At 71.1% G+C, this 55,119-nt stretch carries 46 protein-coding genes, 1 other RNA gene and 2 pseudogenes; 28 read left to right on the top strand and 21 right to left on the bottom strand.

Annotation, left to right across the window (positions count from 1 at the left end; genetic code table 11):
- Positions 1 to 33 precede the first annotated feature (33 nt).
- The 4 genes from kstD (at position 34) to ABZS97_RS19415 (ending at position 4,741) form a co-directional block, all read left to right on the top strand.
- Complete coding sequence (kstD, locus tag ABZS97_RS19430) at positions 34 to 1,779, top strand: 3-oxosteroid 1-dehydrogenase (RefSeq protein WP_356139437.1); 1,746 nt, start codon at positions 34 to 36, stop codon at positions 1,777 to 1,779.
- A gap of 96 nt (positions 1,780 to 1,875) precedes the next feature.
- Complete coding sequence (locus ABZS97_RS19425; RefSeq protein WP_356139435.1) at positions 1,876 to 3,300, top strand: DHA2 family efflux MFS transporter permease subunit; 1,425 nt, start codon at positions 1,876 to 1,878, stop codon at positions 3,298 to 3,300.
- Between the two features lie 68 nt (positions 3,301 to 3,368).
- Positions 3,369 to 3,908: a SigE family RNA polymerase sigma factor gene (locus tag ABZS97_RS19420; RefSeq protein WP_356139429.1), complete on the top strand. Its 540-nt coding sequence runs from the start codon at positions 3,369 to 3,371 to the stop codon at positions 3,906 to 3,908.
- Positions 3,908 to 4,741 (top strand): hypothetical protein, encoded by an 834-nt coding sequence (locus ABZS97_RS19415; RefSeq protein WP_356139427.1) that lies wholly within the window; start codon positions 3,908 to 3,910, stop codon positions 4,739 to 4,741. Before ABZS97_RS19420 ends, ABZS97_RS19415 begins: the two co-directional genes overlap by 1 nt.
- A 65-nt stretch (positions 4,742 to 4,806) precedes the next feature.
- On the opposite strand, the gene ABZS97_RS19410 is transcribed toward ABZS97_RS19415, so the two are convergent.
- From ABZS97_RS19410 to ABZS97_RS19395, 4 genes are read right to left on the bottom strand one after another with little or no spacing between them, the layout of a single operon-like run.
- A complete protein-coding gene (locus tag ABZS97_RS19410) occupies positions 4,807 to 5,439 on the bottom strand; it encodes a response regulator transcription factor (protein ID WP_356139433.1) in 633 nt (210 codons plus the stop codon).
- Positions 5,440 to 5,477: 38 nt separating this feature from the next.
- Positions 5,478 to 6,803 carry a sensor histidine kinase gene (locus tag ABZS97_RS19405; RefSeq protein WP_356139425.1) on the bottom strand — a complete coding sequence of 442 codons (1,326 nt, stop codon included), beginning with the start codon at positions 6,801 to 6,803 and terminating at the stop codon, positions 5,478 to 5,480.
- 21 nt (positions 6,804 to 6,824) lie between these two features.
- Positions 6,825 to 7,541, bottom strand: coding sequence for an ABC transporter permease (locus ABZS97_RS19400; protein WP_356139423.1), 717 nt, complete (start codon positions 7,539 to 7,541; stop codon positions 6,825 to 6,827).
- The gene (locus tag ABZS97_RS19395) at positions 7,541 to 8,434 is read right to left on the bottom strand and encodes an ABC transporter ATP-binding protein (protein WP_356139421.1); all 894 of its coding nucleotides are present in this window, start codon (positions 8,432 to 8,434) and stop codon (positions 7,541 to 7,543) included. Before ABZS97_RS19395 ends, ABZS97_RS19400 begins: the two co-directional genes overlap by 1 nt.
- A 411-nt stretch (positions 8,435 to 8,845) precedes the next feature.
- On the opposite strand from ABZS97_RS19395, the gene ABZS97_RS19390 reads away from it, so the two are divergent.
- Genes ABZS97_RS19390 through ABZS97_RS19380 form a run of 3 tightly spaced genes read left to right on the top strand, consistent with a single transcriptional unit; the run spans position 8,846 to position 11,801 of the window.
- Positions 8,846 to 9,703 (top strand): MaoC/PaaZ C-terminal domain-containing protein, encoded by an 858-nt coding sequence (locus ABZS97_RS19390; protein WP_356139419.1) that lies wholly within the window; start codon positions 8,846 to 8,848, stop codon positions 9,701 to 9,703.
- Positions 9,704 to 9,733: 30 nt separating this feature from the next.
- Entirely contained in the window at positions 9,734 to 10,810 is a 1,077-nt protein-coding gene (locus ABZS97_RS19385; RefSeq protein ID WP_356139417.1) for a Zn-dependent alcohol dehydrogenase, read from the top strand.
- A 28-nt stretch (positions 10,811 to 10,838) separates the two neighbouring features.
- Positions 10,839 to 11,801: a 3-oxoacyl-ACP reductase gene (locus tag ABZS97_RS19380; protein ID WP_356139415.1), complete on the top strand. Its 963-nt coding sequence runs from the start codon at positions 10,839 to 10,841 to the stop codon at positions 11,799 to 11,801.
- A gap of 67 nt (positions 11,802 to 11,868) precedes the next feature.
- Here the strand turns inward: ABZS97_RS19380 and ABZS97_RS19375 are convergent, their stop codons facing one another.
- Both ABZS97_RS19375 and ABZS97_RS19370 read right to left on the bottom strand, forming a co-directional pair.
- The gene (locus ABZS97_RS19375; protein WP_356139412.1) at positions 11,869 to 12,030 is read right to left on the bottom strand and encodes a hypothetical protein; all 162 of its coding nucleotides are present in this window, start codon (positions 12,028 to 12,030) and stop codon (positions 11,869 to 11,871) included.
- Positions 12,031 to 12,317: 287 nt separating this feature from the next.
- Positions 12,318 to 13,667: pseudogene (locus tag ABZS97_RS19370) on the bottom strand (hypothetical protein); the annotation flags it as partial.
- 253 nt (positions 13,668 to 13,920) lie between these two features.
- Here ABZS97_RS19370 and ABZS97_RS19365 point away from each other — a divergent pair.
- Genes ABZS97_RS19365 through ABZS97_RS19355 form a run of 3 tightly spaced genes read left to right on the top strand, consistent with a single transcriptional unit; the run spans position 13,921 to position 16,929 of the window.
- Positions 13,921 to 14,775, top strand: coding sequence for a Nif3-like dinuclear metal center hexameric protein (locus ABZS97_RS19365; RefSeq protein WP_356139410.1), 855 nt, complete (start codon positions 13,921 to 13,923; stop codon positions 14,773 to 14,775).
- Positions 14,772 to 15,515, top strand: a complete 744-nt coding sequence (locus tag ABZS97_RS19360; RefSeq protein ID WP_356139431.1) for a C4-type zinc ribbon domain-containing protein — start codon at positions 14,772 to 14,774, stop codon at positions 15,513 to 15,515. The genes ABZS97_RS19365 and ABZS97_RS19360 overlap by 4 nt, the downstream gene beginning before the upstream one ends.
- Positions 15,516 to 15,525: 10 nt before the next feature.
- The gene (locus tag ABZS97_RS19355) at positions 15,526 to 16,929 is read left to right on the top strand and encodes a bifunctional RNase H/acid phosphatase (RefSeq protein ID WP_356139408.1); all 1,404 of its coding nucleotides are present in this window, start codon (positions 15,526 to 15,528) and stop codon (positions 16,927 to 16,929) included.
- A gap of 130 nt (positions 16,930 to 17,059) precedes the next feature.
- On the opposite strand, the gene ABZS97_RS19350 is transcribed toward ABZS97_RS19355, so the two are convergent.
- Positions 17,060 to 17,866: a helix-turn-helix transcriptional regulator gene (locus ABZS97_RS19350; protein WP_356139405.1), complete on the bottom strand. Its 807-nt coding sequence runs from the start codon at positions 17,864 to 17,866 to the stop codon at positions 17,060 to 17,062.
- A gap of 168 nt (positions 17,867 to 18,034) precedes the next feature.
- Here ABZS97_RS19350 and ABZS97_RS19345 point away from each other — a divergent pair, with 168 nt between their 5' ends.
- Entirely contained in the window at positions 18,035 to 19,054 is a 1,020-nt protein-coding gene (locus ABZS97_RS19345; protein ID WP_356139403.1) for an NAD(P)-dependent alcohol dehydrogenase, read from the top strand.
- 18 nt (positions 19,055 to 19,072) lie between these two features.
- Here the strand turns inward: ABZS97_RS19345 and eda are convergent, their stop codons facing one another.
- Positions 19,073 to 19,723 (bottom strand): bifunctional 4-hydroxy-2-oxoglutarate aldolase/2-dehydro-3-deoxy-phosphogluconate aldolase, encoded by a 651-nt coding sequence (eda, locus tag ABZS97_RS19340; protein WP_356139400.1) that lies wholly within the window; start codon positions 19,721 to 19,723, stop codon positions 19,073 to 19,075.
- A gap of 77 nt (positions 19,724 to 19,800) precedes the next feature.
- Positions 19,801 to 20,601 carry a peroxide stress protein YaaA gene (yaaA, locus tag ABZS97_RS19335; protein WP_356139397.1) on the bottom strand — a complete coding sequence of 267 codons (801 nt, stop codon included), beginning with the start codon at positions 20,599 to 20,601 and terminating at the stop codon, positions 19,801 to 19,803.
- A 114-nt stretch (positions 20,602 to 20,715) separates the two neighbouring features.
- Between yaaA and ABZS97_RS19330 the strand changes: the two genes are divergently transcribed.
- The 4 genes and pseudogenes from ABZS97_RS19330 (at position 20,716) to rnpB (ending at position 24,478) form a co-directional block, all read left to right on the top strand.
- On the top strand, positions 20,716 to 22,149 hold the full coding sequence (locus ABZS97_RS19330; RefSeq protein WP_356139395.1) for an RNB domain-containing ribonuclease: 1,434 nt from the start codon (positions 20,716 to 20,718) through the stop codon (positions 22,147 to 22,149).
- A 181-nt stretch (positions 22,150 to 22,330) separates the two neighbouring features.
- Complete coding sequence (locus ABZS97_RS19325) at positions 22,331 to 23,155, top strand: AraC family transcriptional regulator (RefSeq protein WP_356139393.1); 825 nt, start codon at positions 22,331 to 22,333, stop codon at positions 23,153 to 23,155.
- A 19-nt stretch (positions 23,156 to 23,174) separates the two neighbouring features.
- Positions 23,175 to 23,954 (top strand): annotated as a pseudogene (locus ABZS97_RS19320) (DMT family transporter); the annotation flags it as partial.
- Between the two features lie 118 nt (positions 23,955 to 24,072).
- An RNA gene (gene rnpB, locus ABZS97_RS19315) (RNase P RNA component class A) lies at positions 24,073 to 24,478 on the top strand.
- A 106-nt stretch (positions 24,479 to 24,584) separates the two neighbouring features.
- Here rnpB and ABZS97_RS19310 read toward each other — a convergent pair.
- Positions 24,585 to 27,095, bottom strand: a complete 2,511-nt coding sequence (locus ABZS97_RS19310; protein ID WP_356139391.1) for a glycoside hydrolase family 2 TIM barrel-domain containing protein — start codon at positions 27,093 to 27,095, stop codon at positions 24,585 to 24,587.
- A 256-nt stretch (positions 27,096 to 27,351) separates the two neighbouring features.
- Here ABZS97_RS19310 and ABZS97_RS19305 point away from each other — a divergent pair, with 256 nt between their 5' ends.
- The 4 genes from ABZS97_RS19305 to ABZS97_RS19290 are packed head-to-tail and all read left to right on the top strand — an operon-like array spanning position 27,352 to position 32,695.
- Positions 27,352 to 29,034 carry an ABC transporter substrate-binding protein gene (locus tag ABZS97_RS19305; protein ID WP_356139389.1) on the top strand — a complete coding sequence of 561 codons (1,683 nt, stop codon included), beginning with the start codon at positions 27,352 to 27,354 and terminating at the stop codon, positions 29,032 to 29,034.
- Between the two features lie 9 nt (positions 29,035 to 29,043).
- A complete protein-coding gene (locus tag ABZS97_RS19300) occupies positions 29,044 to 30,033 on the top strand; it encodes an ABC transporter permease (RefSeq protein ID WP_356139387.1) in 990 nt (329 codons plus the stop codon).
- 53 nt (positions 30,034 to 30,086) lie between these two features.
- Positions 30,087 to 31,850: a dipeptide/oligopeptide/nickel ABC transporter permease/ATP-binding protein gene (locus ABZS97_RS19295; RefSeq protein WP_356139384.1), complete on the top strand. Its 1,764-nt coding sequence runs from the start codon at positions 30,087 to 30,089 to the stop codon at positions 31,848 to 31,850.
- Complete coding sequence (locus tag ABZS97_RS19290; RefSeq protein WP_356139382.1) at positions 31,847 to 32,695, top strand: ATP-binding cassette domain-containing protein; 849 nt, start codon at positions 31,847 to 31,849, stop codon at positions 32,693 to 32,695. Before ABZS97_RS19295 ends, ABZS97_RS19290 begins: the two co-directional genes overlap by 4 nt.
- Before the next feature lie 62 nt (positions 32,696 to 32,757).
- Here ABZS97_RS19290 and ABZS97_RS19285 read toward each other — a convergent pair whose 3' ends face one another.
- Positions 32,758 to 34,011 carry an ROK family transcriptional regulator gene (locus ABZS97_RS19285; RefSeq protein ID WP_356139380.1) on the bottom strand — a complete coding sequence of 418 codons (1,254 nt, stop codon included), beginning with the start codon at positions 34,009 to 34,011 and terminating at the stop codon, positions 32,758 to 32,760.
- A 177-nt stretch (positions 34,012 to 34,188) separates the two neighbouring features.
- Between ABZS97_RS19285 and ABZS97_RS19280 the strand changes: the two genes are divergently transcribed.
- Complete coding sequence (locus tag ABZS97_RS19280; protein WP_356139378.1) at positions 34,189 to 35,685, top strand: cellulase family glycosylhydrolase; 1,497 nt, start codon at positions 34,189 to 34,191, stop codon at positions 35,683 to 35,685.
- Positions 35,686 to 35,966: 281 nt separating this feature from the next.
- On the opposite strand, the gene ABZS97_RS19275 is transcribed toward ABZS97_RS19280, so the two are convergent.
- Positions 35,967 to 37,412, bottom strand: a complete 1,446-nt coding sequence (locus ABZS97_RS19275) for a DUF234 domain-containing protein (RefSeq protein ID WP_356139377.1) — start codon at positions 37,410 to 37,412, stop codon at positions 35,967 to 35,969.
- 280 nt (positions 37,413 to 37,692) lie between these two features.
- Here ABZS97_RS19275 and ABZS97_RS19270 point away from each other — a divergent pair, with 280 nt between their 5' ends.
- Together ABZS97_RS19270 and ABZS97_RS19265 are read left to right on the top strand one after the other, a co-directional pair.
- Entirely contained in the window at positions 37,693 to 38,049 is a 357-nt protein-coding gene (locus ABZS97_RS19270) for a hypothetical protein (RefSeq protein ID WP_356139375.1), read from the top strand.
- Positions 38,046 to 38,999 (top strand): hypothetical protein, encoded by a 954-nt coding sequence (locus ABZS97_RS19265; RefSeq protein ID WP_356139373.1) that lies wholly within the window; start codon positions 38,046 to 38,048, stop codon positions 38,997 to 38,999. The genes ABZS97_RS19270 and ABZS97_RS19265 overlap by 4 nt, the downstream gene beginning before the upstream one ends.
- On the opposite strand, the gene ABZS97_RS19260 is transcribed toward ABZS97_RS19265, so the two are convergent.
- From ABZS97_RS19260 to ABZS97_RS19245, 4 genes are all read right to left on the bottom strand, one after another.
- Positions 38,985 to 39,710 (bottom strand): hypothetical protein, encoded by a 726-nt coding sequence (locus ABZS97_RS19260; RefSeq protein ID WP_356139370.1) that lies wholly within the window; start codon positions 39,708 to 39,710, stop codon positions 38,985 to 38,987. The genes ABZS97_RS19265 and ABZS97_RS19260 overlap by 15 nt on opposite strands.
- A gap of 133 nt (positions 39,711 to 39,843) precedes the next feature.
- Complete coding sequence (locus ABZS97_RS19255; protein WP_356139366.1) at positions 39,844 to 41,166, bottom strand: DUF3616 domain-containing protein; 1,323 nt, start codon at positions 41,164 to 41,166, stop codon at positions 39,844 to 39,846.
- Positions 41,167 to 41,361: 195 nt separating this feature from the next.
- A complete protein-coding gene (locus ABZS97_RS19250) occupies positions 41,362 to 41,691 on the bottom strand; it encodes a MazG-like family protein (RefSeq protein ID WP_356139364.1) in 330 nt (109 codons plus the stop codon).
- A gap of 68 nt (positions 41,692 to 41,759) precedes the next feature.
- Entirely contained in the window at positions 41,760 to 42,305 is a 546-nt protein-coding gene (locus tag ABZS97_RS19245) for a DoxX family membrane protein (protein WP_356139362.1), read from the bottom strand.
- A gap of 137 nt (positions 42,306 to 42,442) precedes the next feature.
- Between ABZS97_RS19245 and ABZS97_RS19240 the strand changes: the two genes are divergently transcribed.
- Positions 42,443 to 42,769: a nuclear transport factor 2 family protein gene (locus ABZS97_RS19240; RefSeq protein WP_356139360.1), complete on the top strand. Its 327-nt coding sequence runs from the start codon at positions 42,443 to 42,445 to the stop codon at positions 42,767 to 42,769.
- A gap of 102 nt (positions 42,770 to 42,871) precedes the next feature.
- A complete protein-coding gene (locus ABZS97_RS19235; RefSeq protein WP_356139357.1) occupies positions 42,872 to 43,909 on the top strand; it encodes an aldo/keto reductase in 1,038 nt (345 codons plus the stop codon).
- Positions 43,910 to 43,948: 39 nt separating this feature from the next.
- Here the strand turns inward: ABZS97_RS19235 and ABZS97_RS19230 are convergent, their stop codons facing one another.
- Positions 43,949 to 44,731, bottom strand: coding sequence for an ABC transporter ATP-binding protein (locus ABZS97_RS19230; RefSeq protein ID WP_356139355.1), 783 nt, complete (start codon positions 44,729 to 44,731; stop codon positions 43,949 to 43,951).
- Positions 44,732 to 44,869: 138 nt separating this feature from the next.
- Positions 44,870 to 46,345: an ABC transporter permease gene (locus ABZS97_RS19225; protein WP_356139353.1), complete on the bottom strand. Its 1,476-nt coding sequence runs from the start codon at positions 46,343 to 46,345 to the stop codon at positions 44,870 to 44,872.
- 415 nt (positions 46,346 to 46,760) lie between these two features.
- Between ABZS97_RS19225 and ABZS97_RS19220 the strand changes: the two genes are divergently transcribed.
- A complete protein-coding gene (locus tag ABZS97_RS19220) occupies positions 46,761 to 47,954 on the top strand; it encodes a D-alanyl-D-alanine carboxypeptidase (RefSeq protein WP_356139351.1) in 1,194 nt (397 codons plus the stop codon).
- 352 nt (positions 47,955 to 48,306) lie between these two features.
- On the opposite strand, the gene ABZS97_RS19215 is transcribed toward ABZS97_RS19220, so the two are convergent.
- Positions 48,307 to 49,101, bottom strand: a complete 795-nt coding sequence (locus ABZS97_RS19215; protein ID WP_356139349.1) for an SDR family oxidoreductase — start codon at positions 49,099 to 49,101, stop codon at positions 48,307 to 48,309.
- 72 nt (positions 49,102 to 49,173) lie between these two features.
- The gene (locus ABZS97_RS19210; protein WP_356139347.1) at positions 49,174 to 50,178 is read right to left on the bottom strand and encodes a Gfo/Idh/MocA family oxidoreductase; all 1,005 of its coding nucleotides are present in this window, start codon (positions 50,176 to 50,178) and stop codon (positions 49,174 to 49,176) included.
- Positions 50,179 to 50,306: 128 nt separating this feature from the next.
- On the opposite strand from ABZS97_RS19210, the gene ABZS97_RS19205 reads away from it, so the two are divergent.
- The 3 genes from ABZS97_RS19205 to ABZS97_RS19195 all read left to right on the top strand — a co-directional run bounded on the left by ABZS97_RS19205 (position 50,307) and on the right by ABZS97_RS19195 (position 53,930).
- A complete protein-coding gene (locus ABZS97_RS19205) occupies positions 50,307 to 51,659 on the top strand; it encodes a multidrug effflux MFS transporter (protein WP_356139345.1) in 1,353 nt (450 codons plus the stop codon).
- A complete protein-coding gene (locus tag ABZS97_RS19200; protein ID WP_356139343.1) occupies positions 51,596 to 52,798 on the top strand; it encodes a serine hydrolase domain-containing protein in 1,203 nt (400 codons plus the stop codon). The genes ABZS97_RS19205 and ABZS97_RS19200 overlap by 64 nt, the downstream gene beginning before the upstream one ends.
- A 148-nt stretch (positions 52,799 to 52,946) precedes the next feature.
- Positions 52,947 to 53,930 carry a small ribosomal subunit Rsm22 family protein gene (locus tag ABZS97_RS19195; protein WP_356139341.1) on the top strand — a complete coding sequence of 328 codons (984 nt, stop codon included), beginning with the start codon at positions 52,947 to 52,949 and terminating at the stop codon, positions 53,928 to 53,930.
- Between the two features lie 17 nt (positions 53,931 to 53,947).
- On the opposite strand, the gene ABZS97_RS19190 is transcribed toward ABZS97_RS19195, so the two are convergent.
- Positions 53,948 to 55,119: ABC transporter permease (locus ABZS97_RS19190; protein WP_356139339.1), on the bottom strand; the 1,172-nt coding region annotated here is incomplete at its 5' end.

Raw genomic sequence — 55,119 nt, 5'->3', positions numbered from 1 at the left:
CATGCCCACCTCGGCGTCCCGCGCTCGGGGGCCCTGGACGCGCCCGCGGCGGACCTCGCCAACCGTCTCGTCGCCGCCGCACTCCCGGCGGCCGCGGGGACCGCCGACGCGGCCGACCTTCCGCTCCTCGGCACCTACGACGTCGTGGTGATCGGTTCCGGCGCAGCGGGGATGACCGCCGCGCTCACGGCGGCGAAACACGGGCTGAGCTGCGTCGTCGTGGAGAAGGCAGCCACCTTCGGAGGGTCGGCGGCCCGTTCGGGCGCGGGCGTCTGGATCCCGAACAACCCGGTGATCCTGGCCGCCGGAGTCCCCGACACCCCGGCCAAGGCGGCCGCCTATCTCGCGGCCGTGGTCGGAGCGGACGTCTCCACCGACCGGCAGCAGGCCTTCCTCGGGCACGGGCCCGCCATGATCTCGTTCGTCCTGGCCAACAGCCCGCTGAGGTTCCGCTGGATGGAGGGGTACAGCGACTACTACCCCGAGCTGCCCGGCGGTCTGCCGAACGGCCGCTCCATCGAACCCGACCAGCTCGACGGGAACATCCTCGGCGCCGAACTCGCCCATCTCAACCCGCCGTACCTGGCCGTCCCCTCCGGCATGGTCGTCTTCAGCGCCGACTACAAGTGGCTCGCCCTGTCCGCCGTCAGCACGAAGGGCCTCGCCGTCGCCACCGAGTGCCTGGCGCGCGGCACCAAGGCCGCGCTGCTCGGCCAGAAGCCCCTCACCATGGGCCAGTCGCTGGCGGCCGGACTGCGCGCCGGGCTGCTCGCCGCCCAGGTGCCCGTATGGCTGAACACCCCGCTCACGGACCTGTATGCGGAGAACGGTGCCGTCACCGGCGCGGTGGTGACCAGGAACGGCGCCGCAGGTCTGCTCAGGGCCCGGCACGGCGTCGTCGTGGGCTCCGGCGGCTTCGAGCACAACGCGGCCATGCGCGCGCAGTACCAGCGTCAGCCCATCGGCACGGAATGGACGGTGGGCGCCAAGGAGAACACCGGCGACGGCATCCGGGCCGGCGAACGGGCGGGCGGCGCACTGGCGTTGATGGACGACGCCTGGTGGGGCCCGGCGATCCCGCTGCCCGGGGACCCGTACTTCTGCCTGGCCGAACGGACCCTGCCCGGCGGCCTGTTGATCAACGCGGCGGGAGCCCGCTTCGTCAACGAGGCCGCCCCCTACAGCGACGTCGTCCACATCATGTACGAGAAGAACGCCGCCGCCCCCGACATCCCGGCCTGGCTGATCGTCGACCAGAACTACCGCAACCGCTACCTCTTCAAGGACGTCGCCCCGACCTTCACGTTCCCCGACACCTGGTACGACTCCGGCGCCGCCCACAAGGCCTGGACCCTCGACGCGCTGGCCGGGCAGATCGGTGTCCCCGCCGCCGCCCTGCGCGCCACCGTCAACCGCTTCAACTCCCTTGCCCTCAACGGCAAGGACACCGACTTCCACCGCGGCGACAGCGCGTACGACCACTACTACACCGACCCCGCGATCCTCCCCAACTCCTGTCTGGCGCCCCTGTGGCTGGCCCCGTACTACGCGTTCAGGATCGTGCCCGGCGACCTCGGCACCAAGGGCGGCCTGCGCACGGACGCCCGCGCCCGCGTGCTGCGGGCGGACGGCTCGGTGATCCCCGGCCTGTACGCCGCCGGCAACGCCAGCGCCGCCGTCATGGGCCACAGCTACGCCGGCGCGGGCTCGACGATCGGCCCCGCGATGACGTTCGGGTACATCGCGGCACTGGACATCGCGGCGGCCGCCGGGACCTAGGTCGCGCGGCCGCCGGGACCTAGGACCGGCGGCCGAGCTGTGATTGCGGCGAAATCCTGATGCCAGGAGTGTCGGACGGTTGAGAGCATGACGTCCATGCTCCGAGCCGCCGAAGACACCCGAATACCCCCGCGCACCGCGCCACCGGCCTGGGTGGTGGTCGCGCTCGCCTGTGCGGGGCAGTTCCTCGTCGTCCTCGACGTGTCCGTCGTCAACGTGGCGTTGCCGTCGATGCGTGCCGACCTGGGCCTGAGCGCGCCGGGCCTGCAGTGGGTCGTCAACGCGTACGCGATCGCCTTCGCCGGGTTCATGCTGCTCGGCGGACGCGCCGGTGACCTCTACGGGCGCAAGCGGATGTTCCTCGTCGGGCTCGCCCTGTTCACACTGGCCTCGCTCGGCGGGGGACTGGCCCAGGACGGCTGGCAGCTGCTGGTCGCCCGATGTGTGCAGGGGCTGGGCGCGGCGGTGCTCGCGCCCTCGACGCTGACGATCGTCACCTCGGCCGTACCGGAAGGTGCCGCACGCGCGCGGGCCATCGCGACCTGGACCGCGGTCGGCGCCGGGGGCGGTGCGGCGGGCGGCCTCGTCGGCGGACTGCTCGTCGACGGACTGTCGTGGCGATGGGTCCTGCTCATCAACGTGCCCGTGGGCGCCGTGGTGCTGGCCGGGGCGGCCCGGTGGCTGATGGAGAGCCGGGCCGGTGACGGACGGCGGCTCGACCTGCCGGGCGCACTGCTGGTGACGGCAGGGCTCGCGACCCTCGCGTACGGCATCGCGCAGACCGAGGCCGAGGGGTGGGCGGCGGCCGCGACCCTCGTGCCGCTGGTCGCCGGACTCGGCCTCATCGGGCTGTTCCTGACCGTCGAGGCGCGGACCAGGGCGCCCCTGATGCCGCTGAACCTGTTCCGGCTGCGCGCGGTGTCGTCGGCGAACGCGGCGATGTTCCTGTGCGGCTCCGCGATGTTCTGCATGTGGTTCTTCATGACCCTGTACGCGCAGAACGTGCTCGGCTACTCCCCGCTCGGCGCCGGTCTCGCCCTCGCGCCCAGCTCCCTCGCCGTGGTCCTCGGCTCCAAGCTCGCGCCCCGGCTCATGCCGGTGATCGGCGCACGCAACGTCGCGGTCATCGGCACGCTGGTGGCCGCCACCGGGTTCGGCTGGCAGTCGACGATGACCGCGCACGGCGCCTACGTCACCACGATCATGCTTCCGGGCATCCTGATGATGACGGGCGCGGGCCTGGGCGCGACACCGCTCGCCTCGCTCGCCACCGCGGGCGCCCGGGCCGGGGACGCCGGGCTGGTGTCGGGCCTGGTCAACACCTCCCGCACGATGGGCGGCTCGCTCGGCCTCGCGATCATGTCGACGATCGCGGCGGCCCGTACAGCGGGCGGTACGTCGGCCGAGGCGCTGACCGAGGGGTACGCGCTGGCGTTCCGCACGGGCGGTGGCGTCCTGCTGGGCGGGGCGGTGCTGATGCTGCTGTGGCTGCCGCGAGGGGTGTCCGCGCGACAGGCGTGAAAATGCTCGCGGGGAGAGGCAACGAAATCCGCGGCCCATGGACTCCTTTAGACATCTAGGAGGTGCCCATGGGGGATCGAAAGGTGGCTTTGGACGACGAGTTCCAGAGCTTTGTCATCGGCCGCTGGCCGCGGCTGATGCGTACGGCGTTTCTCCTCACGGGGGAGCAGCACGCCGCCGAGGACCTGGTCCAGTCCACGCTCGAACAGGTCTTCGTGGCGTGGCGCAGGGTCGCCTCGGCCGACGACCCGGAGGCGTACGTACGGCGCGTGATGATCAACGGGCACGCCCGCAGACACCGCAGGCGCCTCAAGGAGTTCCTGGCACCGAAGGACGACTCGGGCCTGACGCACGAGCTGCCCGACACCGGTGACCGCATCGCCCAGGCCGACGACCGCAGCGCCCTGCTGAAGGCGCTCGCCCAGCTGCCGCCGAGGCAGCGCGAAGCGGTGGTGCTGCGGTACTGGGAGGACCTGAGCGAGACACAGACGGCGGAGGCGATGGGCTGCTCGGTGGGCTCGGTGAAGAGCAACGCGGCCAAGGGGATCGCGAAACTCCGTGCCATACCGGGGCTGGCCGACATGGTGACGAACGGAGGGCGCACGTGATGAGCGAGGACCGAGAGACGAGCCACGAGATGACGCACAGGGACATCGCCCTTCTGCTGGCCGACGCGGCGGACGAGGTCGAGATCGGTATAGCCCCCTATCAGCAGGTGGTCCGCGGCGGGCGTCGCCGCAGGGCCCGCCGCTACCTGGTCGCGACAGCCGTCGCCGTGGTGATCGCCGGTTCGACGGGAACGCTCGCGCTGGCCGGTGGATTCGGCGGCGACGGCGGCCGGGTGGCAACGACGGCCAACCGGCCCCCGACCGCCGAGCAGCGGCACGTGTACGCACCGCAGCGCACGACGCTGGCGTACGGGACCGACCACGGCAAGGAGTGGCGGGTCACCATCGACGTATGGGGGACGGCCAGGAACGACGTGGAGGCGCAGGGACAGCTGGAGGCACTGGGCGAGTTCGGGAACAGGGGGGAGTCGGGGGCGAAGACCGCCTCCGACCTCATCGGCAGGCACCTGTTCTTCGTCCACCTGATCCTGGGCGACGAGCAGTGGACGAAGACGTGGGGGGAGTTCACGAAGGGCGACACCGACTCGGGCACGGACCTCCAGTCCGTCGCTCTTCCCCTGCAGTCCAACAAGACCGCTACGGACGACTCCGACCAGCGTCTCGTGATCGGCCGCGTCGCCAGGACCGCCCACCAGGTCACCTGCACCTGGAAGGACGGCACGAGCCAGACCGCCCCCCTGGCGCCCAGGAACCGCGGCTTCACCCGCGACTTCCAGCCCTACATCCGTCCGGCCGGCGGCTCCCCGTCCAACTGGTTCGTCTGCCTCGCGCCGGAGGGCAAGACGTACGAGAAGACGGAGGTGACCAAGTAGCGGCGGGCTCGGTGGACGGCAGGAGCGGCGGCCGGTTCCCTACGGGGGTGGGGGCCGGCCCGGCGTCAGAGCCAGCCCTGCTGCCGGGCCTCCCGCATCGCCTCCATGCGGTTGCGGGTGCCCGTCTTGCCGATGGCGGAGGAGAGGTAGTTGCGTACCGTCGACTCGGAGAGGTGGAGCTTGTCCGCGATGTCGGCGACGGTGGCCCCGTCCACGGAGGCCTTCAGTACGTCGCACTCGCGGGCGGTGAGCGGATTGGGGCCGGCGCTCAGCGCGGCCGCGGCGAGCGCCGGATCGATGACCGTCTCGCCGGTCAGCACCCGTCGGATCGCCTCGGCGAGCTCCTCCACGGGTCCGTCCTTGACGAGGAACCCCGCGGCCCCCGCCTCCATGGCCCGGCGCAGATACCCGGGCCGCCCGAAGGTGGTGAGGATCAGCACCCGGCAGTCCGGCGCCTGCTCGCGCAGCTCGGCGGCCGCGTCCAGCCCGCTCATCCCCGGCAGTTCGATGTCAAGAAGCGCCACGTCCGGCCGGTGCACGACCGCCGTGTCCACGATCGCGTCCCCGGTCCCCACCTGCGCCACGACCTCGATGTCCGGCTCCATCCCGAGGAGCAGCGCGAGAGCGCCCCGCATCATCCCCTGGTCCTCGGCGAGCAGCACTCTGATGGACTTGGCGGGACGGTGATCCCGGGGCATCTCGTTCACGGGCCAAGGGTAGGGGGCCGCGGGGTCGTTCACGGGCCGAGGGCAGGGGCCTTCGGGGTCACTCGGGCTTCTGCCGTGTGTGTCGAAGCGTCGGCCGTCTCCACCGGGAGTTCCGCCGTCACCCGGAATCCGGTTCGGGGGCCCGGGCCCGAGTCCAGGGAACCGCCGGCTGCCGCGAGGCGTTCCGTGAGCCCCTTGAGGCCCGTGCCGCCGATGCCCTCGGCGGTGGGCAGGGTGGGGGCGCCGGTGCCGTTGTCGGTGACGGTCAGCCGGACGTGGCCGGGCGTGCCGCCGACGGTGATCTCGCAGCGGGTCGCGGCGCTGTGCCGCAGGACGTTGGTGACCGCCTCGCGGACCACCCAGCCCAGCAGGGCCTCGGTCTGGGGGCCGAGGGGCGGGCCCGACTGGCGTACGACGGGGTCGACTCCCGCCGCGGAGAGCGCCGAGCGGGCGCGGTCGAGTTCCGTGGCGAGGCTGCCCTCGCGGTAGCCGGTGACCGCCTCGCGGATCTCCGTGAGCGCCTGGCGGCCGACCGACTCGATGTCGCTGACCTGGAGGAGGGCCGCCTCCAGGTCGCGGGGGGCCAGTCGGCGGGCGGCCTCCGACTTGACCACGATCACCGAGAGGGTGTGGCCGAGCAGGTCGTGCAGGTCGCGGGAGAAGCGCAGGCGCTCCTTCTCGACGGCGCGCCGGGCCAACTCCTCGCGGGCGGCGCGCAGTTCCCGTACGGCCTCCGACAAGGACAGGATCGCCGCCGTCACCATCGTCGAGAGGAAGGTGCCGTACGCGATGTTGATCGCGTCCCAGCCCTCGCGGACGGCGGAGACGGACCCGGCGAGCACGGTCAGGGCCAGACCGGTCCTGCCCAGCCACGGCCCCCGGACGGTCGCCCCCGTCGCGAGGCCCAGCAGCGGGAAGAACAGCAGCCAGCTGCCGCCGTAGCCGATGGCGAGGGCGCATGTCACCGCGCCCAGCAGGACGAGCGCCACCCGGGTGGAGGTCGCCTGGCGGGTCTTCTTCACGAAGGCGCGGAAGACCACGTAGATGTAGAGGGAGTTGAAGGTGAGCAGGCCCAGGCCGCCGATCCAGGGGTTCGCCGTCTTGTCCTGGAAGAGGTTGGAGAAGGCGCCCATGCCCATCAGGAGCCAGGGCAGCAGCGCGAAGCCGTTGGGCGGCGGGCCGATCTCCTCGGGCTTCGTCTCACCGGACCGGCCACCGAAACGGCCGCCGGAGTGTTCCCCGGATCGCCGCGCGGCCCGGAGCGCGGCCCGCTGCGGCTCCCACTCGGCCTTCCACGCCGCCCGTGCATCCCGCCAGGCGTTGATCCTGCAGGATGCCTTTCGCAACCAGGACATGTCGCTGTTCCCCGTTCCCGTTCAGACGGTCCGCGTGGCCCTGCGGTACGAGACCACAGCGTACGAGCCGAAGGCCAGCAGCCAGGCGGTGAGCACGACGACCGCCCCGAGGGCCGGGGCGCGCCCGTCGGCGACCGAGGTGCCGAGCTGGGCGAAGCGGTTCGCGGGTGTGTAGACGGCCAGCGAGCGCAGCCAGGAGGGGAACAGGGCGAGCGGGAACCAGAGGCCGCCGACGACCGCGAGCCCCAGGTTGCACACCATGTTCGCGACGCCCGTCGTCTGCGGGGTCAGCCGGTAGCCGTTGCCGAGACCGAGCAGGGTGAAGGGGATCGAACCGAGCCACAGCAGCGCCGTGATCGCCGCCCACTGCCAGGCGTCCAGGCGTACGCCGTTGACCAGGCCGCCCGCCACCAGCACCGCGGCGATCGCGGGCAGCACGGTCACCGAGCCGGTCAGCGCCCGGCCGAGTACCACCTCGCGCGGGGTCATCGGGGTGACCCGCAGCTGCCGCAGCCAGCCGATCCCCTTGTCCTCGGCGACGCCGCCCCCGGTGTTCAGGGCCGAGCCGACCGCGCCGTACGCGGCCATGCCGACCATGGAGGCCGTCTTCCAACTGCTCTCGTTCTCACCGAGGTTGGTGAAGAGCAGATACATCATGACCGGCATCGCGATGCCGCCGATCACAAAGCCGGTGTCGCGCAGCGTCCGGCGTACTTCGAGTCGCAGATAGTCGAGCATCACACCGTCTCCAGCGCAGTCGAGGTGAGGGCCAGGAAGGCGTCGTCCAGCGACGCGGGGGTCACTTCCAGGGCACGGATCGCGCCCAGTTCCGCGAGCGCGATCACCGTCGCGTCGGAGTCGTCGCTGCGCAGCCGTGCCCGGTCCCCGCGCACCTCCATGGAGACCACCCCGGGCAGCAGGGCCAGCCCCTCCGTGGGGCGGCCCGCGAGGTCGAAGGAGACCAGGTTGCCGCCGACGGATCGCTTGAGCTGCTCGCCGGTCCCGTCGGCCACCATCCGGCCCCGGTCGATGACGAGGATCCGGTCGGCGTGCGCGTCGGCCTCCTCCAGGTAGTGCGTGGAGAACAGCACGGTGTGGCCGCGCCGCGCGTACCCCCGCATCGACTCCCAGAACGCGTGCCGCGCCTCCACGTCCAGCGCGGCCGTCGGCTCGTCGAGCACGATCAGCGCGGGGTTCCCGGCGAGCGCCACCGCGAACCGCACCCGCTGCGCCTGGCCGCCCGAGAGCCGGTCGGCGCGCCGCCCCGCCAGCTCCGTGATGCCCGCGAGCGCCAGGGCCTCGTCGACCGGCAGCGGTGCCGGATAGCGGCCGGCCACGAAGGAGACCAGTTCGCGGACGGTGACGCGGGGCACCGGCCGCGTCTCCTGCAGCATGGCGCCCACCCGCCCGGCGCGCACGGCCTGCTCCGGGCGCCCGCCGAAGAGCGAGACCGAGCCCTCGTCGGGCTCGTTCAGGCCGAGCAGCAAGGAGATCGCGGTCGACTTGCCCGCCCCGTTGCGCCCGAGCAGAGCGACCGTCTCGCCGGCCGCGATGTCCAGATCCACACCGTCCACGGCACGCACCGCGCCGAAGGCCTTCACCGCCCCCCGGAAGCACACGGCCGACGGCATCCCACTTGCCCCCACAGCCCCCGTAGTCTCCGCAGCCCCCGATATCCCCATCGCGCTCGTCGTCCGCGTCGCCCGCGTTTTCCCCGTCGTCCCCGTTGCCTGTGTCATGGCTACGACGGTACGAACGGCGGGAGGGGCCGCGGCAGATGCGCTTGTACGGAGTCGGCCGGGACAAATGTCACGGGTGCCGGTCGCCAGGGGGTGAACGACTGTCCGACGACCCTGAGCTGACGTAGTGTCAGGTCTTCACAAGTAGGAGGCGCTCGGCTATACAGGGGGTCGCCGGACTGGAACGCGTTCTAGAACGGGCGGGTTCCACGGCCCCGTGTCGACCTCGGTGCGGCCGACGGTGCGGACGGCCGCACCGAGGTCTTTTGTGCAACCGGTTTCGTGCTACCGATCAGGAGCCCCATGCCCATTGACGCCGCCAAGGCCGTCGCCGCAGCCCCCAGGACCGGCGAGATCACCTGGGGTCACAAGGACGTCCAGCTCTACCATCTGGGCCTGGGCGCCGGCACCCCCGCGACCGACCCCGACGAGCTGCGCTACACCCTTGAGTCCCGGCTGCATGTGCTGCCCAGCTTCGCCACCGTCGCGGGCGCCGGCTCACCGGGCGTGATCGGCGGCCTGTCCATGCCCGGGGTCGACGTCGACCTCGCCCGCGTACTGCACGGCGGGCAGAGCATCGAGGTGCACCGCCCGATCCCCGTCGAGGGCACGGCGAGCGCCACCGCACGGATCGCCGCCGTCTACGACAAGGGCAAGGCGGCGATCCTGGTCATGCGCACCGAAGTCGCCGACGCCGACGGCCCGTTGTGGACGAACGACGCCCAGATCTTCGTACGGGGAGAGGGCGGCTGGGGCGGCGACCGCGGCCCCTCCACCCGGCTGGAGGACCCGACGGGCCCGCCGGACAGGACGGTCGAGCGTCCGATCCGCGAGGACCAGGCCTTGCTGTACCGGCTCTCCGGTGACTGGAACCCCCTGCACGCCGACCCCGAGTTCGCCAAGCTCGCCGGGTTCGACCGGCCGATCCTGCACGGCCTGTGCACCTACGGGATGACCCTCAAGGCGGTCGTCGACACGGTCCTCGGCGGCGACGTGGCGCGCGTCCGCTCGTACACGACGCGCTTCGCCGGGGTCGTCTTCCCGGGCGAGACCCTGCGCATCCGGATGTGGCGGCGGGAGGGCGGGGTCCAGGTGGCGGTGAGCGCGGTGGAGCGGGACGACGCGCCGGTGCTGGCCGACACCATCGTCGAACACTCATGAGCCCAGACCGTTCCTGAGGGGAGCCGCACCATGCGCGCAGCCGTACAGCACGAGATCGGGCAGGACAAGCTCGAAGTACTCGACGACGTCGAGGCGGTGGGCTTCGGCCCGGGCCGGGTGAGGATCCGGGTGCGGGCCACCGGGCTGTGCCACTCGGACCTGTCCGCGATGAGCGGTGTCCTGCCGCAGCCCGCGCCGTTCGTGCCCGGCCACGAGGGAGCGGGCGAGATCCTCGAAGTCGGCGACGGCGTGAGCCACTTGAAGCCCGGCGACCGCGTCGTCGTCTGCTGGCTGCCCGCCTGCGGTGTCTGTCCCGCCTGCAGGCGCGGCCAGACCGAACTGTGCCTGGCCGGGTTCATGAACGCGGGCACGCCCAACTTCAGGCGTCCCGGCGGTGACGTCTTCGGCTTCGCGGGCACCGGCACCTTCACCGAGGAGGTCGTCGTCGACGCGGGCTGCGCCGTGCCGATCCCCGACGACGTGCCCTTCGACATCGCCGCCCTCATCGGCTGCGGCGTCACCACCGGCCTCGGCGCCGCGCTCAACACCGCCGACGTGGAAGCCGGTTCGTCGGTCGCCGTCATCGGCTGCGGCGGCGTCGGCATCTCCGCCATCCAGGGCGCCCGGCTCAAGGGCGCCGCCGAGATCGTCGCCGTCGACCCGGTCGCCTCGCGCCGCGAGGCCGCGCTCAGGTTCGGCGCCACGAAGGCCGTCTCGCCGGACGAACTCCCGGACGCCAAGCAGTCGGTGACCGCGGGCGAGGGCTTCGACTACGTCTTCGAGGTCGTCGGCAGGTCGGCCACGGCACGGACGGCGTACGAGAACACCCGGCGCGGCGGCACCCTCGTCGTCGTCGGCGCGGGCGCCATGGACGACTTCCTCCAGCTCAACATGTTCGAGCTGTTCTTCGACGAGAAGCGGATCCTGCCCTCGATGTACGGCGGCGGCGACGTCCTGCGGTCGTACGAGCGGACCATCGCGCTGTGGCGGGCCGGCCGCATCGACCTGGAGAGCCTGATCACCCACCGGGTGCCGCTGGCCGAGATCAACGAGGCGCTGGACCAGATGCGGACGGGTGTCGCGCTGCGTACGTGCATCGAGATCTGACACCCTGCCGCCGGCCGAAGGGACTTTGATGTCACTGCCACTTGAGGGGCTGTCCGCGATCGTCACCGGGGCCGGCCGCGGGCTCGGCCGGACCGAGGCGCTGGAACTCGGCCGCCTCGGCGCGGCCGTCGTCGTCAACGACTACGGACAGCCCGGCCGGGACGGGTCCGGTGAGGCGTCCGCCGCACCCGCCGAGCAGGTCGCCGCCGAGATCCGCGCGGCGGGCGGCAGCGCGGTCGCCCACACCGGGGACGTCTCCGACCACGAACAGGCCCGCGCCCTCGTCGAGTCGGCGGTCGCCGAGTTCGGCAAGCTGGACATCCTGGTCAACAACGCGGGCATCCTGCGGGACCGGATGGTCTTCTCGATGACCGAGGACGAGTGGGACTCCGTCATCCGGGTCCATCTCAAAGGGCACTTCAACACCACCCACTTCGCGTCCGTGCACTGGCGGGCGCGGTCCAAGACGGCGGACGGACCGGTGTACGGGCGGATCGTGAACACCTCGTCCGAGGCGTACCTCGCGGGATCGGCCGGACAGCCCAACTACGCGGCGGCCAAAGGCGGAATCGTCGGCCTGACCACGTCCACGGCGCTCGCCCTCGCGAAGTACGGCGTGACGGCCAACGCCATCTGCCCACGCGCCCGCACCCGGATGACCGAGGACGTCTTCGCGGGCCTCTCCGCCCCGGACGAGGGCCTCGACCCCCTCGCCCCCGAGCATGTCGCCCCGCTCGTCGGCTACTTGGCCTCACCGGCGGCCGCGCACATCAACGGGCAGCTTCTCGTGGTGCACGGCGGCATGGTCGCGATCGTCGAACGCCCGCGGGTGGCCGCCAAGTTCGACACCAAGCAGGACGCCTTCACGCACGACGAACTGGACGCGCTGCTCACCCCGCACTACGCGCGACGCCCCAGTGGCGAGACTTTCGCGGCCGCGGAGGTGCTGGGGCTCAAGCGAGGCCAGGACCTGGACTCTCCGGGTCGCTGAGCCGCCGCCCGTCACACAGAACGGCCCCGTCCGTCGGTCGACGGACGGGGCCGGTGCTGTCGGAACGTCAGTTCGCGGTCTGCTCGGACGGCTTGCGGTGACGCCCGCGAGGGGTCGCCTCGTCGTCCTGGGCGGAGACCGGACCCCGGTGCTTGCCGTGCGTCAGGTCCAGAGCCGTGGCCTTGTGGGCGTCGGCAGCCGGCGGTTCCATTGTGATCGTGTCGCTCATCGGAAAATTCACCCCGTAAATACAAGATCCTTCTGTACAACCGGGTGAGTCTAACCGGCGACCATAGGCCTCTCATCAGGGGCCACCCGTACCGCGCCATCAGGGACAACCACTCCCGCGCCGTCATTCCTGATGGGCATCGCGCTGTCATTCCTGACGGGCTTCGCGCCGTCGTTCCTCACCGGCTTTGCACCGTCGTTCCTCACCGGTTTCGTGCCGTCGTTCCTCACCGGTTTCGTGCCGTCAGGAACGACCGGCTTCACCTCTTGAGGGGGCAGCGGCCTCACACGAGCCACCACCCGGCCCGTGAGCGGCGCCTGCTGCAACGGCACCGGCCGTGCCACGGCGCGCCCCGAGGGACCCGGATCCGCCGACCGCGACGACGCTTCCTTCGCCGTCACCGCCGTACCGTCCGGACCCGGATCCCCCGGTCCCGCCTCCCCCGCCCCCGTGGGCGCCTCCACCCGCGTCACGCCGTACGGCATCGCCCCCGTCGCGTACGGCAGTTGAAGCACCCCGTCCCTGGTCCACAGCCCGGCCCCCGCCAACCACCCCTCAGGCGCCCGGAGATGATGCACCCGCCGGTCGGCGGGCCGCCACAGGCCGACCCAGCTCCCGGCCGCCCCGTCGATGCGCAGCGCCACCCCGCAGCTCTCCGGGGTCAGCACCTGCCCCGGCTGGATCGCGAACGGCGTCACCGCGCAGTCGCCCATGCGCAGGCACTCCGGGAAGCGCACCGGCAGGGTGCTCCCCAGCACTCCCCAGCCCAGCCGGTCGCGGCCCGGCGACGGCGCGTCCGAGTGGATCAGCAGCAGCCCGCTGTCGGCGTCCGCGAGAAGGAGCCGGTCGTTGCTGGCCTCCGCGATCTGCAGCAGCGGCGACACCTCGCCGCCGCGCTCCAGGTCGACGACCACCGTCTTCGTGGGTCCGCCGGTCGACCGGTCCAGGGCGAGCAGCCGCCCCGTGCGGTCCAGCCACACCCCGCCCGAGCAGCGGCCCGGGATCTCGGCGAGGTGCTCGGGTCCGAAGGCACCGCCCGCGACCAGCCAGACCGCCGTCGAGCTCCGGCCGACGGCCAGCGCGTACGCGAGCTCACCACCGGGCGCGGGCGGCAGCAGCCGCAGCCCGGTGCCCTCGTCCGGGCACTCCACCGCCCCGAGCGGCAGCTCACCCGTGCCGGGGCCGGTCGGGTACAGCAGCGAGAACGTGTGCCGGGCGCCGGTCAGCCGGTGGATCAGCACCCGCCCGTCGTTCATCGGCGCCACCTCGGTGCCGGGCTCCTCGGGCTGGTTGCCGGGCAGCGGCACGGCGTACGGCTCGGGACCGTCCAGCGTCCACCGCTCCGGGTACCAGGACCCGCCGTCGAAGGCGAGACGCGCCGCGTACGTCCCCTCGGCGGTGATCACACAGGCGGGCCGGACGGCCCACTCGCTCCCGCTCCCGTTCCCGCTCGCGCTGCCGACGATCTCCACGTTCCCCGCTGCGTCCGCCGCTTCCGCCGTATCCACTGCGTCCGCAGTGTTCGCCGTATCCGCCGTATCCGCCGCGTCCACTGTCTCCGCCGCCTCCGGCGCGGACGATGAGAGTCCCCCCTGCTCGAACGAAGCCGAGAGCTCGGGGGAGGCACAGGCCGTCATGGTTCGATCACCTCCGGCGACGAAGCTAGTTTTCGTACGCACAGGCGTGGGACCGACGAGCGGCCGCTTCACACATAAGGGTGGCCATGTCGTGATTCGCCTGAGGAAACGGGGGCGCGTGTGCTGACAGGGTGCGCGGGGGAGGCCGTGGCCCCGGTGCTCACGGCCGGATCCGGTGGCGCCGGACTCCCCGGGCCGGTCGGGTCACCCGCGACCGGTCGGGCACACACGGGAGCCAGGTAGCCTTTTCCCCGTGCCCCGTCTGTCTGAAGTCCTCGCCGCGCTCGACGCCCTCTGGCCCCCTGAGCGGGCCGAGGGGTGGGACGCGGTCGGCACGGTCTGCGGCGACCCGGATCAGCCCGTGTCCAGGGTGCTGTTCGCCGTCGACCCCGTCCAGGAGATCGTCGACGAAGCGGTGAAGCTGGGCGCCGACCTGCTGGTCACCCACCACCCGCTCTATCTGCGCGGTACGACGACGGTCGCGGCCACCCACTTCAAGGGCCGCGTCGTGCACACCCTCATCAAGAACGACATCGCGCTGCACGTCGCGCACACCAACGCCGACCGCGCGGACCCGGGTGTCTCGGACGCCCTCGCGGGTGCGCTGGACCTGCGGGTCGTACGCCCCCTCGTGCCGGACCCGACCGACGCCGAGGGCCGCCGCGGCCTCGGACGCGTCTGCGAGCTGGACCATCCGGTGACCCTCCGCGAGTTCGCCGCACGCGCCGCCCAGCGGCTACCGGCCACCGCGCAGGGCATCCGCGTCGCGGGCGACCCCGACGCCCTCGTGCGGACCGTCGCCGTCAGCGGCGGCTCCGGCGACAGCCTCTTCGACGACGTGCGCGCCGCCGGCGTCGACGCCTTCCTCACCGCGGACCTGCGCCACCATCCGGCGTCGGAGGCCCGCGCCCACACTCCTCTCGCGCTGCTCGACGCGGCGCACTGGGCCACCGAATGGCCCTGGTGCGAGCTGGCCGCCGCCCAGCTCGACGAGATCTCCGACCGCCATGGCTGGGACCTGCGGGTCCACGTCTCCAAGACGGTCACCGACCCCTGGACCGCCCACGCGGCCTCACCACTTCCCACACCTTCAGGAGCCCCCAACTGAACGCCGCGCCCGCCGACCAGATCCGACTTCTCGACGTCCAGGCCCTCGACGTCCGCCTGCAGCAGCTCACGCACCGGCGGAAGTCGCTGCCCGAGCACGCCGAGATCGAATCGCTGAACAAGGACCTCGTCCAGCTGCGCGACCTGCTCGTCGCCGCGCAGACCGAGGACAGCGACTGCGCCCGTGAGCAGACCAAGGCCGAGCAGGACGTGGACCAGGTGCGCCAGCGCGCCTCCCGCGACCAGCAGCGCCTCGACTCGGGCAACGTCACCTCCCCCAAGGACCTGGAGAACCTCCAGCGCGAGATCGTCTCGCTCGCCAAGCGCCAGGGAGACCTGGAGGACGTGGTCCTGGAGGTCATGGAGCGCCGTGAGTCCGCGCAGGAGCGGGTCGCCGAGCTGACCGAGCGGGTCTCCTCCGTGCAGGCGAAGATCGACGACGCGACCGGCCGCCGGGACGCCGCGTTCGAGCAGTTCGACGGCGAGGCCGCGACGGCGACGAAGGAGCGCGAGGTCATCGCCGCCTCCGTCCCCGCCGACCTGCTGAAGCTCTACGACAAGCTCCGTGTGAAGGAGGGCGGCGTCGGTGCGGCCCGCCTCTACCAGCGCCGCTGCGAGGGCTGCCGCCTGGAGCTGAACATCACCGAGGTCAACGAGGTGAAGGCCGCCTCTCCCGACACGGTGCTGCGCTGCGAGAACTGCGGCCGCATCCTGGTGCGCACGTCCGAGTCCGGTCTGTAAGGGGCTTCGGGTGCGGGAGTTCATCGTCGAGGCCGACGGCGGTTCCCGGGGCAACCCGGGGCCCGCGGGCTACGGCTCCGTGGTGATCGACGCGGCCACGGGGGAGACGTTGATGGAGGCCGCCGAGTACCTCGGGGTCGTCACCAACAACGTCGCGGAGTACCGGGGCCTGGTGGCCGGGCTGAAGGCGGCCCGCGAACTGGACCCCACCGCCTCGATCCGGGTCCGGATGGACTCCAAGCTCGTCGTCGAGCAGATGTCCGGGCGCTGGCAGATCAAGCACCCGGACATGAAGCCCCTCGCGGCCGAGGCCGCCAGTGTCTTCCCGCGGTCCCAGGTGACCTACGAGTGGATCCCGCGCGCGCAGAACAAGCACGCCGACCGGCTCGCCAACGAGGCGATGGACGCGGGCAAGCGCGGCGAGCAGTGGTCGCCGTCCGCATCGACGGCCGAACTGGACGCACGCGCGGCGCGCGCCGCGGCCCCCGAACCGTCGGGCCCGCCCGGCGACGCGACCGCGGGCGCGGCGAAGGCCCGGGCGGCGCTGGCGGGCGCACGGGGTCCGTCGGCGACTCCGGTTTCCGGTGCGGCTGCCACCTCTGCTGCCGCCTCTGCCGCTGCCAGTGCTCCGGTGTCGTCAGGCGAGTCCGACTTCCTGCTGTCACCGGGTGCAGGTGCAGGTGCAGGGGCGGCCAAGGCAGCCGCCGACGTGCGCGCGGCGCGCAACGTGGCCGCCGGGGCGCAGACTGCCGGTCAGCCGTCCGTCGGCTGGGGTGCCGCCGCCGACATGGGAGCGCCCGCCACCTTCGTGCTGCTGCGCCACGGCGAGACCCCGCTGACGCCGCAGAAGCGGTTCTCCGGGAGCGGTGGGGCCGACCCGTCGCTGTCCGCCGTGGGCCGGGAGCAGGCGGAGCGGGCCGCCGCGGCGCTGGCCGCGCGCGGCACCGTCCAGGCGATCGTCGCGTCGCCGCTCGCCCGCTGCCGCCAGACCGCGCAGGCCGTCGCCGACCGGCTCGGGCTCGGCGTGGTCGTCGACGACGGGCTGCGCGAGGCCGACTTCGGCGCCTGGGAGGGCCTGACCTTCGCCGAGGTGCGCGAGCGCCACCCCGAGGACCTGACCGCCTGGCTCGCCTCGGCGGACGCCGAACCGACCGGCGGCGGCGAGAGCTTCGCGGCGGTCGCCCGGCGCATCGCCACCACCCGGGACAAGCTCGTCGCCTCCTACGCGGGCCGCACGGTCCTGCTCGTCACCCATGTCACGCCGATCAAGACCTTCGTACGGCTCGCCCTGGGCGCCCCGCCGGAGTCCCTCTTCCGCATGGAGCTGTCGGCGGCCTCGATCTCGGCGGTGGCGTACTACGCGGACGGGAACGCGAGCCTGCGACTGCTGAACGACACGTCCCACTTGCGCTGAGGCGCAGTCCGGCGCACCCGCGAGGACTGCGCCTCACGCGCCCGGCTGCTCAGCCGTTTCCCCGTCCTGCCCGCTCGTCCGGCTCACCCACGTGACCTGCGCCTCACCCGCCGGGGGCTCGCAGTCCGGCTCACCCGCACGGCACCCGGGCCGCGCCGCGTGCCCGCAGGATCTCCGCCGTCTCCCGGTCCGCCGGCAGGAACGCTTCGAGGTGGAGCTCGGCGAGCGTGACGTCCACCGCCGTCGCGAACGACGTCAGCGTGGTGAGCAGCCTCAACTCGCCCTCCGCGCACCGCAGTCGCAGCGGCACGGCGAAGCCGAGATAGTCCGCGCCGGGCTCGCTCCGCGGCACGTACCCGTCCAACTCCTCGGCGAGCGCGTCAAGGAGCGGATCGGGGCTGCGTACGGCACGGGCCCGCAGGTTCTCCACGATGTGCCGTCCCCAGGCATCCAGGTTCACCACCCGGGCCGCCATCCCGCGCGGATGCAGCGCGAGCCGCAGCACGTTCACGGCCGGCCCCAGCAGCGCGGGGTCCGCCCCCTCCGTGAGGACGTCGAACGCCTCGTTGGCCGCGACGAGTTCACCCCGCGGTCCCGCCACCAGCGCCGGATACGGCAGATGCCCTTCGAGGACGCTGTCCAACGCCTCCCGTACGGGCTTGAGCGCGGCCGCGTCGAGCGCCGACTCGGAGAACGCGGGCGCGTAACCGGCCGCCAACAGCAGTGCGTTGCGCTCCCGCAGGGTCAGGCCCAGCGACTCGGCGAGCCTGATCACGATCTCCCTGCCGGGCACCGACCGCCCACGCTCGATGAAACTGACGTACCGCTGAGTCGTCCCCGCCCGCGAGGCGAGCTCCAACTGACTGACCTGGCGGGCGGTGCGCCAGCGCAGCAACTCCCGGGCGAACGGGGGCGTTTCGGTGATGGTCGCGGTCATGGCTCAGTTGTACGCCACGGGTACGACAACCGGGCCTCGACCGGGCGTCGACCGTGCCGTCCGTTGCTGCTGTCCGTGCCCTCATACCCCGCCGGGAATTGAGCGCCGCACGCCGCCCGGCCAGCATGGACGTGTCCGCGCGGCACCATTCCATCCCAGGGGGCGAAGATGCGCTCGTATCACCTTCAGACACTCGGCACCATCGACGGCATCGTCCACCGCGACTCCGCACCGCGCCCGGAACCCGGTCCCCGCGAGATCGTCGTCCGGGTCCGTGCCGTCTCCCTCAACAAGCGCGATCTGCTGATCCTGAAGGGGACTTACCCGCTGAAGGCCGTACCGGACGTGATCCCGGTGAGCGACGGCGCGGGCGAAGTCGTCGCGGTGGGCGAGGAGGTGACCCGGTTCGCGGTCGGTGACCGGGTGATGGGGACGTACTTCCCGAACTGGCGCGACGGCCGGATCACCGCGACGCAGTTCGACCAGCCGGGGGCCAGTCTGAACGGCATGCTCGCCGAGTACGTCCGACTCGACCAGGAAGCCGCGGTTCGTGTTCCGGAGCATCTGACCTGGGAGGAGGCGGCCTGCCTGCCCTGTGCCGGAGTCACCGCATGGCACGCCCTCACCGGCGGCGAACCGCTCGTCCCCGGCCAGACCGTGCTGACCCTCGGCACCGGCGCACTGTCCCTCTTCGCGGTGCGGTTCGCCAAGGCGCTGGGCGCCGAGGTCATCGCGACGACGTCCAGCGCGGCCAAGGCGGACCGCCTCAAAGCGCTCGGCGCGGACCACGTCGTCAACTACGTCGAGAACCCCGAATGGGGCGCGGCCGTAAGGGCGTTGACCGGCGGACGCGGCGCCGACCTGGTTGTCGAGACGAACGGCCCCGACACCATCGAGCAGTCGATGCGCGCCACCGCGCTCTACGGCCAGATCGTGCTGCTGATCACCGGCAACCCGCGCAAGCAGGGCATCGAGATATCCAACGCGGCGTACGCGGCGAGCCTGGCCACCATCCGCCGCGTCTTCGTCGGCAGCCGCGCCCACTTCGAGACCATGAACCGCGCCATCGCCCTGCACGGCATCCGCCCGGTGGTCGACCGCGTCTTCGACCTCGACGACGTGCACGAGGCGTTCCGTTACTACGAGAGCGGGCAGGCCTTCGGCAAGGTGGTCATCCGCGTGGCCTGAGTGCCGTCATCAGCGCCGTCATCCGGATGGCCTGAGCGCCGCCGCCTCCCGGGCCAGCGTCTCCACCCGCGCCCAGTCCTTGGCCGCGACGGCGTCCCCCGGAAGCATCCAACTCCCGCCCACACACCCGACGTTGGGCAGGGCGAGATACTCCGGCGCCGAGTCGGGCCCGATGCCGCCCGTCGGGCAGAACCGCGCCTGGGGGAGCGGCCCGGCGAGCGACTTCAGGTACGCCGTGCCGCCCGCCGCCTGCGCCGGGAAGAACTTCATCTCCCGCACGCCGAGTTCGAGAAGCGTCACGACCTCCGACGTGGTGGACACACCTGGCAGGAACGGCACCCCGGACGCGCGCATGGCGTCGAGGAGCACGTCCGTCCAGCCGGGGCTCACCAGGAAGCGTGCACCGGCGGTCACCGAGTCGGTCACCTGCGCCGGGGAGAGGACGGTGCCCGCGCCGACGACCGCGTCCGGCACCTCGTCCGCGATCGCGCGGATCGCGTCGAGCGCCGCCGGTGTCCGCAGCGTGACCTCGATCGCGGGCAGCCCGCCCGCGACCAGCGCCCGTGCCAGCGGCACGGCGTCGGCGGCGTCCGTCACCACGACGACGGGGACGACAGGAGCGAGGTCCAGGACGGAGGCAGACGGCGACGAGGGCAGCGGCGAGGGCATGTCCTCATCCTGCCCGGGGTGCGCATCCTGCGCAAAGCTCGTTGCGCATGTTGCAACGTATGTAGAGGTGGGGTGTGTCAGTGGATCTCCGTCACCACCACGTCCAGCGCCCACGCCTTCCCCGCCCCGCCCGGAGCCGCCGCCTCGACCGTGTACCCGAGGTCCCGCAACACCTCCACCAGCTCCGCGGGGCCCTTCGGCGCCGCGCCCGCCGTCAGCAGGCTGCGCACGATCTTCCCCTTCGTCGCCTTGTTGAAGTGGCTGACGACGGACCGCTTCTCGATCCCGTTCACCAGCTGCGAGTGCAGCACCCGTACCGTCGCCGTCCGCCCGGCGACCTCGCCCTTCGGCTTCCACGCGGTCGCGTACGCCGACGAGCGCAGGTCGAGCACCAGCCCGTCCCCGGCCGCCTCGGGCAGGGCCGCGGCCATCGGCGTACGCCAGTGCGCGCCCAGCGCCCCGAGACCCGGCAGCTTCACGCCCATCGAGCAGCGGTAGGAGGGAATCCTGTCGGTCACCCGGACCGCGCCCCACAGGCCCGAGAACACCAGCAGCGAGCGCGCCGCCCGCCGCTTCGCCGCCGCGTCGAGCGAGGACAGCTCCAGGGAGTCGTACAGGATCCCCGTGTAGATCTCGCCCGCCGGGCGCGCGCCCGCCGTCCGCAGCTGCGTGTTCTTCGCGATCTCGCCGCGCAGGCCCTCGCTCAGGCCGAGTGCCTCGCGCGCCTTCTCCTCGTCACCGGCGCAGAGCTCGACCAGCTCCTCGAGAACCGCCTGCCGCGCCTCGGTGAGCCCCGGCAGGGACAGCGACTCCAGCTTCAGCGGGGTGCCGCGGCCCGAAGAGGCCTTGCCTTCGGACGGGGGGAGCAGGACGAGCACGGTTGTTTCTCCTTACGGTGGGCGCACGGCTGGATTGGCCCGGCGCCAGCCTAAAGGGTGCCGCGGGGCCGTCCTCGCGCGCCGGAGCGGCCGGTTTGTGCCTACGCTCGCTGTATGCCTCGCCGCCACCTACGTGTTGCCGGTGCACCGGAGGCTCCCCTGCGAGCCGCGCTGCGCGCCCTGCGAACCGAACTCGGCGTACCCGAGTCCTTCCCGCCCGAAGTGCTCGAAGAGGCCGCGCGGGCGCCCCGGCTGCCGTCGTACGACGCGACGGACATCCCCCTGTTCACGATCGACCCGCCGACGTCCACGGACCTCGATCAGGCGATGCACCTCGCGCGCCGCACGGGCGGCGGCTACCGCGTCCGGTACGCGATCGCCGACGTCGCCGCCTTCGTCGTACCCGGTGGTGCCCTGGACGCCGAGACGCACCGGCGAGTCACGACGCTCTACTTCCCCGACGAGCGGGTCCCGCTGCACCCGGAGGTCCTCTCCGAGGGCGCCGCGAGCCTCCTCCCGGACCAGACGTGCCCGGCGACGCTGTGGACGATCGACCTCGACGCGGAGGGACGTACCGAGGCGACCGACGTGCGCCGGGCGCTGGTGCGCAGCCGGGCCAAGCTCGACTACGCGCACGTACAGCGGCAGATCGACGCGGGGACGGCGGAGGAGCCGCTCGCCCTCCTCAAGGACATCGGACAGGCGCGCGAGCGGCTGGAGGTCGAGCGCGGCGGCATCTCGCTCAACGTCCCCGAGCAGGAGATCGTCGAGGAGGACGGGACGTACGAACTCGCGTACCGCGCCCCGCTCCCCGCCGACGGCTGGAACGCGCAGATCTCCCTGCTGACCGGGATGGCCGCGGCCGAGCTGATGCTCGCGCACGGCACCGGCGTACTGCGGACGCTGCCCGCCGCCCCGGACGGCGCGGTCGGGCGGCTGCGCCGCACCGCGAAGGCGCTGCGCATCGACTGGCCGCACCACGTCTCGTACGCCGAACTCATCCGCTCCCTCGACCCCCACCGGCCGCACCACGCGGCCTTCCTCCAGGAGTGCACGACGCTGCTGCGCGGCGCCGGCTACACGGTCTTCCGCGACGGCGTGCTCCCCGAGGTCACCTCGCACGCCGCCGTCGCCGCGCCCTACGCCCACTGCACGGCCCCGCTGCGCCGCCTGGTCGACCGCTATTCGTCAGAGATCTGTCTCGCCGCCGTCGCGGACGAGCCGCCCCCCGACTGGGTCCTCGCGGCCCTCGACGAGCTCCCCCAGCAGATGGCCGACGGCAGCCGTCGCACGGGCACCGTCGAGCGCGAGTGCGTCGACATCGTGGAGGCAGCCCTGCTCAAGGACCGGGTGGGCGACCTCTTCGAGGGGTGTGTGGTGGACGTACAGGAACATCAACCCACCGTCGGAACCGTCCAGTTGGAGTCCCCGGCCGTTTTCGCCCGCATCGAGGGCGGGGCGGAGGCGCTGCCGTTGGGGGAGCGGTTGCGGGTGCGGCTGACAAAGGCGGACCCGGGGACGGCGAAGGTGCAGTTCGCGCCTGCGTGACGGGGCTGGAGCGGGCGACCTCTTGACGGTGGCATGGAAACGGGGAGCGCGGACGTTGCAGCTGTGGGGGGACCGACGGCCGGAGCCGGCCTCAGGGAACTGACGGCCGGAGCCGGTCTAAGGGAACTGACATCCGGAGCCGATCTCCGGGAACCGACGGCCCGAGCCGGGGGAGGCGTAAGTGACCGCACGCGAAGAGGCCCGCTGGGCCCGCACCACCCTCGGCCGCGGCGGCCGCCCCCTCTACCTCCTGACCGCCCGCTTCGACCAGCACCGTTACGCGCCGCACGCCCACGAGGAGTTCACCGTCGGTGTCTGCGTCGGCGGCGCCGAGATCATCGACTACCGCGGCGGCCGCATCCGCACCGGCCCGGGCTCGATCGTCGTCATGGCTCCCGGCGAAGTGCACACCGGCGGCCCGGCGCTGCCCGGCGGATACGCCTACCAGGCCCTGTACCCGGAGGCGTCCCTCCTCACCGAGGGCACCCTCGGCGTCCCGCACTTCCGCGAGCCCCTTCTCGACGACCCCGAGCTGGCCACCGCCCTGCGCACCGCCCACACCGAACTGAGCGCCCGCCCCGACCCCTTGGAGGCCGAGTCCCGCATCCCGTGGCTGCTCACCGCCCTGGCCCGCCGCCACTCCACCGCCCGCCCGATGTGCGACACGATCCCGGGCGCAGCTTCCATAGCGCTCACGGTGCGCGACCGCCTCGCCGACGAGCTGCTGGCCCCACCGTCGCTCGCCGCCCTGGCGGCCGACCTGGGCCTGTCCCGCTACCAGCTGCTGCGCGCCTTCCGTACGACGATGGGGCTGCCGCCCTACGCCTGGCTCGCCCAGCACCGGGTGAACCGGGCCCGCCCGCTCCTGGAGGCCGGCCTGCGTCCGGCCGAGGTCGCGGGCCTAGTGGGCTTCGCCGACCAGGCGCATCTGACGCGCTGGTTCCGCCGGGTGCTGGGGGTGACCCCGGCGGCGTACCGCAACAGCGTTCAAGACACCGCCCGCTGACCCGGCCGAGACTGCCCGCATGACTGCACGCGGCTGGGTTCTGTTCTCCCTGATGGGAGTCCTGTGGGGCATCCCCTATCTGATGATCAAGGTGGCGGTGGACGGGGTCTCCCCGTCGATGGTCGTCTTCGCACGCTGTGCGCTCGGCGCCGCACTCCTGCTCCCCTTCGCCGTACGGCAGGGGGGACTGACCGGCGTCATCCGAGCCCACTGGCGCCCGATGCTGGCCTTCGCCTGCATCGAGATCATCGGCCCCTGGTGGACCCTGACGGACGCCGAACGCCACCTCTCCAGCTCGACGGCGGGCCTGCTGATCGCGGGCGTCCCGATCGTGGGAGTGGCCCTGGCACGCTTCTTCGGCGACACGGAACGGCTGGGCGCGCGCCGCACTGTGGGTCTCGCCCTGGGCCTCGGCGGCGTCGCGGTCCTCACGGTGCCCCACCTGACCGGCGGCGACGCCCGCTCCCTGCTGGAAGTACTGATAACAGTCCTCGGCTACGCCACCGCACCCCTGATCCTCACCCGCTACCTCAAGCAGGTCCCCACGCTCCAGCTGATAGCTCCCTGCCTGCTCCTGTCGGCACTCGTCTACGCCCCCGCGGCCGCGGCAACCCGCCCGTCCTCCGTCCCTTCCTCCTCGGTCCTGGCGTCTCTGGCCGGCCTGGGCGTCATCTGCACGGCCCTCGCCTTCGTCGTCTTCCTCGAACTGATCCGCGAGGCGGGCCCGACCCGGGCGGTGGTCTTCACCTACGTCAACCCGGCCGTCGCCGTGGCAGCGGGCGCGACCTTCCTGGACGAGCGCCTGACTCCCGGGGTGCTGGCCGCCTTCGCCCTGATCCTGGCGGGCTCCTTCCTGGCGACGGCGGCCTCGGGCCCGGGCAAAGGCGCACGCCCGGTACGATGGTCAACACGGCAGACGAGCCGGGCGGACGGCCGCGTGGACTCCCCCTAGTGGGGTGCTCCCCGAGGAACGTCCGGGCTCCACAGGGCAGGGTGATGGCTAACGGCCACCCGGGGTGACCCGCGGGACAGTGCCACAGAAAACAGACCGCCAGGGACCTCGGTCCCCGGTAAGGGTGAAACGGTGGTGTAAGAGACCACCAGCGCCTGAGGCGACTCAGGCGGCTAGGTAAACCCCACCCGGAGCAAGGTCAAAAGGAAACACCCAGGTGTTTCTGCGCGGACGTTCGAGGGCTGCCCGCCCGAGTCCGCGGGTAGACCGCACGAGACCGGCGGCAACGCCGGTCCTAGATGGATGGCCGTCTCCCCGGCCGCCGCGAGGCGCCCGGGCGACAGAACCCGGCGTACAGCCCGACTCGTCTGCTTGTACGGCCCCGACCTGGGGTTTTCTCCGGGGAGGGGCCGTTTGGCGTTTGGGGTGTCGTGCCCGGTTGACCTGGGGTGTTCCCGGGACGTCTCGGCGTATCCGTCAGCTCCCCGTAGAGAGATTCTCGGCGGCACAGGCCAGGGAATTGGCGCAGCACAGCACATTCGGACGGATCAGGGCGGACGGGTCGTCCAGCTTTGTCGACGTGCGCACGAGGAAGCTCCTGGCCGCTCCCGCAGGCAAGGAGACGAGCATGTCGTCCACGACCGCGTCGGGCGCGACCTTGTCGGCCAGCAGGGCGATGTCGCGCACATAGGAGGTGGCGCGTACGTCGATCCGGTAGCCACCGTCCACGGGCAGGACGCCGGCGGTGAACGGCGCCGGGTCGTAGTCGAGGTCGCGGTCCTCGCCGAAGAGGTGATGGGCATGGGCGCCGCCCGCGGTCGCGGTCAGCACTTCGCCGCGCGGGTCGGCGGGGATGAGCAGGTCGTCGGCCAGGGACAGCTGCGCGGTGGACCGGGGCGGCACGTCGAGAGACAGCTCGGCGGTGGCCAGCGTCTTGCCGGTGAAGGTCTGCCGTGTCGCGAGCACGGTTGTCCGCCACGGCTGGTCGTGGTCGTTCACAGCGACCAACGTGGGCCTGCCGTCGCGGGGTTGGATGGTGAGCAACCGCGGATCGAAAGCCTGCTTGATGGCGTAGTAGAGGGGTTTGAGTCGTTCATCGCTGTCCACTGCGGCCCAGGAGATGGCGGGCCAGCAGTCGTTGAGCTGCCAGACGAGCGCGCCCGCGGTCCGCGGCCACCAGGAGCGGAAGTGCTCGATGCCGAACCTGACGGCGCGGGCCTGGTTGAGCTGGGTCGCCCAGTGCCACCGCTCCAGGTCGGCCGGGACCGGCAGGTGGGGCTCCAGGCCGCGGTGCAGCTTGCCGTTGCCGTCCTCGGCCTTCTGGTGGAGCAGGAGGGCGGGGGAGCTGGGTGTCATCGGTTCGTCGTGGATCCAGCGGTGGAGGGTGGTCCAGGCGGGCGGTCCCTGAAAGCCGAACTCGGCACAGAACCGGGGTACATGGTCACGGTAGTGGGTGTAGTCGCGCGCGTTCCACACGTCCCATTCGTGGCGGGTGCCGTGCTGGGCGTCGTTGGGCGGCAGATCGCCGGGGCTGTAGGGGCTGCCGGGTGCGTAGGGGCGGGTGGGGTCGAGTTCGGCGACGAGCGCGGGCAGCAGATCGGTGTAGTAGCCGAGCCCCCAGCTCCGCCCCTCCAGGCCTTCCTGCCATCCCCAGTCGGTGTACGCGGGAAGGTTTTCGTTGTTGCCGTTCCACAGGACGAGCGAGGGGTGGGCCACGAGCCGGGTGATGTTCTCGCGGGCCTCGGCCAGGACCTCGTGCCGCAGCGGTTCCTCCTCGGCGTAGAAGGCGCAGGCGAAGGGGAAGTCCTGCCAGACCATCACACCGCGCTCGTCGCAGATCTCGTAGAAGTCGTCGCTCTCGTAGATTCCGCCGCCCCAGACCCGCAACATGTTCATGTTCGCGTCGACGGCCTGATCGATGCGACGTGCCGTCCGCCGGGCGGTGACGCGGGTGAGGAAGTGATCGTCCGGAATCCAGTTGGCGCCCTTGGCGAAGATCCGTTTGCCGTTGACGACGAAGGTGAACGGCGTACCGGTCTCGTCCGGTTCGGTGTCCACGGCGACGGTACGGAACCCGACCCGCCGCTGGTCGGTGTCGACACGCTCCCCGTCGGCCAGGAGCGTCACGGCCAGCTCGTACAGCGGCTGGGCGCCGTAGCCCACAGGCCACCACAGTCGCACGTCCGGCACCAGGGCGGTGACGCGCGCGGTGGTGCCGCGAACCACTGTCTGTACGTGGACGTCGCCGATGGTGACCTCCACGGTGTATTCGCGGTCGCCGCCAGTGCCGCCAGTGCCGCCAGTGCCGCCAGTGCCGTCGGTTTCGGCGTCGGCGATGTCCACCTGTACGTCGATGCGGCCGGTGCCGTCCGGGTCGACGGTGACGAGCGGGCGCACCTGCGCCAGGCGCCCGCCGGTCCACCGCTCCAGCCGTACGGGTTTCCAGATGCCGGCGGTCTGCAGGTCCGGCCCCCAGTCCCAGCCGAAGGAGCACGCCATCTTCCGGATGGCGTTGTACGGGTGGGGGTAGGCGCGCATGCGCCGGCCGAGCCCGGCCTCTGCCTCCTCGGCGTGGGTGAGCGCTGAACCCAGCGAGACGGTCAGCTTGTTGAGGCCCTCGCGCAGCGATCCACGGGCGTCGAACCGGTAGCCGCGGTGCATGTTGGCGGTGTGCCCGAGCACGTGGCCGTTGAGTTCGACGGCGGCGATCGTGTCGATGCCGTCGAAGACGAGATCCGCCCGTTCGCCGGCTTGCGGCTCCGTTGCCCGGAACGTGGTCGTGTACTGCCAGTCGACGCGGTGCATCCAGGTCAGCGCCGATTCGTTGAGGTCCAGATACGGATCCGGGATGAGACCGGCGGCGAGCAGGTCGAGGTGGGTGCTCCCGGGCACCTGAGCGGGCACCTGACGGTTCGCGAGAGTATCCGGCACCTGCCCGGCCGTGGCTCGCAGGCTCCAGCCGTCGTGCAACGTCGTTCTGGCGATCATCCGCGTTCTCCTCGCTGGTCGCTGGTCGCTGGTACGGCCGTGAGACGGCTCCCATGCTTACGCAGATAACTTAAGTAAGTCAACGGTGGGGAAATCCAGCGGCGTCGCGAGGGGGAGGGCGTGGAGGCTGTAGCACCCCGAATCAGGGCTCATGACATGACGTCGCCAGTATTGACCCCTTTCTTAGCCGTCTTAATAATGTCGAGCGTTCCCCGTGTCGCCACACAGTCGAGCGTCAGGACGAGAGGACATCACCATGCTGTCGACAGGACGCGGTGCCAGAAGGCACGCCGTAGTGATCATGGCTGCCCTGATGCTCGCCGCCACGGGGTGCCAGTCGTCCGGCACGCCGGCCCAGAGCAGGACCCCGGCGCTGGTCGCCTACACAGGGCAGGCCAGCGACTACCAGATCAACTTCAACCCGTTCGCGCCGACAGTCATCGGCGGCACCGGGACGATCTTCCAGACGCTGTTCTTCTACAACACCGTCCGCAAGGACGCCCCGGTGCCCCGGCTGGGCAAGGAGTTTTCCTGGAACGCTGACGGCACCAATCTGTCGATCACTCTCAGGGACGGGGTGAAGTGGTCGGACGGTCAGCGATTCACCGCCGCCGACGTCGTGTTCACCCTCGACATGATCACCAAGCACAAGGGGATGAACAACGCCGGATACGCGGGCCACGCCACGGCCGTCGACGACACCCACGTGACCGTCGCCTTCGACAAGCCGTCCTTCGTCGACGGCCCATCCGTCCTGGGCAAGACCTACATCGTGCCCCGGCACAAGTGGAAGGACATCGCCGATCCGGGCGTCGCCGTCCTCAAGGACCCGGTCGGCACCGGTCCCTACCTCCTCGACGACTTCAAACCCCAGGCCTACACGCTCAAGGCCAACCCCTCCTACTGGGGCGGGGAGCCGGCGGTGAAGAGGATCCGCTATCCCGCACTCTCCGGCAACCAGTCAGGGGTGACCGCCCTCAAGGCCGGACAGATCGACTGGCAGACGGGGCCGGTGCCCGGCGTCAAGGACGTCGCGAAGAACTACCCCGGCTACAAGTCCGTCATCACACCGCTGAACCAGATCGTGCTGGACACCTGCAGCAACGCCGACCTCGGCTGCAAGGGCCCGCAGACCGACCCGGCCGTGCGTCAGGCGATCTACCACGCCATCGACCGGACCCAGCTCAACGCGCTGGCGTTCGACGGCACGGCAAGTGAGATCTCGCCCAGCCTCCTGCTGCCGGACCGGGACAAGGCGCTCATGTCCGGTCGGCTGCGGAACGCGACCGCGCCGATGCAGCCGGACGTGGCCGAGGCGCAACGCACCCTGGAGAGCGCCGGATACGCCAAGGGCTCCGACGGGATCTACGCCAAGGACGGCAAGCCGCTGTCGCTGACGGTGATGACCGTCTCCGGCTGGACCGACTACATCACCGCGGTGAACACGATCGGCCAGCAACTCAAGAAGGCCGGAATCAAGATCACTCCACAGCAGTTGTCCTGGAACGAGTTCGTCGACTCCAGGGACCGCGGCTCCTATCAGTTGATCATCGACTCCCTCTACCAGGGGCCCGCACCCGACCCGTACTACCTCTACACCTACTTCCTCAGCACCGCGCAGACCGCCAAGGTCGGCGCCAAACCCGGCTCGAACTTCAGCCGCTTCTCCGACCCGCAGGTCGACAAGGCTCTGGACGCGCTCAAGCACGTCAACCCCGCCGACACCGCCGCGCGCCAGCCCTACCTGGACACCGTCCAGACCCGCATCGAGCAGTCCATGCCGTACATCCCGGTGCTCACCCAGGGCACGATCAACGTCGTTCACGACGCGAAGTTCACCGGCTGGCCGACCGCCGCCGACCTCTACGCCTTCCCCGCCGTCTGGCAGGCCCCCGACAGCGCGGAGGTCTACCTGCGCCTCAAGCCCGCCGGGAAGTGAGGCGCACCGATGCGGTACTACCTGCGCAAGTTCGCCTTCTACCTGGTCGCCCTGTGGGCCGCGGTGACACTGAACTTCTTCATCCCGCGGATGATGCCGGGCGATCCGGCGGACATCCTGATGGCGAAGCTCCAGCAGCACGGCGGCGCGGTGGACCCCTCCGCACGCCGGGCCTACGAGCTCCTGCTCGGCACCCACACGGACGAGTCGCTGCTCCGGCAGTACGCCGCCTACCTGGGCAACCTGCTACGCGGTGACTTCGGGATCTCGGTGAGCGACTTCCCGACCCCGGTCTCGACCGTCATCGCCACCTCACTGCCCTGGACCATCGCCCTCGTCGGGATCGCGACCATCCTGGCGGTCGTCTCAGGGATCGTGCTGGGCGTGTTCGTGGGCTGGCGGCGTGGCACCTGGCTGGACTCGCTGGTGCCGGCCTCGACCGTACTGTCCGCGGTGCCGTACTTCTGGCTCGCCCTCATCCTGGTCGCCGCCCTCGGATCGGGGCTGGGCTGGTTCCCCCTCCTGGGCGGGTACGACGTCGCCATCACCCCCGGCCCCTACACCGACTTCATCATGTCCGCGCTCTACCACGGCATCCTGCCCGCGGCCACGATCGTGATCTCGTCGGTCGGAGGCTGGGTGCTGGGCACGCGGAACATGATGGTCTCCGCGATGGCCGAGGACTTCGTGCTCACCGCCAAGGCGAAGGGCCTCAGCGAGCGACGCATCATGATCCGGTACGCGGCGAGGAACGCGATCCTGCCGTCCGTCGCCGGATTCGCGATCTCCCTGGGCTTCGTCGTCGCCGGCTCGATCGTCACCGAGCAGGTCTTCGCCTACCCCGGCATCGGCTCGAAGCTGCTCCAGGCGGTACAGAACAACGACTACGCGCTCATGCAGGCCATCTTCCTGGTCATCACGGTCACCGTGCTCGCAGCCAACCTCGCCGTCGACCTGCTGTACGGCCTTATCGACCCACGCACCCGGACCAGCGGATAGGGCCCGTGCGGCATTGGATCACCACCCCACAAAGACCCTGAGGTGGCACGTAGATGACGAACATCAGCCCCGATGTGCAGCCGCGCCCGCGCGATGTCCGGCGCGTGCGCTGGTCACCCAAGCTCGTGGTCGGCTCCGCCCTGATCCTCGCGATCGCCCTGTTCGGTCTCGTCGGCCCCCTGCTGGTCGACGACCCGGACCGGATCGACAACATGGGTCTGACCTCCCCGAGCGGCGACCACCTACTGGGAACCACCCAGACAGGCCAGGACGTTCTCGCCCAGATCGCCTACGCCACCCGCGGCTCGCTCTACATAGGCGTCACGGTCGGAGTCCTGGCCACCGTCCTCGCCGCACTCTTCGGCATCGTCGGGGCCTACCTCGGCGGCGTCGTGGACGAGGCGTTCTCACTCTTCTCCAACGTGATGCTGGTGATCCCCGGGCTTCCGCTGATCATCGTGATCTCCGCGTTCGTACCGCCCGAGCAGCGCGGATCCTGGACGATCGCCCTGGTGCTGGCGATCACCGGCTGGGCCGGTTCTGCTCGTGTCCTGCGCTCCCAGACCCTGTCCCTGCGCAACCGCGACTACGTGCTGGCCGCCCGCGTCGCGGGGGAGGGCCCGGGAAGGGTCATCGGCGTCGAGATCCTGCCCAACCTGCTGCCGCTGCTGGCCTCCCAGTTCGTGTTCGCGGTGATCGTCGCGATCCTGAGCGAGGCAGGCCTGTCCTTCCTCGGTCTGGGCGCATCCTCCTCATCGACCCTCGGCACGATGCTCTACTACGCGCAGAACGGCTTCGCCCTCCAGCGCGGCGCCTGGTGGTGGTTCGTACCGCCAGGGCTGATCATCGCCCTGTTCGGCTGCGGTCTCGCCCTGGTGAACTTCACCATCGACGAGATCATCAATCCGACGCTGCGCAACCTCCCTCGCCGGACACGGGAAGCGGCCCGCCGAGCACCCGTGGCTGAGCCGAGCCGCGAGGAAGGCGTGGTGCTCGACGTGCGAGGCATGTCGGTGGTCTACCAGGGCGAACAGCCGGTGCACGCCGTGCGGGACGTGTCCCTCACGCTGCGGCGGGGTGAAATCCTCGGCCTGGTCGGTGAGTCGGGCTGCGGCAAGACCACCCTCGCGTACGCGGTGAACCGACTGCACACGCCACCCGCCGAGATCACCGACGGCTCCGTGACCTTCCACGACCGCGAGGGAGGTTCCCTCGACGTACTCGCCCTGCCACCACAGGAGTTGAGCGCCTTCCGCTGGGCGAAGCTGGCCATGGTCTTCCAGGGCGCGATGAACTCGCTCAACCCCGTTCTGACCATCCGGGCACAGATGGAGGACGTGCTCATCACCCACCGGCCGCAGATGTCCCGTACGCAAAGGCGGGCCCGCTGCGCCGAACTGCTCACCACGGTCGGCATCGATCCGAGGCGTCTGCGCTCCTACCCGCACGAGCTGTCCGGGGGGACGCGTCAACGCGTGATGATCGCGATGGCGATGCTGCTCGATCCGCAGGCGGTCATCCTGGACGAGCCGACGACCGCGCTGGACGTGGTCGTGCAGCGGGGCATCCTCCAGGAAATCACGCGGCTTCGCGACGAGATCGGCTTCGCCGTCCTGTTCATCACCCACGACCTGCCCATGCTCCTTGAGGTCGCGGACCGGATCGCGGTGATGCTCGACGGGGAGATCGTCGAGAACGCGCCGACCGAGGACATACGCGACCGGCCACAACACCCGTACACCCGCAGGCTGCTCGACTCCTTCCCCAGCCTCACCGGCGAGAGCGGGGCGTTCGCAGGATCCGGAGGTACGTCATGACGGTGCTCGAAGTGGCCGACCTGGTCAAGGAGTTCAGGGTCAGAGGGGGCCTTCGCCCGACCCGGTTGCGGGCCGTCGACGAGGTCTCCTTCACTCTCACCCCGGGGCGTACGGTGGCACTGGTCGGCGAATCCGGATCGGGCAAGTCCACGATCGCCCGGATCATCGCCCGCCTGGAGCGGCCCACCGCGGGGCGGGTCACTCTCACCGGGGCGGACGGGGCGCCCGTCCCGGACCGCGACTACCGTCACCACGTACAGATGGTGTTCCAGGACCCGTTCGCCTCGCTGAACCCGTTCCACACCATCACCCACCACCTGGCGCGCCCGCTGCGTCTGCACGGTCGCACCAGGACGCGTACCGAGACCACGGTCGCGGCGGCGGAACTCCTTGACCGGGTCAGTCTCCCGTCCGCCGCCATCGCACACCGCCGGCCCCACGAACTCTCCGGCGGACAGCGCCAGCGCGTGGCCATCGCCCGCGCACTCGCGCCCGGTGCGACCGTCCTGGTGGCCGACGAGCCGGTCTCCATGCTGGACGTCTCGATCCGGCTGGATGTGCTCAACCTGCTGGCCCAACTGCAGCGGGAGGAGAACCTCGCCGTCCTCTACATCACCCACGACCTGGCGACCGCACGGCACTTCGCCGACGACATCCTGGTCCTGTACCGGGGGCGAGTCGTCGAACGGGGGCCTGCGGACAAGGTGATCCGCACCCCGCAACACCCCTACACCCAACTCCTGGCCGCAGCCTCCCCCGACCCGGCCGCACGGGGCCGGGTCGTGAACATCGACCCGGCGGAGGTGGTCAAGGCGGGCAGCATGCCGGCGTACGAGCACCGTTAGGCGGGAGGCGGGAGGCGGGAGGCGGGAGGCGGGAGGCGGGAAACGCGGGCGGCCGCGGGGAGTCAGGGGCTCTCGCCCGTGCCGACGAGCAGCGGTCGTACCCCGTCCTGCGGGTGGGCGAGGGTCAGCTCGCTCTGCAGGACCAGGACCGCCCCACCGATCGCCGCCGCGTCCGAGCCGTTGACCGACGGCACGACCCGCACCGGATGCACCCGGCGCGCGAACGTACGTCGGTCCACCTCCTGTTGGATCACCGCCTGGTAGATCGAGCCCGCCACGGCGAAGCTCGGCCCCGCCAGCACGATCGTGTCGACGTCGAACAGGGTCGACATCGTGACGGCGGCGTACCCCAGATGGCGAGCCGACCGCTCCACGAGGTCCCGAGCCTCGGGGTCACCGGCGTTCGCGGCGGCCGCGATCCGCGCGAACTCCGTGAGGAAGCCGTCGTCGGTCGGGGCGAGCGCCAGCCGCTGGGCCAGCTCCGGCATCGCCATGGCCTGCCGGACCAGGGCGGAGGGGCCGGCGTAGTTCTCCAGGCAGCCGACGTTGCCGCACGGGCACTCTTCGCCATTGACATCGATGGAGATGTGGCCGATCTCCACGCTGTTCGAGGAACTGCCGCGATACACCTCGCCGGCCACCACGACCCCGCCACCGATGCCGGTAGCCATGTAGATGCAGCCATAGGTGCTGCGCGGCGCGACCGCTCCCAGCCAGTACTCGCCGATCGCGGCCGCGGCGGCGTCGTTGTCGAGCAGGACGGGAAGTCCGAGGCTCTCCGCGAGCCTCGGTGCGACCGGGTGGCCGAGCCACTCCTCGGTGGGCTGCGGGGTCAACAACGTACCCGCGCGCCGATCCTGCGGGCCGTAGCCGACCAGGCCCACGCCCAGCACCTTCTCGCGGTCGACCCCGGCGGTGGCCAGCAGCGCCTCCACCTGGGACGCCACCAGCGGCAGCGCCCGCTCCGGCGGCATCATCGCAGTCCCTTGGAACGATGTCCGGGCCACCTGCCGGCCGGTCAGATCGACCACCACGATCACGCACGTGTTGCGTTCGAGTTGAACTCCGACGCTGTACCGGGCCTGCGGGTTGAGCTGGACGAGCGTGCGCGGCTTGCCGCCTGTCGGCGCGCCGCGGCCGACTTCGACGACCAGGCCGTCGGCGATGAGCTCACGCACGACCTCGGAGATGGTCGCACCGGTCAGACCCGTCGCCGCCGCGAGCTCCACCCGGCTGGTCGCGCGCGCCGACCTGATCACATCGAGGACCAAGCCGCGCGTCTTCAGCCGGCTCGCCCACAGTGGACTGGTCGCCACGTGTACTCCTTAGTTCCGGACTTTGCCACCTTACTTTACTTAGGCCGCGCAGGACCTTTCGCTCCGGCCGCCTCCCAGTCCCCAGAAGCCAGTCGCAGGCACCTTGACTTTCATAAGTCACCGAATTAACGATGGTGCATCGCTCCCATCGGTCCCTTACGGCAACGAGGAGATCAGGTGAAACGTCGTCACGCCTTAATGGCCACCGGCGCCGCCGGTGCGCTGATCCTGGGTGGCCTTGCCATCGCCACCCTGCCCGCGTCGGCAGCCGACACCGGTTGCTCGGTCACCTACACGGTGCAGAGCCAATGGTCGGGCGGGTTCAACGCGGACGTGGCCATCACCAACCTCGGCGCCGCCGTGCGGGGGTGGAAGTTGACGTTCGACTTCCCGGACGATGACCAGAAGGTCACCAACGGCTGGAGCGCCACGTGGACACAGTCCGGGGCCCATGTGTCCGCCGCCGGCCTGGATTGGAACGGGGCGCTGGACACCGGCAAGTCCGCCTCCATCGGCTTCACTGGTGCGTGGAAGAGCGCCAATCCGAAACCCGCGTCGTTCGCGCTCAACGGCGTGACCTGCACCGGCTCGGTGACATCCCCGACCCCCAGCCCCACAGTCACTCCGCCCGGCGACCCCGGCGGCCCGGCCCCGAAGCTGAAGGTCTCCGGCAACAAGATCGTCACTGCCGGCGACAAGCAGTACCGGCTGCTGGGTGTGGACCGCTCCAGCGGTGAATACGCGTGTGTGCAGGGCAAGGGGCAATGGGACAGCGGCCCGGTCGACCAGGCCTCCGTCGACGCGATGAAGACCTGGAACGTTCACGCGGTACGCCTGCCGTTGAACGAGGAATGCTGGCTCGGCATCAACGGCTCGCCCAACGGAGCCACCTACCAGCAGGGCGTCAAGGACTACGTCAACCTGCTGGTGGCCAACGGCATCACCCCGATCCTCGACCTGCACTGGACCCGGGGCGCCTATACCAACGGGCCGGACTGGCACTGCAAGGACGCCACCGCGACCTGCCAGAAGCCGATGCCCGACGCGCAGTACGCCCCTCAGTTCTGGACCGGTGTCGCAGGCGCGTTCAAGGGCAACGACGCCGTCGTCTTCGATCTGTTCAACGAGCCGTACCCGGAGGTCGCCAGCGACTGGGACAAGACCCTCGGCTGGAAGTGCTGGCGTGACGGCGGCACCTGCACCGGCCTGCCCTATGAAACTGCCGGCATGCAGGACCTCGTCGACGCGGTCCGGACCACCGGCGCGACCAATGTCCTCATGCTGGGCGGCCTGGAGTGGGCCAACGACATGCGGGAGTGGCTGACGTACAAGCCGACCGACCCGCTGAACAACATCGCCGCGTCCTGGCACTCGTACAGCTTCAACGCCTGCGCGACCGAATCCTGCTGGGACAGCCAGGTCGCGCCGCTCGCGCAACAGGTGCCGGTCGTCATCGGTGAGTTCGGCCAGGACAACTGCGGCTTCGACTACATGCAGCGGTTGGTCGACTGGGCCGACGCGCACGGCATGGGTTATCTCGCGTGGACCTGGAACCCGTGGGGCTGCAGCACCGGTGGCGTGCTCATCAAGGACTGGGCCGGCACCCCGGAGCCCGGCGTCGGCGAGGGTCTGAAGGCGCACCTCCTCAGCCAAGACCCCTACACAACCCCGTAACCCCCGAGCACCCAACGGCTGCCCAAACCGAAGACGAAGCCGCCCCGGCCGGATGTCCCCATGGCACATCCCGGCTCGGGCGGCTTCGACCACCACGAGTGCGTCGCGGGCGGTGGGTGCTTGTACACGGCGGCCCTGGCGATGCCGGAAGTTGTTCACCTCAGCCAGGACGGCATCGTGCTGCGGCGGCGCGGGAATCTCAGCCATTACCTCCGTAACGAAGGTGACGGGTCGTCAGCCTGATGGGATGCTGGCCTCACTCTGAACAGGTCTCATGCACCTCACGCAACCGAACCCCAAGCCTCCATCAGCTGCTCGGGCCCGTACGTCGCCGTCGGCCCGTCCACCGTGAACCCGGAGCGGGACACCGCGACCAGCGGGGTGTCCTCGTCGGCGCCGGGCACCGCCAAGGCGTCCCGGGCCAGGGCGGCCAGGGCGCGGTGGTCGAAGGAGCTGCGTTCGTGCCACTTGATCGAGCCGACGAACCCGATCTCGCGTGCCGGCGACCGGTCCGCCCCCACGAGGTCCACCTCGGGATTGTTCGTACGGGGCCACCAGCCGCCCACTTCCCGCACCTCCGGCCATGTGTCGTCGGGGAGCAGTCGTGCCAGCGATTCCCTCACGACGGGTTCGATCGCCCGCCCTCGCCACGAGGTCCAGCCGCGTTCAACCGCCTCGACCACGACTCGACTGCGCCCACGTTCGATCTCCTGGATCCCACGTTCCAGGAAGGCGAGCCAGAAACGGAGGTAGGGATCGGCGACGCGATAGCGGCGGTCGCGGTCTCCCGGACGGGTGGAGAGCGGGGTGTCGACGGCGACGAGTCGTTTGTCCGCGAGGGTGCGCAGGGCGGGGTTGAGCGAGCCGGGCGGGAGCGGCCGGTCCGCTGCCCCGGCTTTCGCGGCGATCGTCCCGAAGGTTCGTTCGCCGCTCCCGATCACGGAGAGCACGTGCCTGGCCTGGAGGGAGGTGGGGAACTCGGCGGCCAGCATCCTCTCACCGGAGACGAGGAGGGGGGAGGTGGGGTCGTCGAGCGTGCGGGAGAGGAAGTCGACGCGGCTCTCGCCTTCCTGCCACTCCTGGCAGATGAGCGGAAGGCCGCCGGTGATCAGATGGGCGTCGAAGGCGTCCGCGGCCGGGAGCCCGGTCATGGCCATGACCTCGGCGGGGGAGAGGGGCGCCAGCACCATCTCGACGCCTCGCTGGTGGAAGGGGCGCCCGTAGGCGGAGAGCTGCTCCATCATGGCCAGATCACTGCCGATGATGACGAGCAGCACGGGTTTCCTGCTCAGTACCCGGTCCCACACGGTCTGCAGGGTGCCCTCCAGAACCGGGTCGCCTTCGAGCGTCCAGGGCAGTTCGTCGAGCACCACGACACTGGGGGCGTCGTCCGGGAGCACCGCGGCGAGCTGACGAAGGGCGGTGTCCCATTCGGCGACGGTCGTGACGCCGGCCAGGAGGGTTGTGTCGGGCAGTGAGGAGTGCCGGACCTCGGCGAGGAAGCGGGCCCGTTCCCGGTGGGCGTCCTCGCCCCGCGTGGCTTGGTGCACGACGTACGGCACCTGGGCGCGCTCACAGAAGAGGTCCACGAGCCGCGACTTCCCGACCCGACGCCGGCCGCGCAGCAGCAGCGCCCGACCGCGCTGATCGCCCCGCCCGTCGCGCACCCAGGCGAGGTGACGCTCCAGGGCAGCCAGCTCGGATGTGCGGCCTACGAAGCCTGGCATGGGTCACCTCTCGAGTTTGCTCATGTTGAACATACTCAAGTGAATCATAGTATGGAGGATCGGAGTAGCGCTCCAGTTGCGCTATGTCATGATGCAGCCGGTGGCGGAGCTCCTCCGTGTCCCTTCGGGAAGCAACCCCGGGAAAGTAAGACTCAACCTACGCAAGACGGGATCTGCGCTTCCTCATCGAGGGCGGATGCAATGTGCACTCCTGCTCTCGACGCGGTGGCCCGTCGGGCCCTACCGTCGAGTTCCTCGTCCTTCCCGCGCAGGGGGGCTCATGCGGTCACGCAGACCAACGCCGTGGGCGGTCGTGCGGATTCTGCTGCGCCTGCAGATGCTGCTCGCGCGAGACCAGATGCCGGGACTCCCATGGGACGGCAATGATGTGGGCCTGTGGGTGTGTCTGGTGCCCGGCTGCCGTTGGGCGCAGTTCGTGGCGGGGACCCCCGGCAGCTTCGACCTATGTGACGCCCACGGCGCGGCCGACCTTCATCCGGCCAGGGACGGTGAGGCGAACCGGGACGTGAAGTGTCCCGACGACAGCTGTGCCGTGACCACCCACATCGACAACTACAACCCGAGGCTCCATGCGCCGACGTACTTCCTCTGCGTCACGCACAAGGGGAGACAGTGAGTCAACTGAGCGCGCTGGGCGTCGCGGACGCCGACCTCACCCCGCGGCTGAAGTTCGTCAACATCCTTCCCTCCGTCCTGCTCATCGCCGCCGTGGTCTCACTCATCCTCGGCGGCGCCCCAGCGCATGCGCCCAGCCTGGACCGGCTGCTCAACGCCCGCTCGTACGGCTGGGCCGGAGCCGCTCTCGCCTCGGTAGGCGCGCTCGTCGCCGGTCTGCTGCTGCAGCCACTGGAACTCGCCTCCATCCGCTTCCTCGAGGGGTACGTCAGCCCGACGGGCCCGCTCGGGCCGCTGGCCAGGATGAGGACATGGGTCCATGCGAACCGAAGGTCCAGGCTCACCTGGCAGAAGGACCACCTCCGCGACGAACCCCACGTCGAGACCGCCGAGTTGGGGCTCACGCTCATGCCGCACAAGGCGCCCGTCCTGCCCACGACCCTGGGAAACCGGCTGCGGGCGGCGGAGGAACGGGCCGGCCGCCCCTATGGGTTCGACGCGCTGCTGGTGTGGCCGCGCCTCTACCACGTCCTGCCGCAGGATGTGCTGCAGACGCTCTCCGAGAGCCGCAACCAACTCGACACCGCGGCCCGGCTGAGCCTGTCGTTCGGCCTCACTTCGGCCGTCACGACCGGGCTGTTGGTGACCCACCCCTGGTGGCTGACGTTGCCCGCGGCCCTCGCCTGCCTGTCGTGGTTCGCCTACCGGTCCGCCGTCCACGCGGCGACCACCTACGGGGTCACGGTCGCCGCCGTGATCGACGTGTACCGGCTGAGGCTCCTGCAGGAGATGCATCTCGGCATCCCCGACGACACGGCGAAGGAACGCGAACTCAACGGGGATCTCAAGGCCTACTGGTCGAGGTCCGACGGCGAGCCGCTGCCCCGTCCGGTGAAGTACGACACCGGGGGCACCACCACCGGCGGTCAGGCGGGCTCAGGTGGCCCCTGACTTCTCCTCAGCCTTGCGGATCTCGATCCCGCCGAGCAGCGAGAGCGCCTTGATGTGCAGGGTCGGCCTCGCAGGGATCGAGGGATCCGGCACGGGCTGCTGGGCCCAACGCGACGAGTAGCGTTCCACTTTCACCTCCCACGTGGCGGGCACCAGCACGTCGACTCCGCTCAGGATCGCCGTCACGTCGAGCCGCGCCTCGTGCCACACCCGGCCGCGGCGGCGCATCTCATGGAGCCGCGCCTCCCGCAGATCGATCACGCAGCCGCTGGCCACCGCCGTGACCGTCGCCAGCGAGAACTCCCCCCGTGGCCACACCACCCTCCGCGCCTCTGCTATCGAGACCAGCCGCGTCACGAGCAGTCCGTCGGCGGACGGCGCCGCGACCGCCATGCCGGTGAGCATGAACGTGCCTGCGAGGAGCAACGCCATCGGCCACACGTAGGGGCGGACCGGGTCGGGGAAGGGGTCGCGGGTCAGCAGGAGGAGAAGGGCACCGGCGAGGGCGACCGCGACGGGGCCGCGCAGCACGTTCGTGACGGCGAGGAGGAGCCGGAGCGCACCGCCGAGGCCGAGGGCCACCAGGGCGAGGGGCCACCAGTCGCCCAGGGTGGCGAGGACGTGCGCGGAGGGCGCGAGCCGGTCGACGAGGGCGGTGAGACCGACGGCGGACAGCGTCAGCGCGATCCATATGCGCAGATGGCTTCTCACGGAAGCGAACGTTAGTACACAGGACAGGAGTTGGACCTGGCCGAGTGCGTCACCCGCCCAGGTCCTCGGCCTTCGCTGGTCGGCTCAGGTGCCGCCTCTCCAGTGCCGCCTGTGCAATCCGTGACCGTCGCCGTCAGCCCGCAACCGTGAACCAAGTAACCCGAGACTTCTTCCACTCCGAGTGAGTCAAGTCCTTCGCCTCCGTCCCGTCCCCGTAAAGGTCGGCCGAGCCGTTGTCGGTGAGGAGTTGGGCTCGGGCGCCCGGGGCGGTGAGGTCGGGGACGTCGATGACTGCTTCCCAGCCGCCGGGGTCGGAGGTGGGGAGGTCGAGGGTCTTGGTCGGGGCGTGGGCGGGGTCGCCGTCCCAGGTGTAGAGGGCGTACGGGTCGGTGTTGTCGTCGGCGGCCCAGGAACCGGCGACGATCAGGTACTGGTTCGCGGCGTTCTTGCGGAGGTCGCGGATCGAGAGGCCGCCGAGGTCGAGCTCGATGGGGGTGCCGAAGGTGGCCGTCGCGCCGCTGCCGGCCACCTTGTCGATGTTCGTGACCGGCACGAGCAGCGCCTTGCCGCCGGAGACCGCCGGAACCAGCGGCGCGCGGAAGCCGATGTACGCCGTCGTCGTCGAGCCCGGCGCGAACTCCAGGCCCTCCACGTTGAAGCCGTTGGCCTCCTTGGGGATCTCGCCGTCCGCGGTGCCCGCCGCGAAGCCGTAGCGGTCGCCGTGCGCCTCGTCCCAGGCGACCAGGTCGTCGCGGAGCTTCTTGTATGCGCCGCCGTACGACAGGGTGGTGGCCGCGCCGGACCCGGTCACCTTGGTGGTGAAGAGGGTGTTGCGGGCCGGCTTGTACTCGCCGTCCTTGTTGTTGCCGAGCGAGCCCGTCCAGTAGATGGTGTCGCCCACCCGTGCCGCGCCCTCGATGTCGATCTCCTTGGTGACACCGATCTTCGAGCTGAAGTCCCAGGTCTTGACGGGCGCACCGGACGTCGAACGGTCGTACAGGCGCAGAACGTTGGACTCGTCGTCCGCCACGACGACATACCCGCCGCCCACGTCGACGGCCGCCGAGGCGTCGCTCGAACCGGTGAAGTACCTGCTGTCCGCGCTCTGTTGGACGGCGGCGGACGCGGCGTAGTGCAGCGTCTTGGAGGCCGTCTGTCCGTCGACACCGGTGACCTTGACGGTGAGGTCGGTGTAGCCCCGGCCGCGCGCGGCGACAACCAGCTTGCGGGCGGCGCCCGTTCCGGTGATCGTGACGTCGCCGGTCGTAGCCACTGAAGTCCTGCTGCTGGCCGTCACCTTGACGCCGAGCGCCCCGGCGTCGGCCCCGCTCTGCCCGACTGTCACGTTCACCGTCGGGTCCCCGGTCGCGCCGACCGCGCCCGACAGGTACGCCGCGGACAGGGCGATGCTCGGGGTGCCGTAACTCGCCGCCTGCGCCTGGCTTCCCATGCTCATGAGCGCGAGCGTAAGCGCCCCGCTCGCCATGGCAATCGCCCTGCGCCCGCCGGGGGAAACGTAGTCCTGCACTGGGAGCCTTCCGTCGTCACGATGTCGACGTGAAGGCTGGGCCGCCCCCACCAACTGCGAGCGGCCTCCGTACGCACACAGGGTGAACAGCTTCGGACGCGACAGTCGGAAGTGCCTCGCCACTCAGGGAGTTCGGCCGTCGAGCGAGCGTTCCGTGACGCCCGCCAGATGCGTCGCGAAGACCTCGCGCGCGTCCGGAGTCAGCGTGCGCAGGGCGACCAGGGCCGTGATGACGACATCGCAGAGCTCCGACCGGACGTCGTCCCAGGTGTGACTCGTCCCCTTGCGCGGGTTCTGGCCTGTCGCGCCGATCACCGCCTGGGCGACCTCGCCGACCTCCTCGGAGAGTTTCAGCACCCGCAGAAGCAAGGCCTCCGGGCCGTCGACCGCCTTGTTCGCGTCCAGCCAGGCGTGCAGGTCGTCGATCGCTTTCCAGACTTCTTCGTCAGCCATGAGGTCAGCCTCGCAGAGGCGCAAGCCATGAGGTCAGCCTCGCAGAGGCGCAGAAGCCTCCCCGGCTCCTACTCGTCGAACAGCGTCTCCTGCTCGCCCTCCGCTGCCCGCCGCACCCGTCGGCTCCGCGCCCCCACCACCGCCAGCGTGACCGCTGCCGTTCCGGCCAGGGCCGCGGGGACCATCCAGCCGCGGTCGAAAAGGTGCCCGAGCGCGTGGTCGAGGGAGAGCCGGCCCGGGCCCGTCACGGCGAGGCCCGCCGCGGTCAGACCGAGGGACGCCGCGTGCTCGTATCCGCCGCTCTGCGCGAAGAAGCCGTTGGGCGCGTGCACCGCGGACGCGCCCGCCATCGCGCCGGCCGCCGCCGCGCCCGCCGCCGGGGTCGCGAGGCCGAGCGCCAGCAGAGCGCCACCGCCCGCCTCGGCCAACCCCGACGCCCTGGCGCTCGCCTTTCCGGGGGAGTAGCCGACGGATTCCATGAACTGGCCGGTGCCCTCGATGCCACCTCCGCCGAACCACCCGAACAGCTTCTGCGCGCCGTGCGCGGCCAGCACTCCGCCCGTGCCCAGGCGGAGCAGCAGAAGGCCCAGATCGCGTCGGTCGTAGCAGGTCATCTCGTGTCACCTCTCGTCACACCAGGAGCGCGGTACCTCCACCGTCGCACCGCGTACCCCTCCCGCGCCCGCCCCGCACCCGATTCGCGCCGCCGTTCGGGTGGCGGGCGCCGGGGAACGGTGTGAGTCTGGCCGGCATGACGATTCAGGTGACGAAACTCAGTGATCCGGCCGTCCGGGCCTTCGTCAGCGCGGTGAACGCCCACGACCGCGACGCCTTCCAGGCGGTCCTCGCCCCGGACGCGACCATGTCCGACGACGGCTCCGACCGCGACCTCGCCGACTGGACCGAGCGGGAGATCTTCTCCTCGCACGGCCACATGGAGGTCGACCGCGAGTCCAACGACGGCCACTCCCTCACCGCGCACTACTGCAACGACGCCTGGGGCGAGATGAAGACCAAGTGGAGCTTCACCGTCGACGACAGCGGCAGGATCTCCCGCTTCGAGACCGGCCAGGCCTGAACTTCGGGACCGGACAGACCTGCCACCTTCGAGACCGGACAGGCCCGAGTCCCGTACGAGGTCTTGCGTTGAAGCGCGCTTCAACTCCTAGCGTCCACAGGCATGGAGAGCAACGAGCACACCAAGACCACCAGCACCAGCAGCAGTACCAGTACCAGCACCACCAGAACACTGGGCCGCAGCGGCATCGAGGTGAGCGCGCTCGGCTTCGGCTGCTGGGCCATCGGCGGTGAGTGGCAGACAGCCGACGGACAGCCGCTGGGCTGGGGCAAGGTTGACGACGACGAGTCCGTACGGGCCGTACGCCGCGCCCTCGACCTCGGAGTCACCTTCTTCGACACCGCGGACGCGTACGGCACCGGGCACAGCGAGCGCGTGCTCGGCCGGGCCCTGGGCAAGCGCCGGGCCGACGTCGTGGTCGCCACCAAGTGGGGCAACGTCTTCGACGAGGAGACCCGGACGGCACTGGGCCAGGACGACTCCCCGGCGTACGCCCGCCGTGCCCTGACCGCCTCGCTGGAGCGCCTGGGCACCGACTATGTGGACCTCTATCAGCTGCACATCTCCGATGCCGACCCCGTGCGTGCGGCCGAACTCCGCGACACCTGCGAGGAGTTCGTGCGCGAGGGCCTGATCCGCGCGTACGCCTGGAGCACCGACGACCCGGACCGCGCCGCCGTCTTCGCTCAGGGGCCGCACTGCGCGGCCGTACAGCACCGCCTCAACGTGCTGCAGGAGGCGCCCGAACTCCTCGCCTTCTGCGAGCAGTCGAATCTCGCGAGCATCAACCGCAGTCCGCTCGCCATGGGATTGCTCACCGGCAAGCAGTCGGCCGGACGTGCTCTCGACGCCGGAGACATCCGCAACGCGCCGCCCGCCTGGCTGCCCGGCTTCACGGAGAACCGCGGCGCCGACCCGGCCTGGCTCGCCAAGGCCGACGCGCTCCGGTCCATCCTCACCAGCGGCGGCCGTACGCCCGCCCAGGGCGCCCTCGCCTGGATCTGGGCGCGTAGCCCGCGCACCGTCCCGATCCCGGGCTTCCGCTCGGTCGCCCAGGCCGAGGAGAACGCGGGCGCGATCGCCCAAGGGCCGCTCACAGCCGCGCAGTTGACCGACGTCGATCGCGTGCTCGGACGGTGAGCGGCCCTGCGGGACGCCGCCGACGGCTCGGTGGCCGGATCAGTAACCCTGACCGCCACCGCCACCGCTACCGCCGCCACCGAACGGTTGCTGGGCGTACTGCTGCCCGGCGTACTCCGGAGCCTGCGCTGCCGCGCGCCGTGCCCCGCCCTGCTCGGTCAGGGTGATCTGCCCGGCCTTGATGGTGGCGAGCCGCGGTGCGCGGCGGGCGATGGACGAGTCGTGGGTGACCATGATGAAGGTCAGCCCGTACTCGTGCCACAGTCCTTCGAGCAGCTCCATGATGTCGTCACGGGTGCCCTCGTCGAGGTTGCCGGTCGGCTCGTCGGCGAGCAGCACCTTCGGCTTCTTGACCAGCGCGCGGGCGATGGCGACGCGCTGCTGCTGACCGCCGGACAGCTCACTGGGCGCATGGCTCAGACGGTCGCCGAGACCGACCGAGCCCAGTGCCTCGGCGGCCCGCTCGCGCCGCTCCCTGGGCTTCGCGCCGAGCGGTACGAGCGCGGTCTCCACGTTCTCCTGCGCGGTCAGCGTCGGGATGAGGTTGAAGGACTGGAAGATGATGCCGATCTTCTCGGCGCGCAGCCGGGTCAGCTTGGCCTCGCTGATGGAGGCGAGGTCCACGCCGTCCAGCTCGACGCTGCCCGAGGTGGGCCGGTCCAGGCCGCCGATCATCTGGAGCAGGGTGGACTTGCCGCCGCCGGTGGGGCCCTGGATGACGAGCTGGTCGCCGTCCTCGATGGTGAGGTCGACGCCGCGCAGCGCGTCCACCGTCTCCTTGCCCCGCGTATAGCGCTTGGTGACGCCGGTGAGCTTGTACATGAGTTCTCCGTGACTGGCATGACTGGCATGACTGGCATGACTGGACTGAAAGGGGCGGGGCGCCGCAGCCCGGGGGGAACGGACGCGGCGCCCCGGCTCAAGGGGTGTGGCCCGAGGGCCGGTTGGCCGGGTGGCCGGTCAGGAGACGCTGCGCAGCGCGTCCGCCGGGCGCATCCGGGAGGCGCGCCAGCCGCCCATGGCGCCGGCGATCAGACCGCCGGCGATGGCCAGGCCCGCGGCGAGCGCGATGGTGGTCACCGAGACCGGCGCGGACAGCGCGACCTCCATGGTGTTCTTGGCCGCCGAGGCCGCCTGCTGACCCGGACCGCCGCCACCGGGACCGCCGCCCATGCCGCCGCCACCGCCGCCGGTGGAGCCGAGTTCAGCAGTCAGCTTCGGGCTGATCGCCGTCACCGCGTACGCGGCGCCGAGCCCGAGTGCGATGCCGAGGGCGCCGCCGAGCAGGCCGTTCACGATGGACTCCCCGACGACCTGCCGGGTGACCTTGCGCGACGGCCAGCCGAGCGCCTTCAGCGTGCCGAACTCCCGCACACGGCGGCTGACCGCCGAGGAGGTGAGCAGCGCGGCCACGAGGAACGCGGCGACCAGGACCGCGATCGACAGCCACTTGCCTACGTTCGTAGCGAGGTTCGCGGCCGTCGACAGCGAACCGGAGACGGTGTCCGCGAGGTCGGCGGAGGTGGTCACCGTCGTCCCCGAGATGTTCTTCTGGATGGTCGACTTGACCGCGTCGATCTGCTTCGAGTCGGTCGCCTGGACGTAGATGGTGGTGACCTTGTTCTTCGCGTCACCCAGCGTCTGCGCCTGCTTCAGCGGCAGGTAGACATCGGTCGTCGAGTCGCTGCTGTCCGGCGTCGCGATGCCGATGATCGTGTACTTGGTGCCGGAGATCGTGAGAGTCTTGCCGACCGTCTTCTTGTTCTCCTTGGCGTACGACTTGCTGAGCACCGCGACCTTCGCGTTGGTCTGCGTCGCCGTGAAGGCCTTGCCCTTGGTGATCTTCGAGGTGGCGAGCGGACCGAGGTCCTGGTGGGTGACGTCGACCCCGGCCACGGAGTACGAGTTGACGTCGAAGGAGGCGCCGCCGCCCTGGACCTGCGGCTGCCCGGTGCTGGTGCCGCCGCCGGGCGCGCCCTGGCCGCCACCGCCCTGCTGCTGGGTGGTGGAGCTCTTCGCCTTGCCCTGGGTGAAGGAGCCGTCGACCTTGGTGACGTTCAGGCTGAGCGCGCCCACCGCGCTCGCCACGCCCTTCTGCGCCGCGACCTCGGTGACGAGCGAGGACTTCAGGGACTGCCCGCCCTGCGTCATCACCCGGTCGGAGCTCTGCGTCTTGCTGCTGTCCGACTTGGCGTCGAAGTCGAACTTGGGCCTGCTGGAGGAGTTGCCGGAGGGGGCCGCCTGGGCCTTGGTGACGGTCATGTCCGTACCGAGCCCGTAGAGCGACTGGAGGACCTTGTCCTGTGCCTGCTGCATGCCGGCCGACACCGAGTTCACGGTGATGACCAGCGCGATACCGAGCGCCAGACCCATGGCGATGACCAGAGCCGCCTTCTTGCGCCGGCTCAGCTCGCGCTTGAGATAGATGCCAAACATCCCGTTCCTCGAAGGTTCTTGGCGCCCGCTGTGGGCGCGGCCACAAACTATGGAGAAACCTTTGAGTCGGCCTGAGTAAAAGATGTGTCAGGGCTGAGAAAGTGACGGCGGTCATCAAATTTCCATAAGACAGCTGATTCCTGAGCTGTGGAGGGCGTACTGCCAGGAAACGCCTGTTGGGTGGGGTGTTGGTGAAGAAGAGCGGACCGCCCGGTGCGCACCTCCGGTGGGACGGTGGACAGGCGCACCGGGCGGTTTCGTGCTCTTCGCCGTAGGCGTTTGCTTCACCGCGTGCGGGCCGGACTGTTCGGGGTTCCGTTCCGGCGCCTTTCTTTGCCGTGTCTTTGAGAGTGCCGTGCCTTTTCTTTGGGACCCCGATGTGCGGTGGCCCCGGCGCGCTTTGTACGGTCCCGGGATGCGCGATTCCTCTCCGCTTTCCCGCCGTGCTGCCCTGGGCCTCGCGGCGGCCGTGCCGCCGGCGGCCGCCACTGCCGCCGCCGGCGCCGTCCCCGCGTCCGCCACGACCGCCGCAACCGTCGTCGGTGGTGAGCGACTCGGCCGTCCCGGCGTCCAGGTGAGCGGTGCCTCGGGCCTGCCCGGGAAGCTCACGGCGCGCTCCTGGCTCGTCGCGGACCACGAGAGCGGCGAGATCCTCGCCTCGTACGACGCGCACACGCGTCTGGCGCCCGCCTCCACGCTGAAGATGCTGTTCGCGGACACGGTGCTGAAGAAGTTCGACCGCGCCGAGCGGTACACGGTGACCGACGCCGACCTGGCCGACATCCCCGCGGGCTCCAGCCTCGTCGGCGTCAAGCCCGGACTCACGTACACCGTCGAGCAGTTGTGGCTCGGTGTCTTCCTGCGCTCGGGCAACGACGCGGTGCACGTGCTCAGTCACATGTACGGCGGCGTCGCCGAGACGGTGGCCGCGATGCAGGCCAAGGCGGGCGACCTCCAGGCGCTGGACACCCATGTGGTCAGCCCCGACGGCTTCGACCACAAGGGGCAGTTGTCCTCGGCGTACGACCTGACCCTCTTCGCCCGGCACGGCCTCGGCGACGCCGACTTCCGCTCCTACTGCGCGACGAAGACCGCCGACTTCCCGGCGGGCGGCAAGAAGACCTTCCAGATCCAGAACACCGACCGCCTGCTGACGGGCGCGTGGGGCGTGCGGACGTACGACGGTCTGATCGGCGTGAAGAACGGCTACACCAGCCACGCGGGCAACACCTTCACCGGCGCGGCGACCCGCGGCGGCCGCACACTCCTCGTCACCGTCATGCATCCCAGGAGTGGCGGCAGCGGTGTCTACGAGGAGACGGCCGCGCTGCTCGACTGGGGGTTCAAGTGGGCCGGGCGCGCCAAGTCCGTGGGCACGCTGGTCGATCCGGTCAGCGAGGGCGGCGCCGCCGCGACGCCGACGCGGAGGGCGGTCAAGGGTGCCGCCGGTGCTCCTGCTGCGGCCGGTCAGGCGCACTCGGCGTGGGGCATGGTCGGCGGGGCGGGCGGAGCCGTCGCGCTGCTCGCGGGCGGGGCTTTCGCGCTGCGCCGGCGGCGGCGCGCGATGGCGGACGACGACTCCGACGCGTCCGGCCGGCACCGGGCCTGAGGGCTTGCGGGCCGCAGGCGCGAAGGTCTGCGGGCCGAAGAGGCCGAATGTGGTGGCAGCCGTTCCGCGGTCCGGTGCTTACCTCGCGGTTTCCCGCGAGGTCCGCCCCCTGCCGGGCCGTGGAACGGCTGCCGCCTCCCCCCTAGGAGTGGTCCTTGGGCGTACCGAAGCCGTGTGCTCCAAGTGTGAAGCTTTGATGGAGGAGTGTTGAGCATATGCCTGTCACCGGGCGGAACGGTACGGAGGTTCAGCTTCCGTTTGTGTAGGTTGAGCCGTTGACCACCTCTTGGTCCGGCGTTGATCCCACGTTGATGTCGCATGCGACCCCGAACGGGTCGCGTCTGCGGCCGGCTCAGCCGCGGCCCACGTACGGCATCGCCGTCGCCAGCACCGTCGCGAACTGCACGTTCGCCTCCAGGGGCAGCTCCGCCATGTGCCGCACCGTGCGCGCCACGTCCGCGACGTCCATCACGGGTTCCGGCACCATCTCGCCGTTGGCCTGCAGGGCGCCGGTCTCCATGCGCCGGGTCATGTCGGTCGCCGCGTTGCCGATGTCGATCTGACCGCAGGCGATCCGGTACGGACGCCCGTCCAGGGACAGTGACTTGGTCAGGCCCGTCAGCGCGTGCTTGGTCGCCGTGTACGCGATCGAGTGCGGGCGGGGCGTGTGGGCCGAGATGGAGCCGTTGTTGATGATCCGGCCACCCTGCGGGTCCTGCTCCTTCATCTGCCGGTACGCGGCCTGCGCGCACAGGAACGCGCCGTTCAGGTTGGTGTTCACCACGTGCTGCCAGGCGTCGTACGGCAGCTCCTCGACCGGGACGCCGCCGGGCCCGAACGTGCCCGCGTTGTTGAAGAGCAGGTCGAGCCGCCCGAAGCGCTCGCGCACGGCGGCGAACAGGGCCGCCACGTCTTCGGGACGGGATACGTCGGTGCGAACGGCGAGGGCGGCGCCCGCGGGTGCCTCAAGGGTCCCGGGTGCCTCGGGTGCCTCAAGCGCGAGGGCGGCTGTCTCCTCCAGGGTCTCGGTCCGGCGGCCCGCGAGCGCCACCGACCAGCCGGTGCGCAGGAGTTCCACGGCCACCGCACGGCCGATACCGGAGCCCGCCCCGGTCACCACGGCGATCTTCGTCTGCATGGCATTCATGGGCCAGCAGCGTACGGCGGGACTCCGTAATGCGGAACTGGTTGTCCATCATACGGAGTCCTGCCGGATGGGTCAGCCGACCTCACCGGGGTAGCGGACGCCGATCCGGTCCCGTACGGCGTCGAGGGTGCGCATCACGGCGAGGGTGCCGTCGAGCGGGACGAGGGGGGACTCGGTCTCGCCGGCGCGCAGGGCCCGCATGACCTCGGCGGCCTCGTGCTTGAGGCTGGTGCGCGGGCCGTGGGCCGGGTCGGCGAGGACCTTCTCGGGCTCGTGGCCGTCGCGGTGCAGCACGAAGTGGTCCGGGTGGAAGAAGCCGAACGGGATGTCGACGCGGCCCGCGGAGCCGGTGACCGAGGCGGAGGTGGCGGTGCCGCCGGTCAGGGAGCAGTGCACCGAAGCGAGAGCGCCGCTCTCCCAGGAGAGCAGTGCTCCGGTCTGGAGATCGACACCCTCCTCCGAGAGCACCGCTCTCGCGACGACGTCCGACGGCTCCCCGAGCAACAACTGTGCGAACGACACCGGATACACCCCGAGATCGAGCAGCGCACCGCCTCCCTGCGCGGGATCACGCAGCCGGTGGGAGGGCGGGAAGGGCCCCGCAAGCCCGAAGTCGGCCTGGACGGTGCGCACCTCGCCGATCACACCGTCGTCGATCATCGCCTTCAGCCGCAGGATCAGCGGATTGCAGTACATCCACATGGCCTCCATCAGGAAGCGACCGTTGCTGCGAGCGAGCCCGACCAGCTCCTGCGCCTCGCCCACGTTCAGCGTGAACGCCTTCTCGCACAGCACATGGCGCCCCGCCTCCAGGCACATCCCGGCGGCGGCCCGGTGCGCCGCGTGCGGAGTGGCGACGTACACCACGTCGACGTCCGCGTCCTCGGCCAGCGACGCCCAGTCCCCGTACGCCCGCGGTATCCCGAACCGCTCGGCGAACGCCTTCGCCGACTCCTGGGTCCGCGAGGCCACCGCCACCACCTCGGCGTCCGGCAGGTCCACCAGATCCGCCGTGAACGCCGCGGCGATCCCGCCCGTCGCCAGAATGCCCCACCGCACGCGTCCGTCGCCCGTCATCCCGGCCCCTCGTCGTTCTCTGACCCCTGCGAGTCCTGTGAGTCCTGTGGTCTGTGACCCCGACCACCCCTAAACGGGTGTTCGAGCTGAGAGCATAGGTCGCGGAACGAAGGAAGAGGGAGGGGCACATGCCCGAGCGTGGCCGTACCACGCGGGACGAGAGCGGCCCGGGGGGACACATACCGAACGCGACCGTCGCCGACACACGCGCGACGATCGCCGATCCGGCACCGGACCCGGGCGCCCTGCGCCGCACCGGACTCCTCGTCACCCTCGTCCTCGGCGGACTCGCCGCCACACCTCCGCTGGCCATCGACATGTACCTCCCGTCACTGCCGGAGGTCACCAGGTCCCTGCACGCCCCGGCCGCGACCGTGCAGCTCACGCTCACCGCGTGCCTCGCGGGCATGGCGCTCGGGCAGCTCGTCGTCGGCCCGATGAGCGACCGGTGGGGCCGCAAGCGCCCGCTGATGGCGGGCCTGCTCGTCTACATCCTCGCCACCGCCCTGTGCGCGCTCGCGCCCACCGTCGAACTCCTCGTCGCCTTCCGGCTCGCCCAGGGACTCGCGGGCGCCGCCGGGATCGTGATCGCGCGGGCCGTCGTACGCGATCTCTACGACGGCATCGCGATGGCCCGGTTCTTCTCCACACTCATGCTGATCTCCGGGGTCGCCCCGATCGTCGCGCCCCTCATCGGCGGCCAGATCCTGCGCGTCACCGACTGGCGGGGCGTCTTCGTCGTCCTCACCGTGGTCGGCATCGCGCTCACCGCCGTCGTCTGGACGAAGCTCCCCGAGACCCTGCCGCCCGGCGAACGGCACAGCGGGGGCGTCGGCGAGGCGCTGCGCGCCATGCACGGACTGCTCGCCGACCGCGTCTTCGCCGGCTACATGCTCGCGGGCGGCTTCACCTTCGCCGCGCTGTTCGCGTACATCTCCGCGTCACCGTTCGTGATCCAGGAGATCTACGGCGCCTCCCCGCAGACCTTCAGCCTGCTCTTCGGCGTCAACTCCGTCGGCCTGGTCATCGCCGGCCAGGTCAACGGCAAGCTCCTGGTCGGCCGCGTCAGCCTGGAAAGGGTCCTGGCCGTCGGCATCGCGGCGGTCACCCTCGCCGCGACCGCGCTGCTCCTGATGGCCACCGGCGCCCTCGGCGACGTCGGCCTCGCCCCCGTCGCCGCCGCCCTGTTCGTGCTGATGTCCGCGATGGGTCTCGCCCTGCCCAACACCCAGGCCCTCGCCCTGATGCGCGTACGGCACGCCGCCGGATCCGCCTCCGCCCTGCTCGGCACGTCCTCCTTCCTCATCGGCGCGATCGCCTCGCCGCTGGTCGGCGTCGCCGGGGAGCACACCGCCGTCCCGATGGCCGTCGTCCAACTGGCCGCGGTACTGGTGGCAGCGGCCTGCTTCGTGGGACTGTGCCGTCCCTGGCGGACCGGAGGCACGCCGGAGGCACCGGAAGGAAAGGCGGCGGACAGCTGAGCGCACCGCGACTGCGCATCGACACCCCGGAGAGGGCCGGGCTCGACGCGGAGGAACTGCACCATCTCGTACGCGATGTCCGCGGCCTCACCCTGGGAGCGGACCCCTGGGCGCCCGGCGTCGTGCTCGTCGCCGGACGCGGCCCGGTGATCGCCGCCGAGCAGGCCGCCGGGTGGGCGGTGCGCTACGCGTCCTACGACGAGAAGACCGACTCAGGCCTCGAACTGCCGCCCGAGGCCCGCGTGCCGATGAGCGTGCACACGCCCTTCGACCTGGCCTCCCTCACCAAGCTGTTCACCGCGGTCGCGGCCATGCAGCAGCTGGAGCGCGGCACCCTCGGCGTCGACGCGCGCGTGGGGGCGTATCTGCCGGAGTTCCGCGGCGCCCGCGAACACGGCATCACCGTACGGCAGCTGCTCACGCACACCTCCGGGCTGCGCCCCGAACTCCCGCTGTACGACTGCCCGGACGCCGCCGCCCGGCTCACGCTGCTGCGCGCCGAGGCACCGTCCTCGCCGCCGGGCCAGTACCTCTACTCCGACCTCAACCTGCTCCTCCTCCAGTTCGTGCTGGAGCGCATCACCGGGCGCGGCCTCGACGTGCTCGTGCGCGACGGGATCACCCGGCCGCTCGGGATGACGGCCACCTGCTTCGGGCCGTGCCCGGGCGCGGCCGCCACCGAGGACCAGCGGCGGCCGTGGGCGAAGGCCGAGCGGGGCATGCTGCGCGGGGTCGTCCACGACGAGAACGCGTGGGCGCTCGGGGGAGTGGCCGGGCACGCGGGGCTCTTCTCCACGGCGCGCGACCTCGCCGTCTTCTGCCGCACGCTCCTGGCGGGCGGCTCCTACGGGCCCGCCCGCATCCTCGGCCCCGACTTCGTCGAGCTGATGCTCACCCCGCCGGGGCTGGGCTTCGCCCTCGACCAGCCGTGGTTCATGGGCGCGCTCGGCCACCGGGGTGCCGCCGGGCACACCGGGTTCACCGGTACGTCCCTCGTTCTCGACCCCGCGACGGACACGTTTCTGGTGCTGCTGGCGAACACCGTTCATCCCCGGCGCCGGCCCGCGGACAACGTGCCGCGGGCGGCGGCCGCCGACCGCCTGGCGCGGGCGGTGCGGGCGAGTCCGTCGGGGGTGTGAGGGTTTCGCCCCCTCCGCCCCTTCCCGTCCCGAGACCCGGGGGCTGCGCCCCCTTTCCCCCTGCATCGCGCTGACGCGCTCGTCCTCAAACGCCGGACGGGCTGAATCCAGCGCGGAGCCCCCGAGTACGGGACCGTAGAATCACCGGGTGAACGTCGCCTCTCCCGCCGAGACCCTCCGTACCGCCCTCGCCGGGCTCCTCGACGGCCTTCCGCCGAAGGCGGCGACGCAGGCGGTCGACCGGCTGATCGCGAGCTACCGGGGGACCACCCCGACCCACACTCCCGTCCTGCGCGACCGCTCCGACGTGGTGGCGTACGCGGCCTACCGGATGCCGGCGACCTTCGAGGCGGTCCGCGCGGCACTGGACGCGTTCGCGGACACGGTGCCGCAGTGGACGCCGGCGAGCCACGTGGACGTCGGCGGCGGCACCGGCTCGGCAACCTGGGCGGTGAACGCGACCTGGGACGGCACGCGCCCGGTGACCGTGCTGGACTGGGCGGAACCGGCGCTCGCGCTGGGCCGCGAGATCGCCGCGGCGAACCCGGAGCTGACGTCCGCCGAGTGGCACCGCTCTCGTATCGGAGCGGCGCTCACCATCGAGAGCACTGATCTCGTCACCATCTCCTACGTCCTCGGCGAACTGACCGTCGCGGACCGCGCCGCGGCCGTCGCCGCCGCCGCTGGTGCCGCCCAGGCCGTCGTGGTCATCGAGCCCGGCACCCCCGACGGCTACGCCCGGGTGATCGAGGCCCGCGACCGGCTGATCGGCGCCGGGTTCCACATCGCGGCCCCCTGCCCGCACAGCGCCGCCTGCCCCATCGTCCCCGGCGAGGACTGGTGCCACTTCTCCGCCCGGGTCAGCCGCTCCTCCCTGCACCGGAAGGTCAAGGGCGGCTCCCTGGCGTACGAGGACGAGAAGTTCAGCTACGTCGCCGCCACCCGCTTCCCGGTGACCCCGGCCCCCTCCCGCGTCGTCCGCAGGCCGCAGATCCGCAAGGGCCAGGTGCTCCTGGACCTGTGCGGCCCGGACGAGTCGCTCCACCGTGCCACCGTGACCAAGCGTCAGGGGCCGCTGTACAAGGCGGCCCGCGACGCCGACTGGGGCGACGCCTGGCCGCCGGAGGCATAGCCGGCCCGAGCCCTGCCCTACTCCGTCCGCAGCGCCGTCGCCGTCCGGGTGCGGGCCGCCCACCCCGCCGGCAGCAGCGCGCCGGCCACCGCGATCAGCGGTCCGCCGCAGCCGAGCAGGACGAGTTCCGGGACGCCGTAGACGTCGAGGGCCGAGGCGGGCAGTTCGAGGCCCGCGCTGTGGCCCATGGCGGGCACCACCAGGTCGTGCAGGGCCAGGCCGACGGGCACCCCGACCGCGCCGCCGAGCACCCCGACCCCCAGCACCGAGGCGATGACCATCGCGATCGTCTGCCGCGGTGTCATGCCGAGCGCCTTGTGGATGCCCAGGTCGCGGACGCGTTCGCGGGTGTCCAGGACCACCGAGTTGAGGACGCCGAGCCCGGCGACCGCGACGAGCATCAGGGTGAGGATCGAGGTCAGCGCGTCCAGGATGACGATCACGCTGCTGTGGCCGCCCGAACCGCCGACACCCGCGCTCGCGCCGGTCGCCGTCAACGCGGTGTTCAGCGCGCGGGCGTAGGCCTGCGCGTCCGTGCCCGGCCGTACGTCGATGTGGTACTCGACGGGCTGCAGTTCAGGGTCGGCCGCCTTGAGCGTGGCCGCGTCGGTGAGCAGGGTCCGGCCCTGCTGTTCGGTGCTGAAGACCTCCCCGACGATCCGGACCCTGACCGTCCGGCCGTGGTCGCGCAGGGCGACGCTGTCCCCGATCCGGGTGCCGGTGGCGGTCAGGAAGGGCGTCGGTACGACGGCCTCGCCCGCGCCCTCGAACCAGCGCCCGGAGATCATCCGGTAGCCACCCCAGGAGGCGTCGCCGGTGAAGGCGGAGACCTCGAAGGAGCCGGACGTCCCGGCGACCGCCACATCGGCGGTGCCGACGCCGAAGTACCTCCGGGTGCCGGCCCGGTCGTCGATCGCCTTCGTCACGGCGGCCGGGTCGGCCACCTCGTCCGGCCGCGAGGCCACGCCTCCTCGGATACGCCCCGGCCCCTCCTGCACCGCCTGCACGGTGACGTCGGAGGTGTCGTGGTCGCGAGCGGCCTGCACCTCGGCCAGCGAGGAGGCGAGGCCCACGGCGAAGGTCACGGCGACCGCGCCGAACGTGACCGCCGCGGCCGTCGCCGCAGCCCGGGCCGGCCGGGCGAACGGCCTGGCCAGGCCGAGGCCGACCGGGCGGGGGGTCAGCGTCT

Origin of the sequence: Streptomyces sp. NPDC005485, from assembly GCF_040606085.1 — a bacterium.
Taxonomy (GTDB): domain Bacteria; phylum Actinomycetota; class Actinomycetes; order Streptomycetales; family Streptomycetaceae; genus Streptomyces.
This window is presented reverse-complemented; position numbering and strand designations above follow the sequence as displayed.

What these genes read in the sequence shown, in the direction of transcription:
- ABZS97_RS19210 (WP_356139347.1), bottom strand. Translation starts at nt 50,178, where the DNA reads ATGACGGGCGACGGACGCGTGCGGTGGGGCATTCTGGCGACGGGCGGG.
- ABZS97_RS19255 (WP_356139366.1), bottom strand. Translation starts at nt 41,166, where the DNA reads ATGAGCATGGGAAGCCAGGCGCAGGCGGCGAGTTACGGCACCCCGAGC.
- ABZS97_RS19415 (WP_356139427.1), top strand. Translation starts at nt 3,908, where the DNA reads ATGAGCGAGGACCGAGAGACGAGCCACGAGATGACGCACAGGGACATC.
- ABZS97_RS19245 (WP_356139362.1), bottom strand. Translation starts at nt 42,305, where the DNA reads ATGACCTGCTACGACCGACGCGATCTGGGCCTTCTGCTGCTCCGCCTG.
- ABZS97_RS19240 (WP_356139360.1), top strand. Translation starts at nt 42,443, where the DNA reads ATGACGATTCAGGTGACGAAACTCAGTGATCCGGCCGTCCGGGCCTTC.
- ABZS97_RS19405 (WP_356139425.1), bottom strand. Translation starts at nt 6,803, where the DNA reads ATGTCCTGGTTGCGAAAGGCATCCTGCAGGATCAACGCCTGGCGGGAT.
- ABZS97_RS19250 (WP_356139364.1), bottom strand. Translation starts at nt 41,691, where the DNA reads ATGGCTGACGAAGAAGTCTGGAAAGCGATCGACGACCTGCACGCCTGG.
- ABZS97_RS19410 (WP_356139433.1), bottom strand. Translation starts at nt 5,439, where the DNA reads ATGCCCCGGGATCACCGTCCCGCCAAGTCCATCAGAGTGCTGCTCGCC.
- ABZS97_RS19420 (WP_356139429.1), top strand. Translation starts at nt 3,369, where the DNA reads ATGGGGGATCGAAAGGTGGCTTTGGACGACGAGTTCCAGAGCTTTGTC.
- ABZS97_RS19375 (WP_356139412.1), bottom strand. Translation starts at nt 12,030, where the DNA reads ATGAGCGACACGATCACAATGGAACCGCCGGCTGCCGACGCCCACAAG.
- ABZS97_RS19205 (WP_356139345.1), top strand. Translation starts at nt 50,307, where the DNA reads ATGCCCGAGCGTGGCCGTACCACGCGGGACGAGAGCGGCCCGGGGGGA.
- ABZS97_RS19310 (WP_356139391.1), bottom strand. Translation starts at nt 27,095, where the DNA reads ATGATCGCCAGAACGACGTTGCACGACGGCTGGAGCCTGCGAGCCACG.
- ABZS97_RS19385 (WP_356139417.1), top strand. Translation starts at nt 9,734, where the DNA reads ATGCGCGCAGCCGTACAGCACGAGATCGGGCAGGACAAGCTCGAAGTA.
- ABZS97_RS19220 (WP_356139351.1), top strand. Translation starts at nt 46,761, where the DNA reads ATGCGCGATTCCTCTCCGCTTTCCCGCCGTGCTGCCCTGGGCCTCGCG.
- ABZS97_RS19305 (WP_356139389.1), top strand. Translation starts at nt 27,352, where the DNA reads ATGCTGTCGACAGGACGCGGTGCCAGAAGGCACGCCGTAGTGATCATG.
- ABZS97_RS19275 (WP_356139377.1), bottom strand. Translation starts at nt 37,412, where the DNA reads ATGCCAGGCTTCGTAGGCCGCACATCCGAGCTGGCTGCCCTGGAGCGT.
- ABZS97_RS19390 (WP_356139419.1), top strand. Translation starts at nt 8,846, where the DNA reads ATGCCCATTGACGCCGCCAAGGCCGTCGCCGCAGCCCCCAGGACCGGC.
- ABZS97_RS19290 (WP_356139382.1), top strand. Translation starts at nt 31,847, where the DNA reads ATGACGGTGCTCGAAGTGGCCGACCTGGTCAAGGAGTTCAGGGTCAGA.
- ABZS97_RS19425 (WP_356139435.1), top strand. Translation starts at nt 1,876, where the DNA reads ATGCTCCGAGCCGCCGAAGACACCCGAATACCCCCGCGCACCGCGCCA.
- ABZS97_RS19400 (WP_356139423.1), bottom strand. Translation starts at nt 7,541, where the DNA reads ATGCTCGACTATCTGCGACTCGAAGTACGCCGGACGCTGCGCGACACC.
- ABZS97_RS19235 (WP_356139357.1), top strand. Translation starts at nt 42,872, where the DNA reads ATGGAGAGCAACGAGCACACCAAGACCACCAGCACCAGCAGCAGTACC.
- ABZS97_RS19300 (WP_356139387.1), top strand. Translation starts at nt 29,044, where the DNA reads ATGCGGTACTACCTGCGCAAGTTCGCCTTCTACCTGGTCGCCCTGTGG.
- ABZS97_RS19395 (WP_356139421.1), bottom strand. Translation starts at nt 8,434, where the DNA reads ATGCCGTCGGCCGTGTGCTTCCGGGGGGCGGTGAAGGCCTTCGGCGCG.
- ABZS97_RS19225 (WP_356139353.1), bottom strand. Translation starts at nt 46,345, where the DNA reads ATGTTTGGCATCTATCTCAAGCGCGAGCTGAGCCGGCGCAAGAAGGCG.
- ABZS97_RS19295 (WP_356139384.1), top strand. Translation starts at nt 30,087, where the DNA reads ATGACGAACATCAGCCCCGATGTGCAGCCGCGCCCGCGCGATGTCCGG.
- eda (WP_356139400.1), bottom strand. Translation starts at nt 19,723, where the DNA reads ATGCCCTCGCCGCTGCCCTCGTCGCCGTCTGCCTCCGTCCTGGACCTC.
- ABZS97_RS19215 (WP_356139349.1), bottom strand. Translation starts at nt 49,101, where the DNA reads ATGAATGCCATGCAGACGAAGATCGCCGTGGTGACCGGGGCGGGCTCC.
- ABZS97_RS19270 (WP_356139375.1), top strand. Translation starts at nt 37,693, where the DNA reads ATGCGGTCACGCAGACCAACGCCGTGGGCGGTCGTGCGGATTCTGCTG.
- ABZS97_RS19350 (WP_356139405.1), bottom strand. Translation starts at nt 17,866, where the DNA reads ATGACCGCGACCATCACCGAAACGCCCCCGTTCGCCCGGGAGTTGCTG.
- ABZS97_RS19330 (WP_356139395.1), top strand. Translation starts at nt 20,716, where the DNA reads ATGCCTCGCCGCCACCTACGTGTTGCCGGTGCACCGGAGGCTCCCCTG.
- ABZS97_RS19380 (WP_356139415.1), top strand. Translation starts at nt 10,839, where the DNA reads ATGTCACTGCCACTTGAGGGGCTGTCCGCGATCGTCACCGGGGCCGGC.
- ABZS97_RS19345 (WP_356139403.1), top strand. Translation starts at nt 18,035, where the DNA reads ATGCGCTCGTATCACCTTCAGACACTCGGCACCATCGACGGCATCGTC.
- ABZS97_RS19230 (WP_356139355.1), bottom strand. Translation starts at nt 44,731, where the DNA reads ATGTACAAGCTCACCGGCGTCACCAAGCGCTATACGCGGGGCAAGGAG.